At 49.2% G+C, this 57321-nt stretch carries 51 protein-coding genes and 11 pseudogenes (2 of these 62 running past the window's edge); 36 read left to right on the top strand and 26 right to left on the bottom strand.

All coding sequences use genetic code 11. The features are described from left to right. Together glpK and glpX are read left to right on the top strand one after the other, a co-directional pair. A pseudogene (gene glpK, locus KQP84_RS22385) lies at nucleotides 1-1178 on the top strand (glycerol kinase GlpK) (it extends 336 nt beyond the left edge of the window). 92 nt (nucleotides 1179-1270) lie between these two features. Next, nucleotides 1271-2281, top strand: a complete 1011-nt coding sequence (gene glpX, locus KQP84_RS22380) for a class II fructose-bisphosphatase (protein WP_215848178.1) — start codon at nucleotides 1271-1273, stop codon at nucleotides 2279-2281. Here glpX and emrD read toward each other — a convergent pair. Continuing rightward, nucleotides 2271-3464, bottom strand: coding sequence for a multidrug efflux MFS transporter EmrD (gene emrD / locus KQP84_RS22375; RefSeq protein ID WP_279234075.1), 1194 nt, complete (start codon nucleotides 3462-3464; stop codon nucleotides 2271-2273). The genes glpX and emrD overlap by 11 nt on opposite strands. A 269-nt stretch (nucleotides 3465-3733) precedes the next feature. Between emrD and fpr the strand changes: the two are divergent. Then, nucleotides 3734-4479 (top strand): annotated as a pseudogene (fpr, locus tag KQP84_RS22370) (ferredoxin--NADP(+) reductase). On the opposite strand, the gene KQP84_RS22365 reads toward fpr, so the two are convergent. Continuing rightward, complete coding sequence (locus tag KQP84_RS22365; protein WP_215848177.1) at nucleotides 4470-4904, bottom strand: DUF805 domain-containing protein; 435 nt, start codon at nucleotides 4902-4904, stop codon at nucleotides 4470-4472. The pseudogene fpr and the gene KQP84_RS22365 overlap by 10 nt on opposite strands. Before the next feature lie 101 nt (nucleotides 4905-5005). Between KQP84_RS22365 and KQP84_RS22360 the strand changes: the two genes are divergently transcribed. Both KQP84_RS22360 and tpiA read left to right on the top strand, forming a co-directional pair. After that, entirely contained in the window at nucleotides 5006-5596 is a 591-nt protein-coding gene (locus KQP84_RS22360) for a YiiQ family protein (protein WP_215848176.1), read from the top strand. A 119-nt stretch (nucleotides 5597-5715) separates the two neighbouring features. Further along, a complete protein-coding gene (gene tpiA / locus KQP84_RS22355) occupies nucleotides 5716-6483 on the top strand; it encodes a triose-phosphate isomerase (RefSeq protein ID WP_215848175.1) in 768 nt (255 codons plus the stop codon). Between the two features lie 20 nt (nucleotides 6484-6503). On the opposite strand, the gene KQP84_RS22350 is transcribed toward tpiA, so the two are convergent. The 6 genes and pseudogenes from KQP84_RS22350 to cpxP form a co-directional block, all read right to left on the bottom strand. Further along, nucleotides 6504-7277 carry a CDP-diacylglycerol diphosphatase gene (locus KQP84_RS22350; protein WP_215848174.1) on the bottom strand — a complete coding sequence of 258 codons (774 nt, stop codon included), beginning with the start codon at nucleotides 7275-7277 and terminating at the stop codon, nucleotides 6504-6506. Between the two features lie 126 nt (nucleotides 7278-7403). Then, nucleotides 7404-8396: a sulfate ABC transporter substrate-binding protein gene (locus KQP84_RS22345; RefSeq protein ID WP_215848173.1), complete on the bottom strand. Its 993-nt coding sequence runs from the start codon at nucleotides 8394-8396 to the stop codon at nucleotides 7404-7406. 142 nt (nucleotides 8397-8538) lie between these two features. Further along, nucleotides 8539-9500: pseudogene (pfkA, locus tag KQP84_RS22340) on the bottom strand (6-phosphofructokinase). Nucleotides 9501-9707: 207 nt separating this feature from the next. Further along, nucleotides 9708-10609, bottom strand: a pseudogene (gene fieF / locus KQP84_RS22335) (CDF family cation-efflux transporter FieF). 259 nt (nucleotides 10610-10868) lie between these two features. Beyond that, nucleotides 10869-11030 (bottom strand): con-10 family general stress protein, encoded by a 162-nt coding sequence (locus tag KQP84_RS22330; protein ID WP_215848172.1) that lies wholly within the window; start codon nucleotides 11028-11030, stop codon nucleotides 10869-10871. A gap of 449 nt (nucleotides 11031-11479) precedes the next feature. Continuing rightward, nucleotides 11480-11989, bottom strand: coding sequence for a cell-envelope stress modulator CpxP (gene cpxP / locus KQP84_RS22325; RefSeq protein ID WP_215848171.1), 510 nt, complete (start codon nucleotides 11987-11989; stop codon nucleotides 11480-11482). 148 nt (nucleotides 11990-12137) lie between these two features. Here cpxP and cpxR point away from each other — a divergent pair, with 148 nt between their 5' ends. Genes cpxR through trmL form a run of 3 tightly spaced genes read left to right on the top strand, consistent with a single transcriptional unit; the run spans nucleotide 12138 to nucleotide 14721 of the window. Further along, nucleotides 12138-12836, top strand: coding sequence for an envelope stress response regulator transcription factor CpxR (cpxR, locus tag KQP84_RS22320; protein WP_215848170.1), 699 nt, complete (start codon nucleotides 12138-12140; stop codon nucleotides 12834-12836). Continuing rightward, complete coding sequence (gene cpxA / locus KQP84_RS22315) at nucleotides 12833-14212, top strand: envelope stress sensor histidine kinase CpxA (protein WP_215848169.1); 1380 nt, start codon at nucleotides 12833-12835, stop codon at nucleotides 14210-14212. Before cpxR ends, cpxA begins: the two co-directional genes overlap by 4 nt. Before the next feature lie 35 nt (nucleotides 14213-14247). Continuing rightward, entirely contained in the window at nucleotides 14248-14721 is a 474-nt protein-coding gene (gene trmL, locus KQP84_RS22310; RefSeq protein WP_215848168.1) for a tRNA (uridine(34)/cytosine(34)/5-carboxymethylaminomethyluridine(34)-2'-O)-methyltransferase TrmL, read from the top strand. Here the strand turns inward: trmL and cysE are convergent. From cysE to KQP84_RS22285, 5 genes are all read right to left on the bottom strand, one after another. Beyond that, nucleotides 14718-15539, bottom strand: coding sequence for a serine O-acetyltransferase (cysE, locus tag KQP84_RS22305; RefSeq protein WP_215848167.1), 822 nt, complete (start codon nucleotides 15537-15539; stop codon nucleotides 14718-14720). The genes trmL and cysE overlap by 4 nt on opposite strands. A gap of 67 nt (nucleotides 15540-15606) precedes the next feature. Continuing rightward, nucleotides 15607-16623: an NAD(P)H-dependent glycerol-3-phosphate dehydrogenase gene (gene gpsA, locus KQP84_RS22300; RefSeq protein ID WP_215848166.1), complete on the bottom strand. Its 1017-nt coding sequence runs from the start codon at nucleotides 16621-16623 to the stop codon at nucleotides 15607-15609. Continuing rightward, on the bottom strand, nucleotides 16623-17093 hold the full coding sequence (gene secB, locus KQP84_RS22295) for a protein-export chaperone SecB (RefSeq protein WP_215848165.1): 471 nt from the start codon (nucleotides 17091-17093) through the stop codon (nucleotides 16623-16625). The genes gpsA and secB overlap by 1 nt, the downstream gene beginning before the upstream one ends. Before the next feature lie 37 nt (nucleotides 17094-17130). Then, a complete protein-coding gene (gene grxC, locus KQP84_RS22290; RefSeq protein ID WP_215848164.1) occupies nucleotides 17131-17385 on the bottom strand; it encodes a glutaredoxin 3 in 255 nt (84 codons plus the stop codon). Nucleotides 17386-17404: 19 nt separating this feature from the next. Further along, entirely contained in the window at nucleotides 17405-17836 is a 432-nt protein-coding gene (locus KQP84_RS22285) for a rhodanese-like domain-containing protein (RefSeq protein WP_215848163.1), read from the bottom strand. A 251-nt stretch (nucleotides 17837-18087) separates the two neighbouring features. Here KQP84_RS22285 and envC point away from each other — a divergent pair, with 251 nt between their 5' ends. The 5 genes and pseudogenes from envC (at nucleotide 18088) to KQP84_RS22260 (ending at nucleotide 23913) form a co-directional block, all read left to right on the top strand. Further along, nucleotides 18088-19389, top strand: a complete 1302-nt coding sequence (gene envC / locus KQP84_RS22280; protein ID WP_215848162.1) for a murein hydrolase activator EnvC — start codon at nucleotides 18088-18090, stop codon at nucleotides 19387-19389. 3 nt (nucleotides 19390-19392) lie between these two features. Further along, nucleotides 19393-20303, top strand: a pseudogene (locus KQP84_RS22275) (divergent polysaccharide deacetylase family protein). Between the two features lie 213 nt (nucleotides 20304-20516). Next, nucleotides 20517-21638: a glycosyltransferase family 9 protein gene (locus KQP84_RS22270; protein WP_215848161.1), complete on the top strand. Its 1122-nt coding sequence runs from the start codon at nucleotides 20517-20519 to the stop codon at nucleotides 21636-21638. Nucleotides 21639-21640: 2 nt separating this feature from the next. Beyond that, entirely contained in the window at nucleotides 21641-22882 is a 1242-nt protein-coding gene (locus tag KQP84_RS22265; RefSeq protein ID WP_215848160.1) for an O-antigen ligase family protein, read from the top strand. Nucleotides 22883-22986: 104 nt separating this feature from the next. Beyond that, nucleotides 22987-23913, top strand: coding sequence for a glycosyltransferase family 2 protein (locus KQP84_RS22260; RefSeq protein ID WP_215848159.1), 927 nt, complete (start codon nucleotides 22987-22989; stop codon nucleotides 23911-23913). 37 nt (nucleotides 23914-23950) lie between these two features. Here the strand turns inward: KQP84_RS22260 and rfaC are convergent, their stop codons facing one another. From rfaC to rfaD, 3 genes and pseudogenes are all read right to left on the bottom strand, one after another. Beyond that, nucleotides 23951-24925: a lipopolysaccharide heptosyltransferase RfaC gene (gene rfaC, locus KQP84_RS22255; protein ID WP_215848158.1), complete on the bottom strand. Its 975-nt coding sequence runs from the start codon at nucleotides 24923-24925 to the stop codon at nucleotides 23951-23953. After that, nucleotides 24913-25970 (bottom strand): annotated as a pseudogene (gene rfaF, locus KQP84_RS22250) (ADP-heptose--LPS heptosyltransferase RfaF). The gene rfaC and the pseudogene rfaF overlap by 13 nt, the downstream one beginning before the upstream one ends. Nucleotides 25971-25987: 17 nt before the next feature. Continuing rightward, on the bottom strand, nucleotides 25988-26920 hold the full coding sequence (rfaD, locus tag KQP84_RS22245; RefSeq protein ID WP_215848157.1) for an ADP-glyceromanno-heptose 6-epimerase: 933 nt from the start codon (nucleotides 26918-26920) through the stop codon (nucleotides 25988-25990). Nucleotides 26921-27150: 230 nt separating this feature from the next. On the opposite strand from rfaD, the pseudogene KQP84_RS22240 reads away from it, so the two are divergent. From KQP84_RS22240 to KQP84_RS22230, 3 genes and pseudogenes are all read left to right on the top strand, one after another. Continuing rightward, nucleotides 27151-28373, top strand: a pseudogene (locus KQP84_RS22240) (glycine C-acetyltransferase). Continuing rightward, entirely contained in the window at nucleotides 28357-29385 is a 1029-nt protein-coding gene (gene tdh / locus KQP84_RS22235; RefSeq protein WP_215848156.1) for an L-threonine 3-dehydrogenase, read from the top strand. The pseudogene KQP84_RS22240 and the gene tdh overlap by 17 nt, the downstream one beginning before the upstream one ends. Nucleotides 29386-29473: 88 nt before the next feature. Then, nucleotides 29474-30568, top strand: coding sequence for a glycosyltransferase (locus KQP84_RS22230; RefSeq protein ID WP_215848155.1), 1095 nt, complete (start codon nucleotides 29474-29476; stop codon nucleotides 30566-30568). Nucleotides 30569-30570: 2 nt separating this feature from the next. On the opposite strand, the pseudogene KQP84_RS22225 reads toward KQP84_RS22230, so the two are convergent. Next, nucleotides 30571-31591: pseudogene (locus tag KQP84_RS22225) on the bottom strand (glycosyltransferase family 9 protein). A gap of 285 nt (nucleotides 31592-31876) precedes the next feature. Between KQP84_RS22225 and KQP84_RS26475 the strand changes: the two are divergent. The 6 genes and pseudogenes from KQP84_RS26475 to coaD all read left to right on the top strand — a co-directional run bounded on the left by KQP84_RS26475 (nucleotide 31877) and on the right by coaD (nucleotide 37013). Then, nucleotides 31877-32089, top strand: coding sequence for a hypothetical protein (locus tag KQP84_RS26475; RefSeq protein ID WP_505543754.1), 213 nt, complete (start codon nucleotides 31877-31879; stop codon nucleotides 32087-32089). Nucleotides 32090-32192: 103 nt separating this feature from the next. Further along, nucleotides 32193-33268 (top strand): annotated as a pseudogene (gene rfaQ / locus KQP84_RS22220) (putative lipopolysaccharide heptosyltransferase III). Continuing rightward, nucleotides 33261-34394 (top strand): glycosyltransferase family 4 protein, encoded by a 1134-nt coding sequence (locus tag KQP84_RS22215; protein ID WP_215848154.1) that lies wholly within the window; start codon nucleotides 33261-33263, stop codon nucleotides 34392-34394. Before rfaQ ends, KQP84_RS22215 begins: the two are co-directional and overlap by 8 nt. Before the next feature lie 92 nt (nucleotides 34395-34486). Continuing rightward, the gene (gene waaA, locus KQP84_RS22210; RefSeq protein ID WP_215848153.1) at nucleotides 34487-35761 is read left to right on the top strand and encodes a lipid IV(A) 3-deoxy-D-manno-octulosonic acid transferase; all 1275 of its coding nucleotides are present in this window, start codon (nucleotides 34487-34489) and stop codon (nucleotides 35759-35761) included. After that, nucleotides 35761-36537 (top strand): glycosyltransferase family 2 protein, encoded by a 777-nt coding sequence (locus KQP84_RS22205; RefSeq protein WP_215848152.1) that lies wholly within the window; start codon nucleotides 35761-35763, stop codon nucleotides 36535-36537. Before waaA ends, KQP84_RS22205 begins: the two co-directional genes overlap by 1 nt. Further along, nucleotides 36534-37013 carry a pantetheine-phosphate adenylyltransferase gene (coaD, locus tag KQP84_RS22200; protein ID WP_215848151.1) on the top strand — a complete coding sequence of 160 codons (480 nt, stop codon included), beginning with the start codon at nucleotides 36534-36536 and terminating at the stop codon, nucleotides 37011-37013. Before KQP84_RS22205 ends, coaD begins: the two co-directional genes overlap by 4 nt. A gap of 2 nt (nucleotides 37014-37015) precedes the next feature. Here the strand turns inward: coaD and mutM are convergent, their stop codons facing one another. The 4 genes from mutM to radC all read right to left on the bottom strand — a co-directional run bounded on the left by mutM (nucleotide 37016) and on the right by radC (nucleotide 39217). After that, the gene (gene mutM / locus KQP84_RS22195) at nucleotides 37016-37825 is read right to left on the bottom strand and encodes a bifunctional DNA-formamidopyrimidine glycosylase/DNA-(apurinic or apyrimidinic site) lyase (protein WP_215848150.1); all 810 of its coding nucleotides are present in this window, start codon (nucleotides 37823-37825) and stop codon (nucleotides 37016-37018) included. A gap of 69 nt (nucleotides 37826-37894) precedes the next feature. Next, nucleotides 37895-38062, bottom strand: a complete 168-nt coding sequence (gene rpmG / locus KQP84_RS22190; protein WP_003024094.1) for a 50S ribosomal protein L33 — start codon at nucleotides 38060-38062, stop codon at nucleotides 37895-37897. Between the two features lie 20 nt (nucleotides 38063-38082). Further along, nucleotides 38083-38319, bottom strand: coding sequence for a 50S ribosomal protein L28 (gene rpmB, locus KQP84_RS22185; protein WP_215848149.1), 237 nt, complete (start codon nucleotides 38317-38319; stop codon nucleotides 38083-38085). 241 nt (nucleotides 38320-38560) lie between these two features. Continuing rightward, nucleotides 38561-39217, bottom strand: a complete 657-nt coding sequence (gene radC, locus KQP84_RS22180; protein WP_215848148.1) for a RadC family protein — start codon at nucleotides 39215-39217, stop codon at nucleotides 38561-38563. Nucleotides 39218-39401: 184 nt separating this feature from the next. Between radC and coaBC the strand changes: the two genes are divergently transcribed. The 3 genes from coaBC (at nucleotide 39402) to slmA (ending at nucleotide 41773) form a co-directional block, all read left to right on the top strand. After that, nucleotides 39402-40622 (top strand): bifunctional phosphopantothenoylcysteine decarboxylase/phosphopantothenate--cysteine ligase CoaBC, encoded by a 1221-nt coding sequence (gene coaBC / locus KQP84_RS22175; RefSeq protein ID WP_215848147.1) that lies wholly within the window; start codon nucleotides 39402-39404, stop codon nucleotides 40620-40622. After that, nucleotides 40600-41058 carry a dUTP diphosphatase gene (gene dut / locus KQP84_RS22170; protein ID WP_215848146.1) on the top strand — a complete coding sequence of 153 codons (459 nt, stop codon included), beginning with the start codon at nucleotides 40600-40602 and terminating at the stop codon, nucleotides 41056-41058. The genes coaBC and dut overlap by 23 nt, the downstream gene beginning before the upstream one ends. Before the next feature lie 88 nt (nucleotides 41059-41146). Then, nucleotides 41147-41773: a nucleoid occlusion factor SlmA gene (slmA, locus tag KQP84_RS22165; protein WP_215848145.1), complete on the top strand. Its 627-nt coding sequence runs from the start codon at nucleotides 41147-41149 to the stop codon at nucleotides 41771-41773. A 32-nt stretch (nucleotides 41774-41805) separates the two neighbouring features. On the opposite strand, the gene pyrE is transcribed toward slmA, so the two are convergent. After that, nucleotides 41806-42447 carry an orotate phosphoribosyltransferase gene (gene pyrE / locus KQP84_RS22160; protein ID WP_215848144.1) on the bottom strand — a complete coding sequence of 214 codons (642 nt, stop codon included), beginning with the start codon at nucleotides 42445-42447 and terminating at the stop codon, nucleotides 41806-41808. Nucleotides 42448-42496: 49 nt separating this feature from the next. Beyond that, nucleotides 42497-43213: a ribonuclease PH gene (gene rph / locus KQP84_RS22155; RefSeq protein ID WP_215848143.1), complete on the bottom strand. Its 717-nt coding sequence runs from the start codon at nucleotides 43211-43213 to the stop codon at nucleotides 42497-42499. Between the two features lie 148 nt (nucleotides 43214-43361). On the opposite strand from rph, the gene KQP84_RS22150 reads away from it, so the two are divergent. Then, nucleotides 43362-44546 carry a NupC/NupG family nucleoside CNT transporter gene (locus KQP84_RS22150; RefSeq protein ID WP_215848142.1) on the top strand — a complete coding sequence of 395 codons (1185 nt, stop codon included), beginning with the start codon at nucleotides 43362-43364 and terminating at the stop codon, nucleotides 44544-44546. A gap of 35 nt (nucleotides 44547-44581) precedes the next feature. Here KQP84_RS22150 and KQP84_RS22145 read toward each other — a convergent pair whose 3' ends face one another. Further along, complete coding sequence (locus KQP84_RS22145) at nucleotides 44582-45007, bottom strand: DUF3574 domain-containing protein (protein WP_215848141.1); 426 nt, start codon at nucleotides 45005-45007, stop codon at nucleotides 44582-44584. 156 nt (nucleotides 45008-45163) lie between these two features. Between KQP84_RS22145 and KQP84_RS22140 the strand changes: the two genes are divergently transcribed. From KQP84_RS22140 to KQP84_RS22115, 6 genes and pseudogenes are all read left to right on the top strand, one after another. Beyond that, the gene (locus tag KQP84_RS22140; RefSeq protein ID WP_215848140.1) at nucleotides 45164-46027 is read left to right on the top strand and encodes a YicC/YloC family endoribonuclease; all 864 of its coding nucleotides are present in this window, start codon (nucleotides 45164-45166) and stop codon (nucleotides 46025-46027) included. Between the two features lie 820 nt (nucleotides 46028-46847). Continuing rightward, complete coding sequence (lpxP, locus tag KQP84_RS22135) at nucleotides 46848-47771, top strand: kdo(2)-lipid IV(A) palmitoleoyltransferase (protein ID WP_215848139.1); 924 nt, start codon at nucleotides 46848-46850, stop codon at nucleotides 47769-47771. A 292-nt stretch (nucleotides 47772-48063) separates the two neighbouring features. After that, a complete protein-coding gene (locus tag KQP84_RS22130) occupies nucleotides 48064-49206 on the top strand; it encodes an alanine racemase (protein WP_215848138.1) in 1143 nt (380 codons plus the stop codon). 136 nt (nucleotides 49207-49342) lie between these two features. After that, nucleotides 49343-49737, top strand: a pseudogene (locus tag KQP84_RS22125) (polyketide cyclase). Between the two features lie 436 nt (nucleotides 49738-50173). Further along, nucleotides 50174-50440, top strand: coding sequence for a hypothetical protein (locus KQP84_RS22120; protein WP_215848137.1), 267 nt, complete (start codon nucleotides 50174-50176; stop codon nucleotides 50438-50440). Between the two features lie 93 nt (nucleotides 50441-50533). Beyond that, nucleotides 50534-51178 carry an oligosaccharide flippase family protein gene (locus tag KQP84_RS22115; protein WP_215848136.1) on the top strand — a complete coding sequence of 215 codons (645 nt, stop codon included), beginning with the start codon at nucleotides 50534-50536 and terminating at the stop codon, nucleotides 51176-51178. 55 nt (nucleotides 51179-51233) lie between these two features. Here the strand turns inward: KQP84_RS22115 and KQP84_RS22110 are convergent, their stop codons facing one another. Then, on the bottom strand, nucleotides 51234-51923 hold the full coding sequence (locus KQP84_RS22110; RefSeq protein WP_215848135.1) for a helix-turn-helix transcriptional regulator: 690 nt from the start codon (nucleotides 51921-51923) through the stop codon (nucleotides 51234-51236). A gap of 300 nt (nucleotides 51924-52223) precedes the next feature. Between KQP84_RS22110 and KQP84_RS22105 the strand changes: the two are divergent. Further along, a pseudogene (locus KQP84_RS22105) lies at nucleotides 52224-52840 on the top strand (trimeric intracellular cation channel family protein). On the opposite strand, the gene ligB reads toward KQP84_RS22105, so the two are convergent. Further along, nucleotides 52778-54520 carry an NAD-dependent DNA ligase LigB gene (gene ligB / locus KQP84_RS22100; RefSeq protein ID WP_252515504.1) on the bottom strand — a complete coding sequence of 581 codons (1743 nt, stop codon included), beginning with the start codon at nucleotides 54518-54520 and terminating at the stop codon, nucleotides 52778-52780. The pseudogene KQP84_RS22105 and the gene ligB sit on opposite strands and share 63 nt — an antisense overlap. A 267-nt stretch (nucleotides 54521-54787) precedes the next feature. Between ligB and gmk the strand changes: the two genes are divergently transcribed. The 3 genes in view from gmk to spoT are tightly spaced (at most 54 nt apart) and all read left to right on the top strand, a layout consistent with a single transcriptional unit that may run on beyond the window. Beyond that, a complete protein-coding gene (gene gmk, locus KQP84_RS22095; RefSeq protein WP_215848369.1) occupies nucleotides 54788-55411 on the top strand; it encodes a guanylate kinase in 624 nt (207 codons plus the stop codon). Between the two features lie 54 nt (nucleotides 55412-55465). Further along, nucleotides 55466-55741: a DNA-directed RNA polymerase subunit omega gene (rpoZ, locus tag KQP84_RS22090; RefSeq protein WP_003851346.1), complete on the top strand. Its 276-nt coding sequence runs from the start codon at nucleotides 55466-55468 to the stop codon at nucleotides 55739-55741. 20 nt (nucleotides 55742-55761) lie between these two features. Beyond that, nucleotides 55762-57321, top strand: partial view of a bifunctional GTP diphosphokinase/guanosine-3',5'-bis pyrophosphate 3'-pyrophosphohydrolase gene (gene spoT, locus KQP84_RS22085; protein WP_215848133.1) — the 5' portion only. The gene runs 546 nt beyond the window's last position; the window shows 1560 of its 2106 coding nt (coding positions 1-1560); the start codon lies at nucleotides 55762-55764; the stop codon falls past the right edge of the window.

Raw genomic sequence — 57321 nt, 5'->3', positions numbered from 1 at the left:
GCGGATTATTGTCACAAGCTAAAGAAAGAGGGACTGGAAGAGTATATCCAGCACACCACCGGTTTGGTGATTAACCCTTACTTCTCCGGCACTAAAGTGAAGTGGATTCTGGATCATGTAGAAGGCTCACGTGAACGTGCGAAACGCGGTGAACTGCTGTTTGGTACGGTTGATACCTGGCTGGTATGGAAAATGACGCAAGGACGGGTGCATATCACTGATTACACCAACGCCTCACGTACGATGATGTTCAACATCCATAAGCTGGAGTGGGATCAGCGCATGCTGGATATTCTCGATATTCCGCGTGAGATGCTGCCAGAGGTTAAATCCTCTTCTGAAGTTTACGGCCAGACCAACATCGGTGGTAAAGGCGGTACACGTATTCCAATCGCCGGTATTGCAGGTGACCAGCAAGCAGCGCTTTACGGCCAGCTGTGCGTGCAACCTGGCATGGCAAAAAATACTTACGGCACCGGCTGCTTCATGCTGATGAACACCGGCACCGAAGCAGTGACCTCAACGCATGGTTTGTTGACGACCATCGCTTGCGGTCCACGTGGCGAAGTTAACTATGCGCTGGAAGGTGCAGTATTCATTGGTGGTGCGGCGATTCAGTGGCTGCGTGACGAGATGAAGCTGATCAGCGATGCCGCTGACTCTGAATACTTTGCAATGAAAGTCAAAGACAGTAATGGCGTTTATATGGTGCCAGCCTTCACCGGTTTGGGTGCACCGTATTGGGACCCGTATGCACGCGGCGCATTGTTTGGCCTGACGCGTGGTGCTAATGCCAACCACATCATTCGCGCGACGCTGGAATCGATCGCTTACCAAACGCGTGATGTGCTGGAAGCGATGCAGAACGATGCCAACACCCGCCTGCAGGCGCTGCGTGTCGATGGTGGCGCTGTTTCAAATAACTTCCTGATGCAGTTCCAGTCCGACATTCTCGGCACGCGTGTTGAGCGTCCAGAAGTGCGTGAAGTGACTGCGCTGGGTTCTGCTTATCTGGCAGGTCTGGCCGTCGGCTTCTGGAAAGACCTGGAGGAAGTGCGCGCCAAATCAGTGATTGAGCGTGAATTCCGTCCAAGCCTTGAAACCACCGAGCGTAACTTCCGTTATGCCGGTTGGAAAAAGCCGTTGCTCGCGCGCAAGCGTGGGAAGAACAAGAGTAATGCTGTCAGCCCGCGACGCGTGTCGCGGGCCTTTTTCCCGCCCTCTCCCCGCTGTGCTACACTGCTCGCCTGTTTTTTGTCAGGTGCATGCCATGAAACGAGAACTTGCCATTGAATTTTCCCGCGTAACCGAAGCTGCCGCCTTAGCGGGATACAGCTGGTTAGGCCGCGGCGATAAAAATGCTGCCGACGGCGCAGCTGTCCACGCAATGCGTCACGTGTTAAACACCATCAATATCGACGGCCAGATTGTGATCGGCGAAGGTGAAATCGACGAAGCACCGATGCTCTATATCGGAGAAAAAGTGGGAACCGGCAGCGGCGACGCGGTGGATATTGCCGTCGATCCGATTGAAGGCACCCGCATGACCGCAATGGGCCAAGCCAATGCGCTCGCCGTGCTGGCCGTGGGCGACAAGGGCAGCTTTTTGCATGCGCCAGACATGTACATGGAGAAGTTGATTGTCGGCCCAGCGGCGCGAGGTCATATCAATCTCGACCTGCCTTTGGAAACCAATTTACGCAACATCGCCGCCGCGATGAACAAACCACTCGAACAATTAACCGTGTCAATTTTGGCCAAGCCGCGCCACGATGACGTGATTAAGCAGCTACAACAACTTGGTGTGCGGGTGTTTACTTTCCCGGATGGCGATGTTGCCGCGTCAATTTTAACCTGCATGCCAGACAGCGAAGTGGACGTGATGTACGGCATCGGCGGCGCGCCTGAAGGTGTGGTGTCGGCAGCGGTGATTCGTGCCTTGGATGGTGATATGCAAGGACGGCTGTTAGCCCGTCATCAGGTCAAAGGTGATAACGAACAAAACCGTTTGATTGGCGAGCAAGAGTTAAAACGCTGCGCTGAAATGAAGATTGAAGCGGGCAAGCTGCTAACGCTGGATGCGATGGCGCGTAATGACAACGTCATTTTTGCCGCCACCGGCATCACCAGCGGCGATTTGCTCAAGGGCATTACGCGCCAGGGCAATATCGCCACCAGTGAAACCTTATTGATTCGCGGTAAATCGCGCACCATTCGCCGCATCCAGTCTATTCACTATCTCGATCGCAAAGATCCGGCGCTGCATCAATTTATCCTGTAACCGGCTGGTTGCTGCTCTCCGGCTGACGCGAGAGTGGCAACCAACACAGCAGCATCACCAGCGCAGTGAAAAACATCAACATGCCAATGCTGAACTGATCGCGCTGCGGCATCAACGCTGACAGCCACGCCACCAGCCCAGCCCCTAAATTCTGTAAACCGCCAATCAATGCGCCTGCGCTGCCCGCCAGCCATGCATAAGGTTCCATTGCGCCTGATGTCGCCAACGGGAACAGCATACCCGCGCCGAAGAAGAATAGCGCCGCAGGCACCAGCAGCGTCCAGATGTTCATCACGCCAAACCAAGCAGGAATCCACATCAGAATGCCCGCCAGTAAACAGCTATTCACACCACACCACATCAGGCTGTGCCATGAACGCTGTTCACGCCCGGCAAACCACGCACCAAAGAAAGCCGCAGGAATAGGCAGAATAAATAGGATGCTGACGGTTAAGCTGCTCAGCCCCAACACACCGCCAAGCAATACGCCGCAGCTGGCTTCAAACACGGCAATGCCTGCCAGCGCGCCAATCAACAGAATGATGTAGCGCACGAAGTGGGTGTCGCTCAGCAAGCGGCTATAGCGCTTTAGAAAGGGTGTCACTTCGGCGCTGTAGGGCCGGGTTTCTGGCAACCAACGCGCCATCGCGCTGGTGACTGCCAGGCACAGTAACAGTAAAAAGGCGAAACAGGCATGCCAGCCAAACAGCTGCGTTAACATGGCGCCGATCACGGGTGCCAACAGCGGGCTGACCAAAATGCCCATATTCAGCAGGCTATTTGCCTGGCGCAGCGCCTGACCTGAATAGAGATCGCGCGGCATGGTACGCGCCATCACGCCCGCCACGCCGGTTCCCATGCCCTGAATCGCGCTGCCCAGCACCAGAACGCTGAGCGAAGGGGCAAACATGGCGGTTAATGCGCCGATCATAAAGATCATCATACCGACAAGGATCACCGGGCGGCGACCAACACTGTCAGACAGCGGGCCGTAGATCAGCTGCGATCCGCCGTAGGTAATTAAATAAGCTGCCATGACGCGTTGCATCGTGCCATCGCGCACGTTTAACGCTTCCGCCATGCTGGCCATCGCCGGAACATAAATGGTTTGTGCCATCTGCCCTACCGCGACCAATACAATCAACATCACCAGTAATCGGCGATTTTCTAATTTATTCATCATTATTGTGTGAAAGGTTTATCTAGAGATTAAGGATAAAGCAGCCGTAAAAAAGGCTGATACAGGTTAATGCCGGGCAAAATATCAGGATTGTGTGACAAAGCGAGAGGCGAGGCAAAAGCGTTAAACTTGCGTGCGTCAAGTTTATGCACCAGCTTGTAAAGGTGGCGCAACAGTTTGTCGATTAGAGCCTTTGACCGGGAACAGGGTAGAAATATCAGCGTCAGGTAGCGAAGATATTCGTCAGCCTGAAAAACAACCAAGGAGTGAATATGGCCGAGTGGGTCAATGCGCAAGTAAAAGAAGTAAAAAACTGGACCGATGCGCTGTTCAGCCTTCGAGTACAGGCACCGATTGATCGATTTACCGCAGGTCAGTTTGCCAAGCTGGCGCTGGAAATTGATGGAGAACGCGTGCAGCGCGCTTATTCCTATGTCAATGCGCCAAGCGATCCTTTGCTGGAGTTCTATCTGGTTACAGTGCCGGAAGGTAAGTTGAGTCCGCACCTGTTCGCACTGCGTCCCGGCGATCAGCTTATGATCACAAAAGAAGCCGCTGGCTTCTTTGTGTTGGATGAAGTGCCGGAATGTAAAACGTTATGGATGCTGGCGACGGGCACCGCGATTGGACCTTATCTGTCGATTTTGCAGGAGGGCGAAGGGCTCGATCGCTTTGATAATATTGTGCTGGTGCATGCGGCCCGCTATGCCGCCGACCTGAGTTTTCTCCCCTGATGCAGCAATTGCAGCAAACCTACAACGGCAAACTGCATATCCAAACCGTGGTAAGCCGCGAAGAGATTGCCGGCTCACTCAACGGCCGCGTACCCGCGCTTATCGAAAGCGGCGAGCTGGAACGCGCGGTAGGATTAACGCTGGATGCCGAAACCAGCCACGTTATGCTGTGCGGCAATCCACAAATGGTACGTGATACGCAGCAACTGCTGAAAGATACGCGCGGCATGCGTAAGCATCTCAAGCGCAAGCCGGGGCATATGACCAGCGAACATTACTGGTAAGTGGCAGGCTTATAACGTACCGGCAGCGCAGCGGCACCGAAGCGATTTTTACCGGCGGTGCCGCGAAACAGGCCCAGATCGAGCAACAGCCCAACAAAAATGATGAAAGGAATGGCGCGCCCCACCAGCCACGGCAGTACGCCATCAAGCATGCTCCAGTTCCCCGCCACCAGCATCCACGCGACGATCACCAGAAATGCCCAATAGCCAGGACGATTGCGATCGTGAAGGCGTTTTACCAGCACCGCACTGGCGGGCCAAAGCAGACAAACCACGCCAAACGCGGCCATCTGCGTATCAAGTAAATCATTCCCGGCGAGAACAAATAACAATGTGGTGGTTAACAGCCAAACAGCCTGCCAGATCCAAAAGTCACGCCGTCCTAATCGTCCACGATACGAGAAACACCATTGTTGTAATGTCATGCTTTATCACCCAGAAATAAATTTAATCTGCCGTGCTTTTTGACCTTGCGGATAAAAACCGGTCTAATTTGGGGCTGAGTTTACTGGTTAGGGTCGACAAAATGAAGAATTTGCCTGGCGCACTGTTGTTGAGTCTTGCGCTGACGGTTCCGGCATTTGCCGCCGATCCACAACCGTTGGATCGGGCTGAACATATGCCCGCCGCGCCTTATCTTTTATCTGGCGCGCCTACCTTTGATATGACTATCGGCCAGTTTCGCGAAAAATATAACACTACTAATCCTGAACTCCCGCTGCTGGAGTATCGTGCCATTGATAACCGGGACGATAAAAGCAATCTGACGCGTGCCGCCAGTAAGATCAGCGAAACACTGTACGCTTCTACTGCGCTGGAACCGGGAACCGGGAAGATCAAAACCCTGCAAATTACCTGGTTGCCGCTGCCCGGACCGGATCAGAACGCATCACAAACCAAAGCCATGGATTATATGACGGCGATGTTGCGCTTTTTTGTTCCAGGTTTAACGCCTGAAGAAGGACGTAAAAAACTGACAGAATTATTGAGCGACGGCAAAGGTTCACACTACTTTGCCCACAACGAAGGCGCGCTGCGCTTTGTCGTCTCTGACAGCGGCGATAAAGGGCTCACCTTCGCCATCGAACCGGTGAAACTAACGCTCGCCAACCCTTGATCGGGCAGGCAAAAATGACGAAAAGCAAAGCTATCAACACATTTGATCTCTATACTGTCTGGCAGACAACGCTGCCTGCTGGCAGTGCTATTTCATGAACGCGTTATGCGGAGGATAGAATGCGACATCCACTGGTTATGGGTAACTGGAAGTTGAATGGTAGCAAGCAGATGACCGCCGAATTGATCGAAGGTCTGCGCAAAGAACTGTCTGGCGTTGAAGGTTGTGGTGTAGCCATTGCGCCACCGACGATTTACCTCGATCAGGCAAAACATGCCATCTCCGGTAGCCACATTGCTCTGGGTGCTCAGAACGTGGACGTAAATCTGTCTGGCGCATTCACCGGTGAAGTTTCAGCGGACATGCTGAAAGACATCGGCGCGAAATACATCATCATCGGTCACTCTGAGCGTCGTACGTACCACAAAGAGAGCGACGAGTTCATCGCGAAGAAATATGCAGTGCTAAAAGCCGCGGGCTTGATCCCTGTTCTGTGCATTGGCGAAACCGAAGCAGAAAACGAAGCCGGTAAAACCGAAGAAGTTTGCGCACGTCAGATCGACGCCGTGCTGGAAACTCAGGGCGCCGAAGCCTTTAAAGATGCCGTTATCGCTTATGAACCTGTTTGGGCTATCGGTACTGGCAAATCTGCTACACCAGCACAGGCACAGGCCGTTCATAAATTCATTCGCGACCATATCGCGAAGAAAGATGCCGCGATTGCTGAACAAGTGATCATTCAGTACGGCGGTTCTGTTAACGACAAAAATGCGGCAGAACTCTTTACTCAGCCAGACATCGATGGTGCGCTGGTTGGCGGCGCTTCACTGAAAGCCGATGCTTTCACCGTGATCGTCAAAGCCGCTGCAGCAGCGAAAAACGCGTAATACCCGATGAGAGGCGGCGGCTACGTCGCCTTTTTTATTGGCCGCAATAATTTACAACTGTGATCCTGCAACTCTTCCGCCGAACCACTGTTCAATAATAGCCAGTTGCGCTCAAGCGCCATCAGCACCAATCGTCCATCTGCTAAGCTCGCCAGCGCCAGACCATATTTCCCCATTTCATGCCGAGCATTCGGAACCTCCGCTGCCAACTGCATAAAAGCGCTCTGCTGCGCCAGTTCTGCGGTTGTCAGCGTACGCAGTAAATAGCGATGGCTATGTAGCGTCTCTGTTTGCCATTCGCTGTTTAACCTGGGAGCCAGCGCGTTGAGACGCTGTCGCACATCTGGCCGTAAACAGGAGATATGAATATGCAGCTGGTTTTGCGTGCGTCCATATTCAGCGTTAATTGCCAACGATAAGGTGTTGTCAGTAATCGGTGCGGCATAACGTTGTGCTAATAAATGGCGTTGAGCCCAGGCAAAAGAAAAATAGTTTGGCGTGGTGGGATTAAGCAGTTGTGGACTTTCAATACCGGTGATTTTCGCTAAAGGGATAAGCAAGTATTGCAGCGGGCCATTGCGATCTTTCAGCATTGCATAGCCTTGAGCGAGTTCAACGCGTTCACAAGGTTTGGGCTGCCCTGTTTGCTGCAATTGTGGTACACACTTTTCGCTGACGATTTGCCACAAGGCATCGGAATTTTTCTTGAAGTGAAAAGCCGCAATGAGTATTGCCGTAATCACTAGCGCGAGCAAACATGTAATCAGACTAAAGGCATGACGGCTTCCCTGCATAGCAAGGTTTCCTCTTTTCTCCACCAGTCCGCATCCTCGCCTGCTGGCGTGTTAATGTCACGCTTAAAACAAAAAACCCCTACTCGCAGAACTTCCGCTTTCGGGGTTTAACTGAACTAACAGACGTTATTCAGGCTTCATCACCTGATCGTAAGTACCGCCGTCAGTGAAATGCGTTTTCTGTGCTTTTGTCCAGCCACCAAACTTGTCGTCGATAGTGAAAAGTTTCACTGGAGCAAAGCTGCTGGCAAATTTCTTCGCAACTTCAGCATCGCGTGGGCGGTAATAATTCTGCGCCGCGATGGTCTGGCCTTCTGGGGAATAGAGATACTTCAAATATTCATCAGCGACTTTGCGCGTATCTTTCTCATCAACCACTTTGTCGACGACCGATACAGTAGGTTCTGCCAGAATTGACTCGCTTGGCGTGACGATCTCAAACTTATCTTTGCCCAGTTTGTTTACCGCCAGATAAGCTTCGTTTTCCCAGGCAATCAGAACATCGCCAATGCCACGTTCTACGAAGGTGTTAGTGGCGCCACGCGCACCTGAATCCTGCACTTCAACGTTCTTAAACAAGGCTCTTACGTACGCTAACGCTTTAGCCTGATCGCCATTATTGTGATCTAATGCCCAACCCCATGCAGCCAGATAGTTCCAGCGTGCACCGCCTGATGTTTTCGGGTTTGGCGTGATAACAGAAACGCCCGGTTTGATCAGGTCGTTCCAGTCATGAATACCTTTTGGATTGTCTTTACGCACCAAAAATACAATGGTGGACGTGTAAGGCGCAGAATTATCGGGTAGACGCTTGATCCAGTTTTTATCGATGCGGCCACGCTCAGCAATTGCATCCACATCAGATTGCAGCGCCAGCGTGACGACATCAGCACGAATACCATTGATCACTGACGTGGCTTGCTTGCCTGAACCGCCATGCGATTGACGGACAACCACGTTGTCACCCGTTTCCTGTTTGTAGTGCGCACTGAATGCTTTGTTGTACTGTTCGTACAATTCACGCGTTGGATCGTAGGAAACGTTTAATAACTGAATATCCTTCGCCAATACGCTGGTAGAAGCCAGCAAAAGGGTAAAACCAATACTCCACTTGTTCATTGCGCACTCTCCCAATATCGTTATGAGATAAGCGTGACATAAACCATTCCAGAGCTAAAAGAATTAAAAACCAGCTGATATAACTTAGGGGAATATAAGGCGAGGATGACAGGGCGCACTCTAACAGCGCGCCCTGAAAAAGTTAGTAAAGCTGTTTAGCGGTATCTAACCAGTCACGTTTGAAGGGACGCTTCATATTTTCAATGGCATCGATAATGTCATGATGCACCATTTTTCATTCTGAATGCCCACGCAACGGCCACCATATCCCTGCATCAGCAGTTCAATGGAAAAAGCGCCCATACGTGACGCCAGAATGCGGTCATAAGCACAAGGTGCGCCGCCACGCTGAATATGGCCAAGCACAGTGGAGCGCGTTTCACGCTTGGTTTCCGTTTCAATGAAGCGCGCCAGATCGTCGATATCACAGATGTGCTCGGTGATCGCAACAATGGCATGTTTCTTACCTTTCGCGATGCCCGCTTTAATTTCCGCTACCAACTCTTCACGCGTGTACGGAATTTCAGGCAATACGATGAATTCACAACCGCCAGCAATAGAAGCCGCAAGTGTCAGATCGCCGCAATGGCGTCCCATGACTTCTACAATCGAAATGCGCTGGTGCGACGAAGAGGTATCACGTAAGCGGTCAATTGCTTCTACAACAGTTTCCAACGCGGTGAAATAACCGATCGTGTAATCGGTACCGGCAACATCGTTATCGATAGTGCCTGGCAAACCGATGCAGGGAAAACCCATTTCAGTCAGGCGTTTTGCGCCCATATAAGAACCGTCACCGCCGATCACCACTAACGCATCAATGCCGCGCTTTTTCATGTTTTCGATGGCAATTTGGCGAACTTCGTCGTTACGGAATTCCGGGAAACGCGCCGACCCCAAGAAGGTGCCGCCACGGTTGATCATGTCAGAGACGCTGTAGCGGTCAAGATTGATCATCCGATCTTCATACAAACCCAAATAGCCGTCATAGATACCAAAAACTTCCAGTCCTTCACTCAGCGCGGAGCGAACAACGCCGCGAATGGCTGCGTTCATGCCTGGAGCGTCGCCGCCGCTGGTTAATACACCAATTTTTTTGATCATGACAACCTCTGGATTGTTCAAAACTAAGGGTTAATCCTGCCTGTCGAGCGCCGGTAAGCTAAATTTTTCGATAAGCGCGACACGTGATGGCAGATAGTATATCAAAGGCTTGCTGCTGAATTGATTCAGGTCAGACAAGTTTTCACTAATTTTTGCAGCATTGTTAGCGTCACGTCATTTTCTTTCGTACTAAGTTGATTATTTTAGTTAAAACCCGAAAGAATCCTGGCGCTCGAACGGTACCACAGAACAAGGATCCTGATGGATTATTACGTCAGAACCGGGAAATTCCTTCAGTAAGGCTTTTTCAACTTGATCAGCAACGCGGTGCGCCTGCACTAACGGCAGCTGATCTTCCAACTCCAGATGCAGTTGAATAAATTTAGTCGGCCCGGATTGGCGCGTGCGTAAATCGTGTACACCCTGAACGCCAGGCCAATGTGTGGCGATGGCCAGAATCTGCTGTCTTTCTTCCTCCGGTAAAGCACGATCAAGCAGTGCCTGAACGGCATCATTCGCCATACGCAAGGCGCTATAAAGGATGAAAACACCAATCCCCAAGGCAAAGAGTGCATCGGCCCGAACAAAACCGTAGCTGCTCAACACCAAGGCCACCAGAATTGCGCCATTCATAATCACATCAGATTGATAATGAAGCATATCGGCGCGAATTGCCTGGCTACGTGTTTTACGTACTACCCAACGCTGGAAAGCGACCAACGTTAAGGTTGAGAACAGTGCAACAACCGTGACAACAATACCGACGATAGGCGCGCGCATGACATTGGGTGAGGCAAGATGTTGCAGGCCAGTAAGGAACAAAAAAGTGCGGAGCCGGAGATAAACATGCTTTGTGCCAGCGCTGCTAGCGATTCCGCTTTGCCGTGACCAAAGGTGTGATTGGCATCTGCAGGTTGTAACGCATAACGCACCACCAGCAAATTAGTCAGTGATGCAGCAATATCCACCAGCGAATCGACTAAGGCAGCCAACAGGCTTACAGAACCGGTGTACCACCATGCAAATATCTTCACAATCAATAAGATGGTCGCAAGAATAGTAGCTGACAATGCTGCGCGTTTAACTAATCGAGCATAGGTGGGTTGCATATCAGGCTCCATGTGCGCGCCAATGAAGGCGTGTACCCAAACTGGGACAATCGCTCAAGTTTAACACTCGTGCTGCCGCTACGCATGAAACCGGCTTAAGCAGATGAAAATGGCTGAGATAAAGAAGAGGAAGTGGTTCTTTGAAAAACGTGGATAAAACATGCCCCGGCCAGGGAAGAGGTCGGGGCTGATTGCTTACTTTCATAAGCGCCAAATTAAAGTGCAGATTTGGCAAGGTCAGGTCTAACGACGAGCGTGACTATTTGCTTTTGCCGCCTTTTTTCCCTGCCTCGGAGGCTTTTTCGCGATCGTTTTTAAAGTTACCGCCGCCACCGCTGCTCTGACCGCCTTTTTTGCCAGCTTCAGATGCTTTCTGTGGATTCTCTGCGAAATTACCTGAACCACCACGATGCTCTGCCATAATTTACTCCGTTAATAGATTCATTTTGGAATACATGATGTGGTTGATGCTCTCCGTTATCCCGGGGTATATCGCCTTCCTTGCTGCAACGGAATTAAGTATAGAAGATGAGCACTGCGCCGCAAGCGCAGCGAGGGAATGTTAAATCACTGTATTTATTACATAAAAAAGTTAGCGATAGCAACTAACTCATTACTTATTAACGGCTTAAAATTTCAGAGAATAGTTGGTATTAATTTTTACGCTTTATTGAAATATAAAAAGACAGCAAAAAAGCGAACCGCCAAAGCAATGTTAATAAGGTGAATTTGCGCACGGCTTATCAGGAGCGTTAAGTAAGTTATTTCGCCAGGTAAGAGAGTTATGGCAAAAATTAAGCAAAAAAACCCCGCCATCATGGCGGGGAAGACAGGGATGGTGTCTATGGCAAGGAAAACAGGGATACTATGTTACTGGTTACTGCCGGTACTACTCACTGCTTGCAGCGATGACGCTGACTGCAAATTCGATAACTCGCGCATTTCGCTAAGCCGACGTTGATAATTCTTCTGTAACGTCGCTTGCTGAGCAGGTGTGAGCAAGTGATACATTTGGTTGCGTACTCGTGCCATTTCGACCTGCTGTTCAATCTGAACTTGGGCGATTTTTTCCGCTTTTTCACGGATGGCCGCTTCGTTAAACTTATCTGCAGTCACCAAGTCATGCATGGCTGCAACATCATCAATACTTATCGCCGGACGTTCATGTCGAGCCTGTTGCATCAGGTCACGCATCTGTTGCCGTTGTTGTTCAGTCAACTCGATGCCATCGAACATGTGGCTTTGCGGATTTTGCGTCATACTGCCTGTCGTCAATCCGCTGTGATGCATCTCGTCAATCGTCGTGGTGTCTGCTGCTCCTGCGCTGGCGTGATAAATAACCAACGCTGAGGCAAGGACAACGACGGTTACTTTGCGCATCGTTTACTCCAGTTCGTTCCGTTTTGCGATTCAACGAGAGCCAGTGTACGGCGAAAGCTGCAAACATCCGTCAGGGGGTGTAAAACTACGTAAAGCGATGGATTGGTGCTGTAGGAACACGGTATTTTGCCTGCGGAGGGCTACAAAAATGAATAAAATCCTGTTGGTAGATGATGACCGCGAATTAACTTCGCTTTTAAAAGAACTGTTGGAAATGGAAGGGTTTGAAGTGGTCGTGGCCAGCGATGGTGAACAAGCGCTGAACGTGCTCGATAACTCAATTGATTTACTTTTGCTCGATGTCATGATGCCGAAGAAGAACGGCATCGACACCTTAAAAGAACTGCGTCAGCAATATCAAACACCCGTGATCATGTTGACCGCACGCGGCAGCGAGTTAGATCGGGTGCTGGGCCTGGAATTAGGTGCGGACGATTACTTACCGAAGCCGTTTAACGATCGTGAGCTGGTTGCGCGTATTCGTGCCATCCTGCGCCGTTCCAACTGGAGCGAACAGCAGCAACAGCATGACAACAGTTCACCGACGTTAGAGGTAGATTGCCTGCGTTTGAATCCGGGTCGTCAGGAGGCCAGCTTCGATGATGAGACGCTGGATCTCACCGGCACAGAGTTCACCCTGCTCTATCTTTTGGCACAACATCTTGGTCAAGTTGTTTCACGTGAGCATCTGAGCCAGGAAGTGCTGGGTAAGCGCTTAACGCCGTTTGACCGTGCCATTGATATGCATATCTCTAACTTACGTCGCAAACTGCCTGAGCGCCGCGATGGGCATCCTTGGTTTAAAACTTTACGGGGACGCGGCTATCTGATGGTTTCGGCATCATGATTGGAAGTTTGACCACCCGCATCTTCGCCATTTTCTGGTTAACGCTGGCATTGGTGTTGATGCTGGTGTTAATGGTGCCCAAGCTGGATTCGCGTCAGATGACCTCGCTAATGGAAAGTGAACAGCGGCAAGGCTTGATGATAGAACAGCATGTGGAAGTCGAATTATCACAAGATCCCCCTAATGATCTGATGTGGTGGCGTCGACTCTTCCGCGCGATAGAGAAATGGGCACCACCGGGTCAACGCCTGGTGCTGGTTACCAGCGAAGGCCGGGTGATTGGTGCGCAACACAACGAAATGCAGGTGATTCGTAATTTTATCGGGCAATCCGATAATGCCGATCATCCGCAGAAGAAGAAGTATGGTCGTGTAGAGCTTGTGGGACCCTTCGCCGTGCATGATGGTGAAGATAACTACCAGCTCTATATGATTCGTCCTGCTACCAGTTCCCAGCTCGACTTTGTGAACCTGCTCTTTGACCGCCCGCTCTTGTTATTGATTGTCACTATGCTGATCAGCTCGCCGCTGTTGCTGTGGCTGGCGTGGAGCCTGGCGCGTCCGGCGCGTAAATTAAAATACGCAGCAGATGAGGTAGCAAGTGGCAATTTGCGTCAGCATCCGGAACTGGAATCTGGTCCGCAAGAATTTCTGGCAGCGGGCTCCAGCTTCAACCAAATGATCAGCGCGCTTGAGCGCATGATGAACGGTCAGCAACGCTTACTCTCAGATATTAGCCATGAGTTACGTACACCGCTTACCCGTCTACAACTGGCGACAGCGTTATTGCGCCGCCGTCATGGCGAAGGTAAAGAGTTGCAACGTATAGAAACGGAAGCTCAGCGTCTGGACGGCATGATTAACGACTTACTGGTGCTGTCGCGTACTCAGCACAAAAATGCATTAATCAGTGAAGCGATGAAAGCCAATCATCTGTGGAATGGCGTGTTGGAAGATGCCAAATTTGAAGCAGAACAAATGGGCAAAAAATTAGATATTCCTTATCCACCTGGCCCATGGCCGCTTTATGGCAATCCACATGCGTTGGAAAGCGCGCTTGAGAACATCGTACGTAACGCATTGCGTTACTCTAATTCTCAGATCAGCGTGAGCTTCTCGGTGGATATATCAGGGATTACTGTTCACGTTGATGATGATGGCCCTGGCGTGAGCGCAGAAGATCGCGAACAGATTTTCCGTCCGTTCTATCGCACTGATGAAGCACGCGACCGTGAATCGGGTGGAACCGGTTTAGGCTTAGCCATCGTTGATACCGCTATCCAGCAACATCACGGTTGGGTAAAAGCTGATGACAGCCCGCTGGGCGGCTTACGACTGACAATGTGGTTACCGCTCTACTCCTCTGCTCGTCAATAATTTGCTATGCTTCGGCCCTCGTTATCGGGGGCCTTATGCTAAACATTGTTTTATTTGAACCAGAAATCCCACCTAATACCGGCAATATCATCCGCCTTTGTGCAAACACAGGCTTCCAGTTGCATTTGATTGAACCCTTGGGTTTTACCTGGGATGACAAACGACTGCGCCGTGCCGGACTCGACTATCACGAATTTACCGCTATCAAGAAGCACGCCGATTATCAGGCGTTTTTAGCCAGTGAAAGTCCTGAGCGACTGTTTGCCTTAACGACCAAAGGAACGCCTGCACACAGCGCTGTGGCGTATCAGAAGGGAGATTACTTGCTCTTCGGCCCTGAAAGCCGTGGCTTGCCCGCTGGAATTTTGGATGCCCTGCCCGCACAGCATAAAATCCGCATTCCTATGATGGCAGAAAGCCGCAGCATGAATTTGTCGAACGCAGTGTCGGTGGTGGTATACGAAGCGTGGCGCCAACTCGATTATGCTGGCGCGCTGATTAAAGGCTAAATGCCGTCGCCAAACTGGAAGCCCGCCAGACTGCCATTGAAGTGCTGATCCATATCCATTGATGGTTTTTCACTGCCGGGCTTACCAACGATGCGTGCAGGCACGCCTGCTGCGGTGGTATGTGGCGGAACGGGCTGCAACACCACAGAACCGGCACCAATTTTTGCGCCACGTCCGATTTCGATATTGCCAAGGATTTTCGCGCCAGCACCAATCATCACCCCTTCACGAATTTTGGGATGGCGATCGCCGCTGGTTTTACCGGTTCCCCCAAGCGTGACTGATTGCAGAATCGACACATCGTTCTCAATCACTGCCGTTTCACCAATCACAATACCGGTCGCATGATCGAGCATGATGCCGTGGCCAATATTTGCTGCTGGATGGATATCTACCGCGAATGAGACTGAAACTTCATTCTGCAAATAAACCGCTAGCGCACGTCGTCCCTCTTTCCACAGCCAATGACCGATGCGATAAGCCTGCAAAGCGTGGAAGCCTTTGAGATAGAGCAGCGGCGTGGAGTATTTGTCTACGGCTGGATCGCGCTGACGCACCGCCTGAATATCGTAAGCCGCAGAAGTAATCATTGAAGGATCTTCGCGATAAGCTTCTTCAACGATTTCACGGATAGCGATTGCTGGCATGATGGGGTTAGACAATTTATTTGCCAGCATGTAGCTCAGCGCGCTGCCGAGATTCTCATGCTTAAGCAATGTCGCATGGTAAAAGCTGGCCAGCATGGGCTCACAATCAGCCAATGCACGCGCTTCTGCTTTGATATTATTCCAGACCAGTTCTAACTCATCAGACGACATTGCTGTTTTCTCCCGATAAAAAAAGCGCCTGAATTGGCGCTACAGGTGATTACGCTTCGCTCCCTGCTTAGCTGCTGCTGTTTTCGTCCTTCCTTGTACGCCCCAGCAGACTCAATGCTGCATCCCGCGCCGGTTTTTCGCAATATAGCACCTGATAAATCTGCTCAGTTATCGGCATTTCTACACCAACACGAGCTGCTAACGCTTTGACTTCCTTAGTGTTTCTGTATCCTTCTACAACTTGTCCGATAATGCGTTGCGCACTGTCAACATCCTCGCCTTGCCCCAGCATCATGCCAAAACGACGGTTACGTGACTGATTATCGGTACAGGTCAGCACAAGATCGCCTAATCCTGCCATTCCCATGAAGGTGGTAGGATCAGCGCCCAATGCCGCTCCCAGGCGGCTCATTTCTGCCAACCCGCGAGTGATTAAGGCCGTACGCGCATTGGCACCAAAGCCGATACCATCAGAAATACCTGCACCAATCGCGATAACGTTTTTCACTGCGCCGCCCAACTGGACGCCAATGAAATCAGGATTGTTATAGACGCGGAAGCTTTTGCCGCAATGCAGCTTTTGCTGCAAATCTTCAGCGAATTGCGCATCGGTAGAGGCCAACGCAATCGCCGTAGGCAATCCTGCCGCCAGTTCTTTTGCAAATGTTGGACCCGAAATCACCGCCAGCGGAATCGCATCGCCCAATATCTCGCGTGCTACATCTTGCAGTAAACGCCCGGTTTCCTTTTCCAAACCTTTGGTCGCCCAGACGATTCGAGAATCATCACGCAAATGCGGTTTGATTTGCGTGAGCACGTCGCCAAAAACATGGCTCGGCACCACGACTAATAGATCGCGACTGGCAGCAATGGTTTTTACCAGATCGGGTTCAAGCGCAAGAAAGTCAGGAAAAGGCACATCGGGCAGGAAAGCGGTGTTACAGCGGTCAGATTGGAGTTGCGCCAGATGCGCAGGGTTGTGTCCCCACAACAATACCGGATGGCCGTTGCGGGCCAGGGTAATCGCCAAAGCGGTGCCGTACGAGCCGGCACCGATGACGCTAATCGAAGCGTTATTTGTCATCAGGCATCCTGATGTGGTTCAGCGCCTTCTTCACCTTGTTGCTGCTGCAGATAGTTCATGAACAGCGCATCAAAGTTAACCGGCGCCAGGTTAAGCTGCGGGAAAGTACCACGTGAAACCAGGCTGGTGATGCATTCACGGGCATATGGGAACAGGATGTTCGGGCAGTATGCGCCCAGACAATGTGCCATCTGTGACCCATCAATGCCGCTGATAGTGAAAATACCGGCCTGCTGAACTTCGCACAGGAAAGCCGTTTCTTCACCTACGGTTGCGGTCACGGTCACACGCAGCACCACTTCATAAACTTCGTCAGCCAGTTGTGAAGATGCAGTGTCCAGATCCAATTTTACGTCCGGTTCCCACTCTTTCTGGAAAACCTGCGGCGCATTTGGCGCTTCAAAAGAGATATCTTTGGTGTAAACGCGTTGAATCTGGAATTGCATTTCGTTGGTGTTGTGTTCTGACATGTAACTAAGTCCTGTGAGTTAGAATGTTCAGCGTAAACTACGCCTGCAGTAACGGATCTAAACCTTCGCGGAAATCGAGCGCGATAAGGTCGTCGCAGCCGCCAATGTGCTGCGCATCAATAAAAATCTGAGGAACGGTGGTGCGGCCGCTGCGTTTGATCATCTCTTCACGTTTCGCCATGTCCCCATCAATGGGAATCTCCTGGTACGTTACGCCTTTTTGACTTAACAGCGCCTTTGCCCGGTGGCAATAAGGACAGGTTGTTTTGGTGTAAATCTCGATGTTCGCCATGGTGTGCACCTCAGTAAGTTTATTTACCGCGTACTAACGGCAGATTTTCGCCGCTCCAGCCGCTTACGCCATCTTTCAATACAGTAACCTGCGTAAAACCCGCAGCACTCAGGTGTGCAGCAGAATCAGCAGCACTTTGTCCTGTCGCACACACCACAATTATGGGTTGCGCTTTATGCTTTTCTAGTTCACCTAAATTGCCTTTTTTGAGCTCAGCCGCTGCCACGTTCACTGCGCCTGAAATGTGTCCCCTGCGATAATCATCGCGCGAACGCACGTCTACAACTACCGCGTCCTCTTTGTTAATCAGGCGGGTTGCTTCACCGCGGCTGATAGTTTTTACCTTAGAGAACATTCCTTTAACGGTAGTCACAATCACCAGAACGAGTAAAACGACCCATGCCAGACTCAGGATGGGGTGATTGCTTGCAAACTGCATAATTTCTTGCATGAGGGGTAACGACTCCAGACCGGGCTAATAAGCTAAAACAAGGGTTCTGAGTATACCTGCGCCACTTCGCATGTACAGACGCTAAGCGGTCAGAGTTAATATTTGTGCATCATTTTCCAAAAAAATCGCCGAATGGCAAAAATGACGTAACGCTTATGCCGGGTTTGGTCTAAAACAGACATGTTTGGAAAAGCAAATGCTGGTCCGGCGCACTGGTAAGCGGCTGTTCATCGTGGAATAATCATTGGCCTATGAAGGGAAAAACAACCGTTTTACACACAAGGACCCGTCACAACGGAGATAACCTGCCGTTGTTAACACACTTGTCCACCCTCTCCTTCAGCCTGCTTTGCGCGGGCGCGCTGTTGTTGCCCGTTACCGCACAAAGTGCTGACGATAATAAATCGCAACTGCAATCTATTCAGCAAAATATTGCTGAAAAAGAAAAAATCGTCAAAGCGCAAAAAGTGCAGCGCAGTAAGTTGCTCGATCAGTTACAAAGCCAGGAAAAGGTGATTGCTCAGGCCAGTCGTCAACTGCGTGAAACACGCAATAGCCTCTCTGCTTTGAATAACGAAATCACTCAACTCGCCGCCTCAATTACGCGTCTGGAAAAGCAACAACAGCAGCAAGAAACGCTGTTATCTCAACAGCTGGATGCCGCCTTTCGACAAGGCCAGCACAATGGCGTGCAACTCCTGCTAAGTGGAGAAGAGAGCCAACGCAACGAGCGCATTTTGGCTTATTTTGGCTATCTCAACGATGCCCGCCAACAGAGCATTGAGGAGCTGCAAAAGACCCGTCAGGATCTGGATCAGCAACGCAACGCGCTACAGCAAAAGCAGCAACAGCAAAAGTCACTGCTCGCACAGCAGCAGAGTCAACAAGATAAACTTCAACAAGCGAGTACTGCGCGTAAGAAAACCTTGAGCGCGCTGGAAAATTCGCTGGAGAAAGATCAAGCTGACCTGGTTGAAATGCGCCAGAACGAAAGCCGTCTGCAAGACAAAATCGCCAAAGCTGAACGTGAAGCTCGTGAACGAGCGGCACGAGAAGCGCGTGAGGCAGAGAAAGTGCGCCAGCGTCAGGCGCAGGCTAAATCGAAAGGTTCCAACTACCAACCCACACAGAGCGAACGCGAGCTGATGGCGCGCACCGGCGGTTTAGGGCGTGCCGGTGGACAAGCATTGTGGCCTGTTCGTGGCCGCGTAGAACACCGCTTCGGTGAGCAACTGCAAGGTGAACTGCGCTGGAAAGGGCTGGTTATCGACGCACCGGAAGGAACGGAAGTCAAAGCCATCGCTGATGGCCGTGTTTTGATGGCTGACTGGCTGCAAGGTTATGGGCTTGTGGTGGTCATTGAGCATGGTAAAGGCGATATGAGTCTTTATGGCTACAACCAGAGTGCGCTTGTGAGTGTGGGTGCTCAAGTGAAGGCAGGACAGCCTGTCGCTTTAGTGGGCACCAGCGGCGGCCGCGGCACGCCATCGCTCTATTTTGAAATCCGACGTCAAGGAAAGGCCGTCAACCCACTCCCGTGGTTAGGAAAATAAGTTTTGCTTCAACTCCGAAAACTCCCCGCTATTGTGAGCGGTTTATTGCTTAGCTGCGTCGCACACGCAGGCAAACTTGCCATTGTCATTGATGACTTTGGCTATCGTCCTGCCGAAGAGAAAAAGTGTTGCAGATGCCGCCCGAGATTTCAGTAGCGGTGCTGCCTAACGCGCCGCATGCGCGCGACATGGCAACGAAAGCGCACCAAAGTGGTCATGAAGTTTTGATTCACCTGCCGATGGCACCGCTGAGTAAGCAGCCACTGGAAAAAGATACGTTAACACCAGAGATGAGCAGCACCGAAATTGAGCGAATCATTCGCAACGCGGTGAATAACGTGCCTTATGCGGTGGGGCTGAATAACCATATGGGCAGCAAAATGACCTCCAGCCTGTTTGGTATGCAGAAAGTGATGCAGACGCTTAACCACTACAATTTTTACTTTCTCGACAGCATGACGATTGCTAACAGCCAATCCATACCGGCCGCGCAAGGCACCAAGGTTCGCGTGCTGAAGCGCCGTGTTTTCCTGGATGACAGCCAGGATATTACTGCCATACGGCAGCAATTTAGTCGCGCAGTAAAGCTGGCGCAGCGCGATGGCTACGCCATTGCGATAGGCCATCCACATCCCAATACGGTGCGGGTTTTACAGCAGATGCTACCCACCTTACCTGCAGATATCACGCTTGTTCGCCCAAGCCAGTTATTGAATGAACCACTGCACAGTGGCACGCCTTCACAAGGTAACAAGCCGCCGATCACCAAGCCCGTGCAACCTCATTTCCAACCGCCAGGCTTGTGCAAAATTAAGCAGCCGCTAGCGCCTGTTCCGGCCACACGTGCATTAAGCGTGGTGGGAGAAAGCATCAATCAAAGTGAATTTACCAAAATCGTAAAAGCACTTTTTTAGTCTTGAGATCGCTTATCTAGAGGCAGGATGAAAAGGGATTTTCATCATCGGCCTTGTCAAACGCCGATGCATTAGGCATTTTTAGTCGTCTCAACGCCTCATTTTTAGCGACATCAGGCGCCCGCTTGTAAAAATCACTTCATGCGGAAACAAATAACCGACATGACAGTCCAATAAGTTTTGGAATTATTAAGTTAAAAATGAGTCATTTTTATGCGTAAAATCTGGAAAGCGAAGTTGCTGGATAAGGTCATCAAAAGTTACCTTTTTCTGTCACGCAAGCGCGTTGAAACTTCGCTTAACGCTGAAGCGTTAAGCCCCAAGCATATCTTGATCTTTTCGACGACCGCTTTGGGCGATTTTCTCTTTAATACACCTGCGATCAGAGCCGTAAGAAAACGTTTTCCTGATGCTCAAATCACGCTGGTTGTGCATGAAAAATATGCAGACTTTCTTAAAGAAGGCAACGATTGGAATAAGTTAGTATTCTGGAATAACAAAGCTATTACTATTTCTCGCGTGCTTCGTTCACTGAAAGGTGAACCTCCCATTGATATAGCCTTGCTGCTGCATTCACATGAACCCTATGATTATTTATGCGCCATTCTTGCCGGTTCGCGTTTAATTCTAAAGGATAATTATCGGGATGATATAGCGTTGCGTGATAAATGGTTGGCAGATTATACCATTGCTTTCAAAGGTCATGTGATTGAGAGAAAACTCAAGCTTGTTGAAGGTTTGGGCTGTGATGTTTCTGATATAACAATGAAACTGCCTTTTTCTGTAGAGAATAAAACAGCAAATATCCATCCTGTTATTGGCTTTCAACTTGGCGCATCAACACCAGAGAGGTGTTGGGCGCCAGAAAATTTTTCTCAATTGGCCGTTTTATTGCTCAAACAATTTCAATATTTGACGCTGGTACTGATTGGCGGTCCAGGCGATAAAGGCCGGGCTGAGACCTTTTTACGGTTATTACCCGCTAATCTACATGCGCGTATCGTTAATGAAGTTGGAGACACCAGCTTACCTCAATTATGTCGGATAATTAATAACATGGATTTACTCGTAACGGGAGATACTGGCCCATTACATATTGCTGTTACGCTTAATACTCCGACGCTGGGTTTATTTGTCACGGCTAATCCCTATGCAACCGGAGCATTTCAAAATCCTGATCTGCATCATTTAATCTATATTAGTCGCAAAAAATCTCATGCTGATCTGGCACATGTAATGGATGTCATTAAACCAGAGCGCGTAGCAGAAACGGCAGAATTTATACTTAATAAGATTAGAGCAGAAACTTTACCAGAGGCAAAAGTACACGAATGATCTTGAATTCGACAACTGAAGATAAATTAAGATGGATTTTTAATTCATCACTTATTATTGTTTGTTTTTCTATATTATTTACATTTTATGATTTAAAATTTGCTCGCATTGCGTTCTTTATCACATCTTATTTGACGATTATTGGGCTTTGTTTCAGAAAGTTCACATTAACCAAGTCTGAGAAATTATTTATTTCAGCGCTTTTCCTATTGGGATTGAGCAAAGTTTTATGGTTTGCCATCGAATACATCGGTCAAGACGACTTCGATATCTACAATTCTTATCTGGCAAGCGGGAAAAGACTAATGATTGCTGCGGTAATCGCACTTTTCTTCCTTGGACATAAAAGGTTTTTAACGCCAAAAAATATTAAAAGCATAAAATATGGATTGCTCATTTCCTTTATAACTGCTTCGGTCGTTGGGATTTGGCAGGTCATGCACAATATCCCCCGCGTTGATTTCTTCCAAAGCAGGGCAACAGGTGCTGCTTATATGTATAGTGCGCTGGCTTCTGCTGTTATTTTCATTTTCTTGCAAGATGCTCAACGTCGCTTTCACTATTTTTCAATATTCGTGATTTTTATTGTTGCGTACTTAGTTTTGTTCGCAACCGGCACTCGAAATACGATGGTGAGTTTTCCCGTCACTTTATTGCTCATTGGTTTACTTAAATTCCGTCATTTAGGTTGGAAAAGCTTCGTACTGACATTATGCACCATCACGCTATTGATTGGCGCAAGTTATACTAAAGTTATTAAGCCTCGTATTGATGCAACCTATCAGGAATATCAAATTTTTGAGCAATCTCAGGGCAATGATATGGGTTCACTGACAACACGTCTCGCCATGTGGAAAGTGGGTATTCAGTGTTTTTCTTCCAATTTTTTTGGTATGAGCCAGCAGGAACGCAAACAATGGTTTCAAAATTACGTCGATAATACCCAACGTGATAAATCTTCTCTCGCTTATGTAGATGTGCACCTTCATAACGAAGTGATTGAAACGGCAAGTCTACAAGGCATATTAGGCGTAATCGTTTTATTATTTTATTATTTTATTAACATCATGGTGAGTTGGCGCTACCACAATCCGGCGCTTTTATCTGTAATGATACTTATTCTTATTACTGGATTGACTGATGTGATCTTTATAAGTCGCGATCAAACGATATTTTTCCCAGTTATCATGCTTCTGACTATACTTTGGCAGGGTGAAAGGAAGCGATTGAATAAATCGCTTTAAGGCATAGACCTTACATCTTAATGATAAATAAGAAGATGTAAGGTAAACCTACATATCGTAAAGAAGATACTGCTTTCTTAAAGAGTGTTCAATTTGGTGTAATAATGAAGAAAAAGATTTTGTCTGTTGTGGTAACAGCTCATAATTTGCAAAATTATATCATGCAAAATATGGAGAGTGTTTTCCATTCATTAGCCGATAAAATTTCACATTGTGAAATTATCATGATCGATGATGCTTCAACCGATCAGACAAGCGTGCTTTTGCAAGATGTCGCCAGTAAAAATAACCATTGCTTTTATTACAGGACAGAATTTAAAAACATCGGTAAAGTGAGAAACTTTGCTGTCAGTCTCTGTAATGGTAAATATATTACCATGGTTGATGGTGATGACCTTTTATACAGCAACGCTCTCGCCCAATTAGTTTCTTTTATTGAGCAGAATGAATTTGATATATTGGTAACTCCATTGCAAGAAGTCCGAGGAATGCCCCCTGCGCTTTCTGGTTGGAAATGGCAGTCGCCCAAAAAACTTGAATCCGATGTCGCTATTCGCGAATTTTTGGTGCACAAGAAATTCCAAGGTCATTTTATTGGAAAAATAATAAAGAAAACGCTGCTAGAGGCTTATCCTTTCCCCGAATTCACTTGTTATGAAGATATTGCTCTTCTTCCGACTTTGCTCAGTAAATCAGAAAAAACTCTCTATAATGAAGCACCTTTTTATCTCTATATTAAATATGCGCATAGCCTATCTAATAAATTAACCTGTGCGAAGGTGAATTTAAGGGCGCAAGCATTGACCATAATGGATGCTGAGCTTGGGGATAAGTGGCGTTATTTAACCGCCTCTCACATTATACAATTACTGTATAAGCACAATGATCAATTGTCTGATGCAAACAGAAATAGAATGAATGATATATTATGCAAGACGCCATTATTTAAGTTTTTTATCAGCCCGTTAATTAAATTGAGTATCAAAAAAATATATTATTTTGAAGTGCAAATAATTATCCCCAGCTCATAATTAATACATGGGCTGGGGATGTTTTTCTAAAAATATTTTATCTTATCTTGTTAAGAATTGACGTTAGTTTGGCAAAAACGTCACGGCTAATAATTGAGTTAAGATTATTATCCTCAGCCTTCATGCTGTATTGATTCTTGCCATAACCACCAATTAACCCCGGATCGGTTGGGCCATATAAAGTGATATTAGGGCGATCAAGCGCAGCGGTAAGATGACTTAAACCGGTATCTACGGATACCACTGCACACGCGCCAGCCAGCTGTTGCGCTACGGCTTCCAGCGATAGCTTCGGTAAGACTTCAACATACTCGAATCCTTCCGCCAAACGCTGTGCCCGCTGATGTTCATGCTCGGCGCCCCAAGGCAATTTCACGCGTAAACCCATTGGCTGAACCAGCTCAATCAATCCACGCCAGTGATCTTCCGGCCAGTGTTTATTATCACGTGTGGTGGCATGCAGAAAGATTAAATAAGGAGCGGCATCTTCTGTCGCGATCGTCGAGAAATGACCGGCAATAGCATAATCGCCCTGCGTCTGTGGCTTTTCGTAACCAAGACTTTTAGCAAAAAGTTCTCGCGTACGCTCAACAGCGTGCTGCTTCTTACTCACTTCATGGCGTATGTCGTACCACCAGCTGGCGAAAGGTTCACGCGCGCTGCGACTATCCTGACCATGTTTTACACCTTTTGACAGGCGTGTAACCAGCGCAGCACTTTTAATCAGCCCTTGTGCATCAATCACAATATCGTACTGACGTGACTGCAATTCTCGCTTGAACAACACGCGCTCTTCACGCTGTTGACTCCCAAACCAGTGTTTACGCCAGCGGCGAATTGCCACCGGCAGCACTTTATCTACCGCTGGATGCCAGCCTGGAATCTGAGCAAAGTTCTCTTCCACCGCCCAATCGAAACGAATGCCAGGAATGGCGTGCATCGCATCCGTTAGCGCGGGCAATGTGTGCAACACATCGCCCATTGAAGAGGTTTTAACAATCAGGACGTGCATGACATCTCCTGCTCGCTATTCAATAACGCATTTAATTCCTGATGAACGCGAACTGGTTGAATGTCGATCATGCTTTGATGATAACCCTGCTCTGCGTCGCCTTTACGTACTTTGTGATAGCCCGTAATCAGGCGAATCACCCGCGCTTGCCTGGCGAGCGGTGGTGTGAAGTCTGGGCTGCTCGGTCCATACAACGCCACTAACGGCCGGTTTAGTGCAGCGGCGATGTGCATCAAACCAGAGTCATTACTGACTACTGCACGGCAATGCGCCAGCAGAATCACTGCTTGTTCCAGCGACGTATCGCCGGACAAATTACGGCAATGGGAACGAGCTTCGTCAGGTAATGCCGCAATGATCTCTTCACCGGTAGGACGATCTTTTGCCGAGCCGAACAGCACCACTTGATAGCCTTCAGCGATGAGTTGCTGCGCCAACGCGGCATAATGGTAGTGCGGCCAACGTTTAGCTGGACCAAACTCAGCGCCAGGGCAGAAGCCCACAATAGGACGATCGGCAGAAAGCTGAAACTGCGCTGCCGTTTCAATTTTTCCTGATCTTCAACCTGCAACTGCGGCCACAACAAAGGCTGCGGCAGCTGTTTTGCTGAACTGACTGGCGTGTCATAGCCCAGCGCAACATAGCGTTCGACCATCAACGGAAAAGCCGCTTTGTCCAGCTTACGCAGATCATTTAGCAGGCCGTAACGCATTTCCCCACGCCAACCAACGCGACGTTTAATTCCTGCAAAGAACGGCACCAACGCAGATTTAAAGGAGTTAGGCAGCACATAGGCGCGATCATAATGGCTACCGCGCAGCGACTTGCCCAATCGACGTCGCTCGCCGATTTCCAGCGCGCCATGTCCAAGCGGCATCGCCAGCGCCTGATTCACTTCCGGCATGCGTGACAACAGCGGACGGCACCATGCGGGTGCCATCACGTCAATCACGGCATCAGGATGCTCGGCCTTGAGCGTACGATAGAGACTTTGCGACATCATCATATCGCCGACCCAAGATGGGCCGATAACCAGAATTTTCATTGCCGGTGCAGGTTCCTTTACGCGTTACGGTTCAGCCAAACCATGTATTCAGCCACACCTTGCGCCACGGTTTTAAACGGTTTGTCATAGCCTGTCGCGCGCAGATTAGTGAGATCGGCTTGTGTGTAGGCCTGATAACGTCCTTTGAGTTTTTCCGGGAACGGAATGTACTCAATCTGACCTTTTTCATGGAATTTCAGCACAGCATCAGCCACTTCCTGGAAAGATTCAGCACGACCAGTACCACAGTTATAGATTCCCGAAACGCCATTCTCCCAACACCACAGGTTCACAGCGGCAACATCATCAACGTGAATGAAATCGCGTTTGAAGCCATCGCTGCCTTCAAACAGTTTTGGATTTTCATCGTTGCTGATCTGCGTATTAAGATGGAAAGCTACGCTGGCCATGCTGCCTTTGTGCCCTTCACGCGGGCCATACACGTTGAAATAACGGAATCCACAAACAGGCGAATTAGCTTCTGGCAGAATCTGACGCACGTAGTGATCGAACAACATTTTTGAGTAGCCATAAACGTTCAGTGGCTGCTCATATTGACGCTCTTCAATAAAGTTTTCGTTGCGTCCGCCGTAAGTCGCAGCAGATGAGGCATAAAGAAACGGGATTTCACGCTCAAGGCAGAAGTGCAGCAGCTCTTTCGAATACTGATAGTTATTATCCATCATGTATTTGCCATCCCATTCGGTGGTGGCAGAGCAGGCACCTTCATGGAATATCGCTTCGATTGGACCGAGATCATCACCAGCCATCAGGCTAATCAGAAACTCTTCTTTGTCCATGTAATCGCTGATATCCAAATCGACCAGATTCGCAAATTTGGTGCCGTCTTTCAGATTATCCACCACCAAAATGTCGGTGTGACCGCGATCGTTCAGCGCCTTGACGATGTTGCTGCCAATCATTCCTGCGCCGCCAGTTACGATAATCATGTTAATACCTTCGAAGTTATGGGGTGAAACAGGAGGTTCCACACGCTAATGACTATTATCATAACATTTCATCAAGGTGCAGACAGCCAGATGACTCTGTAACCATTTGTACTTCACGCGCCGAGGCGTGAACTATGCTGCAAAATTGACATTCTGTTGGGCGATTTATCGCGATTGGACTCTCTGCTCAGTAAGATGTGCCAAATTTCCGCCATCTGAGGAGAGCAATGATGCCAGCGCAATTTTATCAACAATTACGTCAGCAACTGGATACGGCGCGTCAGGAAGGGTTGTTTAAACAAGAACGCATTATTACGTCTGCCCAACAAGCCGATATTGAAGTTGGGGACGGCAATCACGTCATAAATTTCTGTGCCAATAATTATTTAGGCTTAGCCAATCATCCCGCCCTGATTCAGGCCGCCAAAGACGGCATGGATTCTCACGGCTTCGGCATGGCTTCGGTGCGCTTCATCTGCGGTACGCAAGATGCCCACAAGCAGCTGGAAAAAGTCTGGCTGAATTTCTCGGCATGGAAGATGCCATTCTCTATTCATCTTGTTTTGATGCTAACGGCGGCCTGTTCGAAACCTTACTGGATGCAGACGATGCCATTATTTCTGATGCGCTAAACCATGCCTCGATTATTGATGGCGTGCGGCTGTGTAAAGCACAACGTTATCGCTACGCTAACAATGACATGCAAGAACTGCGCGCCTGTTTACAGCAAGCACGCGATAAAGGTGCGCGTCATATTCTGATTGCCACCGATGGCGTGTTCTCGATGGATGGCGTCATCGCTAATTTAAAGGCCATTTGCGATCTGGCTGACGAATTTTCTGCGCTGGTGATGGTTGATGATTCTCATGCAGTGGGATTTGTTGGCAACGCCGGGCGCGGCACGCACGAATATTGCGATGTCATGGGCCGCGTCGACATTATTACTGGCACCTTAGGCAAAGCGCTGGGTGGCGCATCGGGCGGTTATACCGCTGCTAAAGCGGAAGTGATTGAATGGTTGCGCCAGCGCTCACGTCCTTATCTCTTTTCTAATTCCCTGGCACCCGCCATTGTCGCTGCCTCGCTTCGCGTGCTGGAGTTACTCAGCGAAGGTGATGGCCTGCGTCAGCGCTTATGGGATAATGCCCGCTATTTCCGTCAACAGATGACAGCCGCCGGATTTACTCTGGCTGGCGCCGATCATGCCATCATTCCAGTCATGCTGGGTGATGCGAATGTGGCGCAGGAATTTGCCCGTTTGCTCCAGCTGGAAGGTATTTACGTTACCGGCTTCTTTTATCCGGTGGTGCCAAAAGGTCAGGCGCGCATTCGCACCCAGATCTCTGCGGCGCATACGCAAGAGCAACTCGAACGCGCGGTGGCCGCTTTTACCCGCATCGGTCAACAACTTGGCGTCATTGCCAGAGGAACCGCCGATGAAAGCACTCGCTAAACTGAAAAAAGAGCCCGGTATTTGGATGGTGACGGATGCGCCGATTCCTGAGCCAGGTCATAACGATCTGCTGATCAAAATTCGTAAAACGGCTATTTGCGGCACCGATGTACACATCTACAACTGGGACGACTGGTCACAGAAAACCATTCCGGTCCCGATGATTACCGGCCACGAATATGTGGGTGAAGTCGTTGCTATTGGTCAGGAAGTGAAAGGCTTCACTATTGGCGATCGTGTTTCAGGCGAAGGGCATATTACCTGCGGCCATTGCCGCAATTGTCGCGCCGGACGTACGCATTTATGCCGCAATACCGTCGGTGTTGGCGTAAACCGCCAGGGCTGTTTTGCCGAGTATTTGGTGATTCCTGCGTATAACGCCTTCAAAATTCCTGAAAACATCTCTGACGAATTAGCAGCGATATTTGATCCTTTTGGTAACGCAGTGCATACCGCGCTCTCCTTTGATCTGGTTGGTGAAGATGTTTTGATCAGTGGTGCCGGGCCAATTGGTATTATGGCCGCAGCCGTTTGCCGCCATGTGGGTGCGCGCAATGTGGTGATCACCGATATTAATGATTATCGGCTTGAGCTGGCCCGCAACATGGGCGTAACGCGAGCAGTTAACGTGGCACAGGAAGATCTCCATGATGTGATGCACTCGCTGGGCATGACGGAAGGTTTCGACGTCGGATTAGAGATGTCAGGTGCGCCGCCCGCTTTCCGCAGTTTGCTAGAAGTGATGAACCACGGCGGACGCATTGCGCTGTTAGGCATTCCGCCCGGTGAAATGGCTATCGACTGGAATCAGGTGATTTTCAAAGGATTATTCATCAAGGGTATTTATGGCCGCGAGATGTTTGAAACCTGGTACAAAATGGCCGCGCTGATTCAGTCAGGACTCGATCTCACCCCGATCATTACGCATCGCTATCACATTGATGATTTCCAACAGGGCTTTGATGAAATGCGCTCAGGACGCTCAGGAAAAGTCATCCTGAACTGGGATTAACGCGAGGCTAAAGGTCGTTTCGGGATAGCGCCAGCGCCAGCGAAAAGGTATAACTGGCGCTTAATTTTACCGAAGTTTTGGACGTGATATGCGCATTTTGATGATCATTGATGGCTTGCCTGGCGGCGGCGCTGAAAAAGTCGTACTGACCCTAAGCGAGTGTATGCAGCAGATGGGCCATGACGTCAGCCTCTATTCTTTAGCCGAGGTTTGCGCATATAAACTCCCCGAAGGCGTAGCCTATAAAGTGGTGACGCAACACAGCAAGGCGCCATGGCGTAAGCTCACTGAGCTGTCTCGTCGAGCCAAAAAGCTGGACCAGGTGCTAAGCAAGGACGAAGCCGCCAACGGTAAGTTTGACCTGATTATCTCCAATCTACATAAAACCGATCGCATCGTTGCGCGCTGTAAAGCTATCGATCCCGCTCGACTGTGGTATTGCATTCATGGCGTTCTCTCATCAACTTATCTTGGGCACCGCAAGGGCCTGAATTACACGTTGAAAAGAAACAAGATGGCGAAAATTTATCAGGGCAAAAATATCACTGCTGTTTCCCAGGCGGTACTTGATGATCTGATTGACGTGATGGGCGTAACACCCGCCAAAACAGCGGTCATTAACAATCCTTTTGACAGCGCTACGCTTCGCCAGCGGGCCAGTGAACCGTGTGATTTGGCCGGTACCGATTACATCATCAACGTGGCACGCATCCACCCGCAAAAACGACAAGATCGCCTTCTCCACGCATTTGCTAAGTCAGGCCTGCCATGCAAACTGGTTTTACTGGGAACCGGCACCGAAGAGCGTATTCAGGCAGCCAAAAGCTTGGCTGAAGCGTTAAACATTGCCGATCGCGTGTTGTTCTTAGGCTTCAAGGAAAACCCTTTTCCTTATATTAAACATGCCCGCATGATGGTTCTGAGCTCGGACAGTGAAGGATTTGGCAATGTGATTGTGGAATCACTGATGTGCGGAACGCCAGTGATCAGTACTCGCTGTCCCGGTGGTCCCGAAGAGATTTTGGTTAAAGCGGGCATGGCTGATTTATTGACGCCAATTGATGCGCAGGCTTTGGCGGACAAGATGGTGGAGATTTACCACCATTTGCCGCATATCAATGAATCTTCTTTGGAACATTACGACGTCAAAAAAATCACTCAGCAGTATACCGAGTTGGCCTGATCTTATGAGGCTGCCTGCAATTTCTGCCAGGCAGCCCAGGCTTCATCAACGCTGATATCGGCACAATCGCCAGACGCTGACTGCAAAATAGCATACTGACCAGACCATGGATGCCAGGCTGCCGCGTTGGTGTCACCAAAAAAGACTACCTGTCTTTTATGTAACGCGGCGGTGATATGCATTTGACCGCCATCACTACACAGCACCTGTTCACAGCGATCAAGACCGGCAATCAATTCACGAATAGATGAGGTTGGATAGGCAATTGCGCGCGGTGAATTAACCTGTTGCAACAAAGATTGCATACGAGCCGAATCACCGACATCGTTGGGATCTAATGCACCCTGCGGCGACCAAAACAGCAGCACATGGGCTTTAGGATCTTGCAAAATTTTCTCAATGATCTGCGCATAAGATTCCACCGGCCAGCGGCGTTTAACGCTACGACTACTGATGTGAATGCCATACACGCGCGCATCTTGAGGAATTTTATCCGCCAGCCGTTTCTCCGCCTCACCCTTTTCCTGCGGGCTCAGATAAACATTCACTTCCGGGATGGCAACAGCCGATGGCGCTAATTTGGTGAGATAGGTAAAGGTATGTTCTACCTGATGTGCACCATTGAAATCCTCCTTAGCCAGCGGGATAGTTAACTCGGCGGGATTGGTACCGGCACCGATTATTTTTTAGCTCCCGCCATCGTAGCCAGGCGCAAACTGTATTTACAGGGCACCGGATTGGCTAAAATCGTCATATCAAATGTTGTTTTACGCAGCGCAAAAAGATTTTTAGCCTCTGTAGATACACCTTCAGTGCACTTTCGCCTTTTTCACGGTGTTTTGATTTTTTATAGACATATAACTCATCAATGTACGGATTATTCAGCGCCACATCCTGAGCCACTTTGTTGACTAAAACAGTTAACTTTACATCGGGCCAGGTACGTTTTATTCCCTCAATTAGCGGTGTCGTACATACCATATCACCGATATTGTCACGTCTGATTAGCAATATATTCTTCATAAAAGTGGGCCCAATTGGCAATGAATGGCTTTCTAAAAAGGTCAGGAGGTATGCAACATAAATGCAAAAAATCTCTACGTTTGACCCTTATTTTAAATAAAGTTCTGATGGATGAAAGGACTGAGTATCAGAGACTAAAATAATGCGCCACAGTAGTCGAATCGAGAAAGGGCTAATACCTTATGTGTATTGGCTCATTCATTAAGTTCCTTTTCCCTGACATTACGGAAAAAGTTGAGGGTAAGTCTGGCTTGTCACCCCCGCCTGGACGCACGCGGCCAGTGAATTCTTTGCCATTATCGCGACACAAAGGGAATTTATTCGGTTTCTCACTATCAAATCATCCGTAAAGCGTTCAGCACTTGCCACAACGTAAGTCGAAAACCCGATACCCAAGCCCGAAGAGCAATCATTGTAGATATCTTTTCAACCGAAACACATTTTTGTATGTTGATAAATGTATATGGCCTGGCGCAGGCGTTTCAGTTGCTGCTTTAGTTTGCCGCTTCTGTTTGGCGTAACAAATAACCCGAATGGCTGGCTTTAACCCCTAAAGGCTTTGCCATACAATCGGTTCATTCCAATTTGAGAACACTGGTTTATGGCAAGCCCGATTTTGGCAAACATTTCTCCGCAAAATATTTTGCTTATCAAGTTACGCCATCATGGCGATATGCTGCTGACGACGCCTGTTATCAATGCGCTTCATCAACGCTATCCGCAGGCGAATATTGATGTATTGCTGTATCAAGAAACGCGTCCGATGCTGGAAGCGCACCCGGCAATTCGTCGCCTGCACATCATTGACCGCAAATGGAAGAATGAAGGTGCCTGGCGTAAGTTAGCGCATGAACGTGCGCTGATCGCTGATGTTCGCGCCTGCCATTATGATTTAGTGATCAACCTGGCCGATCAGTGGCGTGCAGGAATCATTACGCGTTTATCGCGAGCACCGCTGCGTATCGGTTTCGCATTTAAGAAGCGCGACAATGCTCTTTGGCGATTTTGCCATAATCAGTTGGTTTCTACCGCCGATCACAGCACGCTGCATACCGTTGAACAAAACATGAGCGCGCTTGCGCCGCTCGGCATTAGCCGTGAAGGTGCACGCGTCTCAATGCATTACAGCGAAAACGACAAACAATACGTCCTATCAACGCTGCTCGAAAACGGTATCAATTCGCCCTTCATTGTGGTGCAGCCCACTTCCCGTTGGGGTTTTAAATGCTGGGAAGATGAGAAAGTCGCAGCCACCATCGATCAGCTGGCAAAACAGAATCGAAAAGTGATATTGACTGCCGCGCCAGATCAAAAAGAACGAGTAATGATTGAACACATTCAATCTTTATGTCGTTCGCCAGATGTGGTTTCGCTCGCAGGAAAATTCTCATTGCCGCAGCTAGCCGCGCTGATCGATCACGCGCAGCTGTTTATTGGCGTTGATTCCGCGCCAATGCACATGGCGGCTGCACTTGATACACCCTGTATTGCGCTTTTTGGCCCAACCAAGCTGCAGCACTGGCGGCCTTGGGGGAACATAATCGCGTCATTTGGGCGGGTGATTATGGCCCATTACCTTCGCCAGACTCGATTGATACCAACACGCAACAGCGCTTTCTTTCCATCATTCCAGTAGAGGATGTGGTTGCCGCAGCAAGGAGCTACCTTAATGAGTAAGTTACGTCTGGCCATTGTGCGCCAGAAATACCGTCCCGATGGCGGTGCCGAACGCTTTATATCGCGCGCGTTGGAAGCGTTGGGCAGCGAGCAGCTGGACCTGAACATTATTACGCGTAGCTGGCAAGGTACGCCTAATCCTGACTGGCATTTGCACATCTGCAACCCGGCCAAACTGGGTCGAGTTTCACGTGAACGTGGTTTTGCTCAAGCAGCTCGAGCCTGCTGGGAACGAGAGAAGTTTGATATCGTACAGAGCCACGAGCGCATTGCTGGCTGTGATATTTTTCGTGCCGGTGACGGCGTGCATCGCGTCTGGCTTGAGCAACGCGCGCGCATCGTGTCGCCCATGCAGCGCTTGAGCGCCAAACTGAGCCCTTACCACCGCTACGCATTGCAGGCAGAAGCGGAGATGTTTAATTCTCCAACGCTCAAAGCCGTTATCTGCAATTCAGACATGGTAAAGCGCGATATCTTGCGCTGCTTCTCACTGAATGCCGATAAAATTCACGTTATTCATAACGCGATTGATGCTGAGCGCTTTCAGCCTGCCACCGAAGCGACTCGACACGCTACACGTCAGCATCTCAAGCTGCCGGACAGCGCTACAGTCCTGATTTATGTCGGTTCCGGTTTTGAGCGTAAAGGCTTAAAAGCCGCTATAGAGGCGTTGGCAAAGAGCGATCGCTATCTGATTGTGGTAGGACAAGACAAGCAATTGCAGCGTTATCAACAACTGGCGAATCGCTTTAACTGCCTGGACCGCCTGCGCTTTGTCGGCGTACAACAGGATGTGCAACCCTTCTATCACGCTGCCGATGGCCTGCTACTGCCAACACTCTACGATCCTTTCCCAAATGTTGTGCTGGAAGCAATGGCTTGCGGCTTACCGGTGATCACCAGCACCGGCTGCGGTGGAGCAGAATTTATCACGGCTGGTCAAGAAGGCTTCGTCTGTGATGCTTTGGATATCAACGCATTAAGTGAAGCCATTCAGACTATTCCTGCACTTTCAGTGGATTCAAGCATGGGTGAAGCTGCACGCCGCAGAATTGAACCTTATGGGCCACAAAGGCTGGCTCGCTCCTTAACATCACTCTATCAGCAGGTGTTAAAGACCAACTGACAAAGTCAGATGAGTGCGCGAGTGGTTTCTGATAACATGCCGCAATCTGACTTTATTGTATTTTTTGACGCCAACGTGTCGTAACGGTAACTATGACGACCATTTACACCGCATTGCTCTATCTTATTCAGCCACTGATTTGGCTGCGCCTGTGGCTGCGCGGTCGTAAAGCTCCGGCATACCGTAAACGCTGGGCCGAGCGTTACGGCTATTGTGTAGGCAAAGTTCAACCACATGGCATTGTGCTGCATTCGGTTTCCGTTGGAGAAACGTTAGCGGCCGTTCCGCTGGTGCGTGCTTTGCGCCATCGTTATCCGACGTTGCCCATTACTGTCACCACAATGACGCCAACCGGCTCCGAGCGCGCTCAGTCTGCGTTTGGTAAAGATGTGCATCACGTCTATCTCCCTTACGATCTGCCCGGCTCCATCAATCGTTTCCTTGATACGGTAAATCCAAGATTGGTTATCATCATGGAAACTGAGCTATGGCCGAATATCATTCGTATTCTGCATAAGCGACAAATTCCTTTGGTGATTGCTAACGCGCGTTTATCAGCGCGTTCGGCTAAAGGTTATCGCAAACTGGGCAATTTCATGCGTCAGTTACTGCAAAGCATTACGCTGATTGCGGCCCAGACCAGTGAAGATGGCGACCGTTTCGTTGAGCTAGGTTTGAAACGCGCCCAGCTAACGATTACCGGCAGCCTAAAATTTGATATCTCAGTAACGCCAGAACTGGCTGCTCGGGCAGTCACGCTGCGTCGGCAATGGGCGCCGCGTCGTCCAGTGTGGATCGCCACCAGCACCCATGAAGGTGAAGAAGCTATCGTGTTAGATGCTCATCGCCGATTGCTGCAAACTTTCCCCGACCTGTTATTGATTCTGGTGCCACGTCACCCTGAGCGTTTCAACGATGCACGTGAGCTGACGCAAAAGCGTGGTTTCAGCTTTATTTTACGCAGCAGCGGTGAAATCCCTTCCGGTTCGACTCAAGTGGTCATCGGCGATTCAATGGGTGAATTAATGCTGCTTTATGGCATTGCTGATCTGGCATTTGTGGGCGGCAGCTTGGTAGAACGTGGCGGCCATAACCCGCTAGAACCCGCAGCACATGCTCTTCCTGTGCTGATGGGCCCGCATATCTGGAACTTCAAAGATATCTGCAGTAAATTGCAGGAAGCACAAGGTTTAATCACCGTCACTGATGTGATCTCTCTGGAAAAAGAGGTCGCTAATTTACTGAAGGATGATGATTATCGCCGCTATTACGGCCGCCATGCCGTAGAGGTGCTGCATCAAAATCAAGGTGCTTTGCAGCGTCTGCTACAGTTACTCGAACCTCATTTACCGCCACGGGCCCATTAATGCCAACACGCCAACGTCTTTCGGTGGTGATGATCGCCAAGAACGAAGCGGAGCTGTTGCCGGCTTGCCTTGCCTCCGTTGACTGGGCCGATGAGATTATCGTGCTAGATTCTGGCAGTGCCGATAATAGCGTTGAAATTGCGCGCGAAGCGGGCGCTGAAGTGTTTCACGCTGACAGCTGGCCAGGCTACGGCAAACAGCGTCAACGTGCGCAAAGTTACGCCAGCCACGAAATGATTTTGATGATCGATGCTGATGAGCGCGTGACGCCTGAATTACGCAACGCCATTGAGCAAGTATTAATGACGCCGCCCAGCAACACTGTTTACAGCCTGTGCCGTAGTAACCTGTTTCTGGGCCGTTTTATGCGTCACAGCGGCTGGTATCCCGATCGCGTAATGCGCCTTTATCCCCGCACGCTCACTTATAACGATAATCTGGTGCATGAATCACTCAATACCCAAGGCGCGCCAGTTCAGGTATTGAAAGGCGATCTACAGCACCTAACCTGCCGTGACTTAATCGCTTTCCAGCGCAAACAGCTTGCCTATGCTGAAGCCTGGGCAAAAGAACGCTTTCAGCGCGGCAAGCGTTGCGGGCTGTTCTCCATTTTTAGCCATACGCTGGGCGCATTTATTAAAACGCTGCTGCTACGCGCCGGTTTTCTCGATGGCAAACAAGGCTGGATACTCGCGATGGTCAACGCGCAGTATACATTCAACAAATACGCAGCGCTTTGGGCGCTCGGTCATGCCAAGGCAAAAGGGCGCATATGAGTACTAAAGCCATTTATCCCGGAACCTTTGATCCCATTACATTGGGGCATCTTGACATTGTGACGCGCGCAGCCCAGATGTTTGATCATCTTGTGGTGGCGATAGCGGCCAGCCCGAGTAAAAAGCCGATGTTTGACCTGGATGAGCGTGTAGAACTTGCTCAGCAAGTGATTGCGCACCTGCCTAACGTTGAAGTGGTTGGCTTCAGTGATTTAATGGCGAACTTTGCCCGCGCGCAGCAGGCTAATGTCCTGGTGCGTGGATTACGTGCAGTATCGGATTTTGAATATGAAATGCAGCTGGCGCATATGAATCGTCATTTGCTGCCTACGCTGGAAAGCGTGTTCCTGATGCCCTCTGAAGGCTTCTCCTTTGTCTCCTCTTCGCTAGTGAAAGAGGTGGCGCGCCACGGCGGCGATGTCACCGCCTTCCTTCCAGCGCCAGTACATCAGGCATTACAAGCTAAGCTAGCGTAGCGTTAATGTTGGCAGTTCGGGCACCAGTAAGTACTGCGCTGCCCGTGCTTGCCGCTAATAATCGGCATTCCACACGCACGACACGGCTCACCGGCTCGGCCATAAACCTGCAATTGCTGTGCAAAATAGCCTGGTTTGCCGTCGCTCTGTAAGAAATCACGTAAAGTGGTACCGCCCTGCTCAATCGATCGCAGCAGCACCGCTTTGATCGTGTTAGCCAGTAATTCGGCTTCCTTTTTGCTCAGGCTCATTGCGGGTCGCTCGGGTAAGATCCCAGCAGTAAACAAGGACTCACTGGCGTATATGTTGCCAACGCCAACCACCACTTTGTTATCCATCAACCACTGTTTAATCACTGTGCGCTTACCACGCGACTTCTCAAAAAGATAATCACCATCAAAAATATCACTGAGCGGCTCTGGGCCAAGGTGTGACAGCACACTGCTGCCCGCTAAATCGCTGCTCCACAACCAGGCACCAAAACGCCGTGGATCGGTGTAACGCAGCACTTTGCCGTTACTCATAACCAAGTCAACATGATCATGTTTAGCTGCAGGCAACTCTTCGGGTAACACCCGCAAACTGCCAGACATGCCGAGATGGATAATGATCCAGCCGTGCGGCAACTCTAACAGTAAATATTTAGCACGACGCTGAACGCTGAGAACCGGCTGATCGCTGAGCGCGAGAATTTCTTGAGAAACAGGCCAGCGCAAACGTGTGTTACGCACAATGGCGTGCAGGATAGTTTCTCCTACCAGATGCGGTTCGATACCGCGACGGCTGGTTTCAACCTCAGGTAATTCTGGCATAGCTTCTCCTCAGCGTTTTTCACAAACAAAAAACCCGGCCGGAGCCGGGTTTTTAGCAGAACACTAAAATTACTTAATTTTAGCTTCTTTGTAGAGCACATGCTGACGTACAACCGGATCGAACTTTTTCAGTTCCAACTTCTCTGGTTTAGTACGTTTGTTCTTCGTGGTGGTATAGAAGTGACCTGTACCAGCAGAGGAAACCAGCTTGATCTTCTCACGAATACCTTTAGCCATGATTCAGTTCCTTAGTACTCTTAGTACTTCTCACCACGGGCACGCAGATCGGCCAAAACCGTATCAATGCCCTTTTTATCAATAGTACGCATACCTTTTACAGATACACGCAGAGTAACGAAGCGCTTCTCGCTCTCAACCCAAAAACGGTGTGAGTGCAGGTTCGGAAGGAAACGGCGTTTCGTCGCGTTCATTGCGTGGGAACGGTTGTTACCGCTCACCGGGCGCTTTCCAGTTACCTGGCAGACTCGTGACATGTCAATATCTCCAAAAATCAAATCAGCTCGAGCTTTAAAAATTAGGTTTTGGCCGCCTCGTCAGGCTCATAGCCCGCCAGGCGAGTTCCATGGAACCCGCTAAGCTGGCCTAACCGCCAAACCCGAGATTCTCAAAGGTGGCGTAGTATACGCCGCTCGGCGCAAGTGCTCAAGTCCCGAACAGATAAAGATCCCGAATGATCGTGTAAAAAGCCACCATCTGGACCCTATTTTCTTATACTTAAAGCCATCCACGCTCGGCAAATGAGACATATTCACCATGGCCAATCACTAAGTGATCGAGCAAACGAATGTTCAGTAAACCACAGGCTTCGCTCACTTTATGTGTAATTTCACGGTCGGCCTTGCTCGGCTCAGACATGCCAGAAGGGTGATTATGCGCCAGTATCAATGCCGCTGCATTGACCTTTAACGCTTCCCGCACAATCTCGCGTGGATGTACCTCGACGCTATTTATTGAACCAGAAAACATCTTTTGCGCCAGTAACACACGGTGTTGATTATCCAAAAACAGCGCCATAAAGATCTCACGTTCCTGATGCGCTAACAGGCTTTGCAAGTAATGCCGTGTTACCTGTGGATTTTCCATCGCATTTTCGCGCGCAAGTTGGCTGGCAAAGAAACGTTTTGCCAGCTCGGCAATCGCGTGCAGTTGCGCGAGCTTCGCATCACCCACCCCTTTAATGCCACTGAAAGCCGCTTTGCTTGCTGTCATGATGTGATAAAGCGAGCCGAACTCTTGCAACATCTGCTGCGCCAACACCATGACGTTGACGCCTGCTGAGCCGGTGCGCAAAAAAATGGCCAGCAGCTCCACATCGCTCAGTGTTTCCGCACCCAAAAGCTGTAATTTTTCTCGCGGTGTCATACTTTCCATGGTGGTTCTCCCTGATGTCTTTACTATCCTGACGAATCACACCGTCTGCTGCCATCAGCACTGCGTCGTTTTACGAGGCGTCTCGCAAACGGCAGGGAGTGAAAAAGCGATTTAGGGGTTTTATGGTAAAGTTCGTGCATTAAGTCGCGCCAGACGCGGCAAACCGTTTAGTGAGGCCAACAGCATGATGGGATTAGCCGGTAAAAAAATTCTTTTGGGCGTCAGCGGCGGAATCGCCGCGTATAAAGCACCTGAATTGGTTCGTCGCCTACGCGATCGCGGTGCCGAAGTCCGCGTAATGATGACGGAAGGCGCTAAAGCCTTTATTACTCCACTCAGCTTGCAAGCTGTTTCCGGCTATCCGGTATTTGATGACTTGCTTGATCCGGCAGCCGAAGCCGCAATGGGTCACATTGAGTTGGCCAAATGGGCCGATCTGATTATCCTCGCCCCGGCGACAGCGGATTTGATTGCTCGCGTAACAGCAGGCATGGCGAACGATCTGGTGACCACGTCGTGTCTTGCTACCGCCGCACCGATTGCTGTAGTGCCGGCAATGAATCAACAAATGTATCGTGCCGCTGTAACGCAACAAAATCTGCAAACATTGCATGCCCGTGGTCTGTTGATTTGGGGCCCGGACAGCGGCAGTCAGGCCTGTGGTGATGTGGGGCCCGGTCGCATGCTGGATCCCCTTCAGATTGTTGACCATGCCGTGCAGTGGGCGTCACCCGTCAACGATCTGCAACATATCAACATTATGATTACGGCCGGCCCAACCCGTGAGGCGCTCGATCCGGTGCGTTACCTGACAAATAAAAGCTCGGGGAAAATGGGTTTTTCCATTGCAACCGCAGCGGCCAAACGCGGCGCAAACGTCACGCTGGTCGCTGGCCCAGTCAATCTGACCACGCCAACTGGGGTAAAGCGTATTGATGTCACCACCGCTTTAGAGATGCAATCAGCAGTGATGGGCAAGATAGACCAACAACATATTTTCATTGCAAGCGCAGCCGTGGCAGACTACCGGGCCGCTGAAATTGCGGCTGAGAAAATCAAAAAACAGGGTGGCGATGATAACGTTACGCTACAGCTCATAAAGAATCCCGACATTGTCGCGGGTGTCGCTGCATTACAGAAAGGTCGGCCTTTTGTCGTTGGATTTGCCGCTGAAACCCAGAATGTGGAAGAATACGCCCGGCAAAAACGGGTGCGCAAGAATCTGGACCTAATTTGCGCGAATGACGTTGCGAAAGCCGGACAAGGATTTGATAGCGACACCAATGCGCTTCACCTTTTTTGGCAGGAAGGAGGAAAACACTTACCGCTCAGCGATAAGTCGCTCCTTGGCCAACAATTATTAGACGAGATTGTCAGCCGTTATGATGAAAAAAATAGACGTTAAGATTCTTGATGCGCGTGTCGGCAAAGATTTCCCACTGCCAACTTACGCGACCTCGGGTTCCGCTGGGTTAGATTTACGCGCCTGCCTGGATGGTGCACTGGAAATTACGCCAGGCACGACCACGCTGGTACCTACTGGTTTGGCAATTCATATTGCCGATCCAAGCCTGGCTGCAGTGATTCTACCGCGCTCGGGTTTGGGCCATAAGCACGGTATCGTTCTGGGTAATCTGGTGGGCCTGATCGATTCCGATTATCAGGGCCAGTTAATGGTTTCTGTATGGAACCGCGGTCAGGAAAGCTTTACGCTGCAGCCCGGCGATCGCATGGCACAGCTGGTTTTTGTGCCAGTGGTGCAAGCCGAATTCAATCTGGTTGAAGACTTTGACGCCAGCTTGCGCGGTGAAGGTGGCTTCGGTCATTCAGGCCGCCAGTAACCCGCACTACCCACTTTCACTTACGCCAATCATTTTAGTTCTCATCGCCATGAGACGCTCTCTTGTGGCAGATGCGTAGGTGTTGCCTGTGTATGGTGAATTTCAGGGGTCTTTAAGATCATGGCAGAAAAAAGTCGCGAAAAGGAACCGTCGCGAAGAGATATTGCAGGCGCTGGCGCAAATGCTGGAATCCGGCGATGGCAGTCAGCGAATTACTACCGCTAAACTGGCGGCGAATGTAGGCGTTTCTGAAGCGGCTTTATATCGTCACTTTCCCAGCAAGACACGCATGTTCGATAGCCTGATCGAATTTATCGAAGACAGTCTGATTACCCGCATCAATCTTATCCTCAAGGATGAGAAAGAGACGATGACGCGTCTGCGTCTTATCGTGCAACTGATTCTGGGGTTTGGTGAGCGTAATCCAGGGCTGACGCGTATTTTGACCGGCCATGCGCTGATGTTTGAGCAGGATCGCTTACAAGGGCGTATTAATCAGCTGTTTGAGCGTATAGAAGTGCAGTTGCGTCAGGTGATGCGTGAGCGAAAAATGCGTGAAGGTGAAGGTTTTCAAACAGATGACACGCTTTTAGCCAGTCAGCTTCTGGCATTTTGTGAAGGATTACTTTCACGTTATGTTCGTTCTGAGTTTCGCTTCCGGCCAACAGCAGACTTTGACACACGCTGGCCGCTGATCGCCTCACAGTTAATCTAATAAAAAAGGCGGGCATCACACCCGCCTTTCGATTAAATTCCGTAAGATTTTTGGTAAGCACGTACCTGCGCTAAATGATCGGCCATTTCTGGCTTCTCTTCCAAATAAGCAATCAAATCTTTCAGCGTAATAATCGCGGTGACTTTGCATTTATAGTCACGTTCCACTTCCTGAATCGCTGAAATATCGCCACGCCCACGTTCTTGGCGATCCAGTGAAATCAGTACGCCTGCCAGCGTCGCATTGTGCGCGCTGATAATATCCATTGATTCGCGAATTGCCGTACCCGCGGTGATAACGTCGTCCACCAGCATGATGCGTCCTTCAAGCGGACTGCCTACCAGCAAACCGCCTTCGCCATGATCTTTCGCTTCTTTGCGGTTAAAGCAGTAAGGAACGTCACGGTCGTGATGATCGGCTAACGCAACTGCGGTGGTGGTGGCGATTGGGATGCCTTTATAAGCGGGACCAAACAGCAGATCAAAATCCACACCGCCATCGACCAACGCTTGCGCGTAAAAGCGTCCTAACAGCGCTAAATCCCGTCCGCTGTTAAACAGACCGGCGTTAAAGAAATAGGGGCTTTTGCGCCCAGACTTTAAAGTGAACTCACCGAACTTGAGCACCTGCTTGTTCAAGGCGAATTCAATAAACTGACGCTGCCAGGATTTCATCTCTTACTCCTCAAATAAAGAAAAGGCGACTCTATGGTCGCCTGTTACATCAATTTTCCAGTGCGGCCTTCTGCGCCTGAATTAGCTCTTCAATCCCGCCTCGCGCCAGCGCCAGCAGCGCCAGCAACTCTTCGTGACTGAACGGTTCGCCTTCAGCGGTGCCCTGCACCTCGATCATGCGACCGTCTTCCATCATCACGACGTTCATGTCGGTTTCAGCAGCGGAATCTTCAACATATTCCAGGTCGCACAGTGCTTCGCCGTTAACGATGCCGACAGAAATTGCAGCAACCATGCCTTTCATCGGATTAGCTTTCAGCTTGCCCGCTGCTACCAACTTGTTCAATGCATCGGCTAGCGCGACGCAAGCACCTGTAATAGAGGCAGTACGCGTACCGCCATCAGCTTGAATGACATCGCAATCGAGGGTGATAGTGAATTCACCCAAGGCTTTGAGATCAACAGCAGCGCGCAGTGAACGAGCAATCAGGCGCTGAATTTCTAGCGTACGACCACCTTGTTTGCCTTTCGCGGCTTCACGCGCCATACGGCTGTGCGTTGAACGCGGCAGCATGCCATATTCGGCGGTGACCCAGCCCTGACCTTGGCCTTTGAGGAAACGCGGAACGCCTTCGTCCACCGTGGCAGTGCAAAGCACTTTGGTTTCACCGAATTCCACCAAAACGGAACCTTCAGCGTGTTTGGTGTAATTGCGGGTCAATGTGACAGGACGCACCTGTTGTGCGCTACGGCCTGCTGGACGCATGGTAATCTCCGGCTTGCTAATGATTGGCTGCGCATTATACGGACTTCCGTGCCTGCTGTCTCTTGCTGCGGCCTCTCGCTTTGCGAGATGAAATTATGCGTCGACTGTGGCTAAATGCCCCTCTCTTTCTCTTTCAAATATAAAAAACATGGCCGCTATTCTTCATTTCCTGCTCGCGCTGGTGGTGATTTTCGCCCTTGCGCTATTGGTCAGTCATGACCGCAAACAGATTCGCCCACGCTTTATCATTCAACTGATTGTTATAGAAGCCGCTTTGGGTTGGTTCTTTCTGCATTCTGCCAGCGGACTGGCGCTGGTCTGCTCGGTTGGCGGATTTTTTGAAACGCTGCTGGGCTTTGCCGCACAAGGTACTGAGTTCGTGTTTGGCGGCATGAGTAAACAAGGTTTAGCGTTTATCTTCCTGGGCGTGCTTTGTCCGATTGTCTTTATCTCCGCGCTCATTGGTATTTTGCAGCATTGGCGAATTCTGCCGCTGCTGATTCGCCTGGTAGGAACGCTGCTGTCAAAGATCAACGGCATGGGCAAGCTTGAGTCGTTTAACGCCGTAAGCACCCTGATTCTGGGCCAATCGGAAAACTTTATCGCCTATAAAGGTATCCTTGGCGATATTCCACCTAAGCGCCTTTACACCATGGCCGCCACGGCAATGTCCACGGTTTCGCTCTCCATTGTCGGTGCATATATGACAATGATTGATGCCAAGTATGTGGTCGCAGCTCTGCTGCTTAATATGTTTAGCACCTTCATTATTCTGTCCATCATTAATCCGGGTAATAACCAAGACCAGCAGGAAATTGCACTGGATAAACTGCATGAAGATCAGAGCTTTTTTGAAATGCTGGGTGAATACATCCTGGCGGGTTTCAAAGTGGCGATGATTATTCTGGCCATGCTGATTGGATTTATTGCGTTGATTGCGGCTGTGAATGCGCTGTTTGCGGCGGTGTTTGGCTATAGCTTCCAGCAGTTACTGGGTTATGTGTTTTATCCATTTGCCTGGCTGGTTGGCATTCCCTCGGCAGATGCATTGCAGGCGGGTAGCATCATGGCAACGAAGCTGGTCGCCAATGAATTTGTCGCCATGATTGAACTGCAAAAAGTGGCTGCAGGTATGAGTCCACGTGGATTAGGCATTCTGTCAGTGTTCCTGGTGTCGTTTGCCAACTTTGCTTCCATCGGCATCGTTGCCGGGGCAATCAAAGGCCTGAACGAACAACAGGGCAACGTAGTTTCACGTTTTGGCTGGAAACTGGTTTATGGCTCGACGCTGGTAAGCCTGTTGTCAGCTGCCTTTGCGGGACTGTTTATTTAAGACGAAGCGGCGGCCTGCGAGCCGCCTATTCTCGCTTAAAAGCTGACGCAAACCGGCGCATCCACGCGCATCACCGATTCCTGACCAAAACGTTTTTTATAAACGCTGCGCAACGCTTCTATCGGTGCATTACTTTCAGCATTGATACCGTGAATCAACATCAACGCTTTGCTGTTCTCACGTGCCAGTTGACCATTCTCACCCAGCCATTGACCTTTCGCCTCATAAACGGACAAGCCCTGCTTGAAACGTGGCGTGACCTCTTTATCGACAAAATTCATCCAATCGAGCGAACTCACCGTGCCGCCTTGCGGCTTACTCAGACCGAACCACAGCGTGGTCTGTATCATCACGTCGCCACCAGCACAAATCGGTTGCGGCTTCGTGGGTGGTTCGGGCGGTGTCTTGCAGCCTGCCAGTAACAAAGCCAGCGCAAGAGGAAGGGCAATAACGCGAGCCATGCGTGTTCCTCAATAAATAAGTCAGACTTAATCATAAGTGCCTGTGGTTTAAAGAGGAAATCTTTCCTATTCCTGATTCTGCTGCGCTTATGCCTGTTATGCGCTGCGCTGCCTCGCTATACTTCACCCAATCTTTCTGAAAAATGAGTAACGCTTATGATCCGCAGTATGACCGCTTATGCCCGCCGCGATGCAAAAGGCGAATGGGGCAGCGCCGCCTGGGAGCTGCGTTCCGTAAACCAACGCTATCTTGAAACGTATATCCGCTTGCCGGAACAATTTCGTGGTCTGGAGCCAGTGATCCGCGAACGCATTCGCCAACGCCTGACGCGAGGTAAAATTGAGTGCAACCTACGTTTTGATGCGAATCCGAGCGCACAAGGTGAACTGATGCTCAATGAAGCGCTGGCAAAACAGCTGGTGCAAGCGGGCAATTGGGTCAAAATGCAGAGCGATGAAGGCGCGATTAATCCCATGGATATTTTGCGTTGGCCTGGCGTGATGTCGGCGAAAGAGCAGGATCTCGATGCGATTAACACTCAGCTGCTGCAAGCGCTGGATGGCGCGCTGGATGATTTCATTGCCGCGCGTGAAAGCGAAGGTACTGCACTGAAAGCGATGATCGAACAACGTCTGGAAGGTGTATCGCAGGAAGTGATCAAGGTCCGCGCACAAATGCCTGAAGTCATTAAATGGCAGCGTGAGCGTTTGGTGGCGAAGCTGGAAGATGCTGAAGTGCAGCTGGAAAACAATCGCCTTGAGCAAGAGCTGGTAATGATGGCGCAGCGTGTTGATGTGTCAGAAGAGCTGGATCGCCTCGAAGCGCATGTTAAAGAAACCTATAACATCCTGAAAAAGAAAGAAGCCGTTGGCCGTCGCCTCGACTTTATGATGCAGGAGTTTAATCGCGAATCGAATACGCTGGCATCAAAGTCGATCAATGCTGAGATCACCACCTCCGCGATTGAGCTGAAGGTGCTGATTGAACAGATGCGCGAGCAGATTCAGAACATCGAGTAACAGTATTCAGAAGCGACGCAGAATGTTGCCAAGCCCGTCCGTGCGGGCTTTTTTGTTAACACGGATGAAATGGCCTTGTGACTAAGGTGCATTCACTTTTCTGTCTGCCTTGGGTTTAGAACAATCATCAGCTTGGTATAAAGCGTATTCAGTTTGTTTTCCACGATGGCATTTTTAGCAGATAAATAATCTCATGTGATCAAGAGATTAAACTCCCACTTATGTGTACTCCTGTTAATCATCGCGCTTGTCGACCCGCGTTGTCTTAAATGCCTCGAAACGGTCAAATTTCAAACGCCTCATGCGATATAATGAATAAATGAGGCGAGATAAACAGGTACTTGACCATTAAATGCGCTTTCTTATCCGCTAAATGTTTTATGAAAATTTATGCGCTGTTTGTTTTTTACGGCATTTCAATGGCGGTTTAGATTTGGTTGGCAAACCTCTTTATGCTCAACGTTTTTGTTTGTTAGTAACGTGAATAAATTGCTGTAAACTGCCGTGTAAGTAATGCGTAATGATTAATAAGAAATAATTTCCAGACAGGTCTCATTAGCGCATCAGCCCAAGATTCCTTTATAATTAACGAACTTACTAAACCACTGTTAAATATCGCTTTTATCTCATGCCATCCACTTTATTTGTTAAGCTATGTGCCCTCCATGAATCCAATCAATCCTGTAGATTCTGGAGTTTACCTTTCTTTGAAGGCACTATTTGATAAAGTGCTGGTCGAAATCAGTACAGCTGTACCGCCTGGGGAACTCATGGAAATGCTCTTTGTGCGATACATCCATTTATTCCATAAAGGTTAGCAATGAAAATCACCGGACAATTTAGCGCCTCGCTGCTGCATCCGCGCTACTGGGTCACCTGGTTTGGCTTGGGCGTGCTCTGGCTGTTGGTCCAACTTCCCTATCCCATTCTTATCCGCCTCGGTGCGGGCGCGGGTAAAATCTCACGTCATTTTTTACAACGCCGTGAACGCATTACACGTCGCAATATCGAACTTTGTTTCCCTAACATCAGTGATGAAGAAGCTGAGCGTATGATTGCAGGTAACTTTGCTTCGCTGGGCATGGCATTGGCAGAAACCGGTATTGCCTGGTTTTGGTCCGACCGCGCGGTTAAGCGCCTGTTTAAGGTATCCGGTTTAGCTAATTTGCATTCCGCGCAAAACGAAAAACGCGGAGTCATGCTGATTGGTGTGCATTTTATGTCTCTGGAACTGGGCGGCCGAATCAGCGGCTTATGCCAGCCGATGATGGCAATGTATCGTCCACACAACAATCTAGCGATGGAGTATGTGCAGACCAAAGGTCGCATGCGCTCCAACAAAGCGATGATTGACCGTCGCGATCTACGCGGCATGGTGCATGCATTAAAACAGGGAGAATCGGTGTGGTTCGCCCTCGATCAGGATTACGGCCCGAAAGGCAGCACCTTTGCGCCCTTGTTCGCCGTGGAAAAAGCAGCAACCACCAACGGCACATTTGTTTTATCGCGTTTAGCGAAACCGGCTATGGTGCCTATCATGCTGATTCGTAACCCGAATAATGATGGTTATCATTTGATCATCGAACCTGCGTTAGAAAATTACCCGCATAATGATGAAGCGGCGGCGGCGGCCTATATGAATAAGGTCATCGAAAACCAGATCCTGCGTGCACCAGAGCAATACCTTTGGCTGCATCGCCGTTTTAAAACGCGTCCACCAGGCGAAGCGTCACTTTACGTCTAACCTTTACGTTCGATAGAAAAAGCAGGCTTTGAGCCTGCTTTTTTGCGTGATTGTTTGTCCAGCAGCCGATTCAAACCAGGTATTCCCGACGCATCCAGTTGATCTTATCTTGGCAACCTCAGCAATTTCCCCCGCTCACATACTCCACGTAGCTCAGCCAGGTTCCATGAGGAGAGTATTAAGAAAGAATTCAGGTAAGGACTTTCAGAAAGCACTATCAAAAGCTGTCTGGCATTCGTACAAAAATTGATGAATGATGTCTGTTTTAAGCAAGCCAATGCAGGAATTTCGTATGGATATGAACAGCGCCGACAACTGGCAACGCCCTCTTTTTGACGATCGCCTTACGCCTTTCATCGAAGTCGATGCACAACGACTTGAACAGAATCTTCAGCGCATGCAGGCAAAAGCAGATAACGCTGGCGTGGCGCTACGCCCTCACATCAAGACCCATAAAAGTGTGTTTATTGCGCGCCGCCAGCAAGAGTTAGGCGCACAAGGTATTACGGTATCGAAGCCGAGTGAAGGTGTGAGTTTTTTACGTGGTGGAGCGCGTGACTTGCTGCTGGCTTATCCTGTAGTCCGTGCTGAAAGCATCGCGGAGTTATTACAACAGGCAGCACAGCATCAAGCGAAAATCACTTTAATTGTTGATGCGCTACACGGCGTCGCGGCGATAGCTGAAGCACAGCGTAAACAGCCTGATTGTGAACTTGCCGTGGCAATCAAAGTGGATGTGGGTTTGCATCGCATCGGGGTTAATCCCCATAACGATGAGGCGATAAAACTGGCGCAAGCACTCAGACAAAACGGGCTACGCTTTGCTGGATTGGTTTCACACGCAGGTCATGCTTATGGTGCCGGAAATCCAGCGGCTATTAGCAAGATCGCAATACAAGAAGCGCAACTGATGTTTGCGCTGCAAGCCCAACTGCACCAGGCAGGCTTCAACATTTGTCCCGTGTCCGTGGGATCGACGCCGACTGCATTGGCCGCCAATGTTGTGCCTGGCACACACGAAATCCGCCCTGGAAATTATGCACTACTCGATCTCACTGCCTGTCGCCTTGGATTAAGTAGCGTGGATGAGTTAGCCCTTAGCGTTATCACGCGTGTGGTAGCCGTGAATGAGCACTTTGCTATTGTAGATGCAGGCTCAAAAATGTTGAGCTCTGATAAAGGGCCGCACGGTACTAACGCCAGCGGCTTCGGCATAGCGGTAGACGAGAGGGGTAATACTTACGAGGTCAGCAAGTTATCTGAGGAACATGGTTTTATCGTTTATCAGGATATTCGCCCTGTGGTTGGCAGCTTGCTTCGTATCTTTCCCAATCACAGTTGCGCAGTGATGGCGCAATCTGACAGCTTTGTCTTACGCCATGCAGATGGTCGCGGCCAAGTTGAACCTGTGTCAGCACGCGGCAACTTTATCTGATCGATCACTAACGGGCAGCACGCAAGGCTGTCCTTTGTACGAACTTAACCTCATCGACCCCACACTTCTGCCTGTGTAACGTTTTCCCGGTTTCACCCTCATGCTTTAATGAATTTTTGATCCTTCAGGAGGTAACATGCTGTCCTCACAAACCCTTAGCATGACTATTGCGCGTAACTGGCTAGATCTTTATGAAACGATTTGGAAACCGGAGTTTTTCCCAAGTGGGCATCGGGATTAAGCGGCAATACGCTTGAGCCAGAAGGAACGCATTGGCGAGCACAAGGTCCAGAAGGAAAAATCAAGATTCGCTTCACTTCTCATAATCCATTTGGCGTGATGGATCACTGGATAAATAACGGCGTAGGCAAAGAAATTTATATGCCAATGCGAGTAATTGCTAATGAGCAAGGCGCAGAAGTCTTGATCACCGTTTATCGTCAACCATTGATGTCAGAAGAGAAGTTTTCTAAAGATATTGAATGGGTTAGGAAAGATCTTGCTCAACTTAACAAATTACTTACTGAATAAAATCAACGGATTATGTTTTTTCTGAAACTCGAGTTATCTCTGGCTTTTTATAAAAATATTTTGAAATTTTTCTTAGAAAAAGCATAAACACATCATCAGCCTCTTACTCCCGCATTTGCACTTATAACCAGTTTTGCTTAACCATTATTGCCAGGGAAAATCCTGGTAGTAATGGTCTCATAAGCTGCTATCCCCTTTGATTTCATGCATTTTTATCTCTCCATAAAAATGGAACCGCTTCCATAGAAGCTTTCAATCTATACAACGTTCAATAATGAATGTTTTACAGCAATTAAAATCTATCATGAATGGCATGAAACCATTATTTCCTGAGTGGCTTTAATCAGAGTTTTCTTATGGTGTTAATTTAAATAAAACACGGTATAAATCTCCTTACACACAGCAACACCTATAAAAATAACACCAGGAAAAAATAATGGAACGCTCAACCTATCCTTTGTTATCAGAAAAAGAGTTTGTTGAGATAGCTGGAAGGATTCTGGCTGGAGAATATACAACTACAACAGGATTCATTCGTGATCTGGCGGATTTTTTGCTAACAGCAGGAGATTCTGCCATTACACGGAATCGTGAATACTCCAGGGACATTTATTTTTTATCTGAACATCATTTAATTGAATCAATAATAACATGGCAAGCCTGGCAAGGTATTTCAGGACTTAGACCAGAAAAATTGCATTGATCTCTTGTACTACCTACTGTGTTACAGCAATCACAGCTTGCCGTTACACGAAGAATAACTTCGAACTGGTACATGTACCATAACGAGCATATTATGGCTATACATGAAAGAAGTCTCACAAGCGCAAAATGGTCTCTTCTCTCTTCAATTAAAATCATTGGCATTGGTGTATTACAGCTTTCTTTATTAGCACAGATTCTGCAGGCGAATGAACTAAATCTGCTTGCCATTGCCGTAGTTGGATTATTAGCTGTAGATGCTTTAGCAGACCGCGGATTTTCTAATTCACTTATTCGCTATCGCATGCTTTCAATAAACGATCTATCGACACTTTATTGGGGCAATGTTCTAACTGGCGTGTTGATTTGTGCCTTCTTATTCCTCGGCAGCGACGTACTTAGCCGCATTTTTAACCAGCCGGAACTGGCGGTTATGCTTGAGATGGTATCGGTTGTCTTTATCATTATCCCGCAAGGCCAGCAATATCGCGCTATATTACAGCGTGAAAAGCAATATAGCTGCATTGCTTTCACTGAAATGTCCTCAGTAATAGCGGGTCTGGCTGTCACACTCTTTACGGTATTATTAACACCTTCAGTATTATGCGCAATTTGGGGTTATCTGGCGATGGCATCTATACGTATGTTGATGTATTGCTATTACGGCCGCTCATGGTTTCAGCCCGAATATCGCTTTAACTTTAAATCATTTTCTCAAATTCGCGCAAGAAACGTATAATAAAAGCAAGTCTGTATGGTGGGCTCTGGGCATCTAACGATGCATTCGCGTGCTGTTAATCAGCACGCTTTTTCTTTTGAAAATTCACTTCCTGCCATTTATCTGCATCGCTTATTTTGATTGCATTGACTATCATCCTCAATTCATCAATGACCATGAACAAGTCTGCCAAATCATTTTTGGTATTAATTTTCAGTTTTTTTAATGCATTTAGTTTGTAGGCACTCACGGTTTTATAATTAAGACTGAGTTCTTTGCCGATGTGCTCGATACTGCAATTCCATGCCATCATCAGCAGAATACGCAACTGCCGGTCTGGCAAAATAATTTCCGCGCGATCCCTCATCCCTTTGCGTTCTTCTCCGCCATTTATTCTATATGTCAGCTGCTGGCGTAATACAGAATGAGAAACTTTCAGATCCATAATTTCCAGGGTAGGTAAAAAGCAGCTCATTGACCGTAATACGGGTATGAGGCGGCGCGTCATTACCAATACAGGTAAAGCGGGAAAAGCATGCTGTAATTGAAAGAGAACATTAAAGGTACCTGCCAACGGCATATTTTCATGAAATATGCAGACGATCATCCGAGGTTGGCGCAGTTCGCACTGCGTTAAAATGTCGCTAAAAGACCAGACTTCGTGCGCTTGCCACTGCGGAAAAAGTGCCGCTAGCGTATGATGAATACCTACAGCTGCCAGCCGATCAGAAGAGTAAAAGAGAATCTTGGATGCGCGGTTTTTCATTCCCGTCCTGAAGGTCATTATGCTGTGAGCCAAAAGTTAAGCGTTATACAAACGTTCTCTTCATAAGCGACGCCTAAAAAGCCGAGCTTAATTTGTCAGCAATAAATAACTTTCTTTGTTAAAGCGCATATAATTTACCTAAAGTGAAGCTTAAAGATTTTAATCCATTCCATTGATTTTTATATCATTATTCACCATTAACACTTAAACCTTTCATTCACTTTTTTGGATAAGCGAAAAACTCAGTAGCCGTTACGCGCTTAACACCGTAGCCTTGCTGCCGACTTTCTGGAGCCTGCTATGTTACTTACTGTTCTCTATATTATTGGTATTACTGCAGAAGCGATGACCGGCGCGCTTGCTGCAGGACGGCGTAAAATGGATCTGTTTGGCGTAATAATCATTGCTTCTGTCACTGCGATTGGCGGAGGTTCGGTACGCGATATCCTGCTGGGTCATTACCCCTCGGATGGGTTAAAAACCCCGAATATATTATGATTGTTGCCGCTGCTGCCGTCGTCACCACCGTGGTTGCTCCGTTGATGACCCACTTGCGAAAAGTGTTCCTGGTGTTGGACGCCTTGGGTTTAGTGGTGTTTTCAATCATCGGTGCTCAGGTAGCATTAGATACCGGCCATGCAATGATTATCGCCGCGATTAGTGCAGTGATTACCGGCGTATTTGGTGGCGTGCTACGCGATATGTTTTGTAATCGTATTCCTTTGGTATTCCAGAAAGAGCTCTATGCCGGTATCGCGTTCGCGTCTGGCTGGATGTACATACTGCTGTTAAAAACACCGTTGGCACACGAAGCCGTGGTGATCATTACGCTGCTGTTCGGTTTCTTTGCCCGTTTACTGGCGCTGCGCTTCCGTCTCGGCCTGCCGATTTTCAACTACCCTCACCCGGAACATTGATGTCGTTGCAGGAATGCCTTGATGCTGTAAAAAAGTGATAAGCGATCGCAGCTCGGTATCCTGCAACATCATAACAATCCGTTGTGCTAATACATTGCCAACGCCTGGCAACGCCTGCCATGTTTGTACATTGCGCTGCAATATTGAGTCCCAGCCGCTATCCGTTAATGCATTCAAGGCTTTGCGCGGCAAAGGTATGCCTAAAGCGTGAATCCAGCGCCGCAATGGTTGCTGTCGTGTCAGATTAAAGCGGTGCCAAATCTGCTCTGCTCGCTCAGGTGAAATGCTTGCCGCAGCGGTGATCTGTTCGGGTGTTAATGTCAGCCATGAAAAAAGATGCGTGATGCCGGGTTTTTCCAGTAAGCGCAACCAGGTGCTGCGTTGTACGCCTGCAATATCAAGCACAGATTTTTGGCTAAGCCAATTCAGTCTTGCCACTAGCTGTTTCTGACAGTCAGGTGTGAAGTGATAACAACTCAGCGGTGTGAAATTTGCGGCATCTGGCTGTTGAGGATAATCACGTTCTGTCACACGCCAGATTACCCTTTCTAACCTTGGGATCCCTTGACCCGCCAGGCTGATGATGACCTGGTCACCAGCGATCACATCGTATCCTCGCCAACGGGTTAATGAGCCGACATTCACACGTCTGACGGTTTTATCATCCAGCTGAACCGGCTGTAGATTAAGTACCACAGCAATCTTTCCGGTACGCCCTATTGAGAAATCGACCGAAAGCACTTCACTGCTCACCTCTGGCGGCTGATATTTCCAGGCCACGGCCCAATCGCCTTGACCGGGCAACCAGCTTTTCCCTTTAGGCCGAGAAGCCTGATGTATAACCACGCCATCGGTGACAAAAGGCAGTTGCGCGTGAAACCATCGGTCACGCCAGCCAGCGACATCGTCTTCATCCTTAACGCTTTTGCTCCATTGTCCTGCAAGATCAAACCCCCATTGCGTAAGCTGTTGCAAACGATCGGCCATATCTGAAGGTCCATCTGGCCACCCCCAAATGAAAATGGCTATCTCGGTCAGTAAGGGGCTCGCTTTTTTACTCATCATGGCACCGGCAACCTGCGCCCGAGCATTTTTACCTCCCGCAATAGCCTGGTGATGATCGGACATCTTCAGAAAGAGCTCGCCCTGTAAAATTACATCTTCGAGCTCACTTTCAATAGACAGCGGAATGGCAGGAATCATCGCCGCTTTAGCCAACCACTCTTCACCGCGTAATCCATCTCCACGACTGATAAGCGAAACCAATTTGCCATGCCGATAGACTAAAGATACCGCTACACCATCGACTTTAGGCTGGACCCAAAGATCGTCGCGGTTTTGCATCCAGTATCCGACTGCCAGCTTGTCACGTAGTTTTTTGAGGCCAGTATGGGCGATAGGATGAAAGGTTGAACCACCAGAAGGTAATTGCGACTGATAGTCAGCCGCAGAAGATTCAAAACAGTGCTGCCATTGCGATAAGCGCTGTAGCAAACTGTCGTAATCATTATCAGTCACTGGACTCACACCTTCTCGGTAATAGGCATCATCCCACTTCTGTAATTGCTGTTGAAGTTGACTCATTTCATTGTGAGCGCGAGCAGGCGTCCAGGCTGGACATTGTGCGGATTGCTTATCAAATTGGGCAGCAGAGAGTGAAAATGCTGTAATGATGAGCATCAAAGCCAATATGAAAATCCGTTTCATCTTTTGTCTCCTGACGTTTTTTGTCATTCAACACTTTTACATTCACTTCAACCAGTTGGACGCTTATTCCTTGGGAGAGATTACGCAGAATTTAACTTTGCGTTACATATAGAACGCAGTGTTATGCGCGACGATACGCAAAAGTTTACCCGTCACCGCTGCGCAAACGCTGCGTGTCGACGGCAAGCTGTGTATACTCTGCAGAAAATCGACTCCGCTATTATTCAATTCAAGAAAATCATGGCTCAAGGCACGCTCTATATAGTTTCCGCCCCAAGCGGCGCAGGTAAATCCAGCCTGATTCAGGCACTTTTAAAGACACAGCCGCTGTACGATACGCAGGTGTCTGTTTCGCATACCACCCGCGGCGTACGCCCGGGCGAAACGCATGGCGAACATTATTTTTTCGTTCAAAAAGAAGAATTTGAAAAAATGATCGCCGAAGACGCTTTCCTTGAGCATGCAAAGGTTTTTGACAACTATTATGGCACTTCGCGTAAAGCGATTGAGCAAGTTCTCGCTACCGGCGTTGACGTATTTCTTGATATTGACTGGCAAGGCGCGCAGCAAATTCGTGCCAAAATGCCCAGCGCACGCAGCATCTTCGTTTTACCGCCGTCGAAAGACGAACTGGATCGCCGCTTGCGGGGCCGTGGCCAAGACAGCGAAGAGGTGATTACACGTCGCATGGCGCAGGCAGTGGCCGAAATGAGCCATTACGCCGAGTACGATTATTTAATTGTGAATGATGATTTTGATCTGGCGCTTTCCGATCTTAAAACCATTATTCGCGCAGAGCGTTTACGTATGGCACGCCAGAAGGCGCGTCATGATGCTTTAATCAGCAAATTATTGGCAGTCTGAATACAGTTTCAGTATGATGCCCAGTCATTTCTTCATCTGTGGAGTAGCACACCTATGGCACGCGTAACCGTTCAGGACGCAGTAGAAAAAGTTGGTAATCGTTTTGACCTGGTGTTGGTCGCTGCACGTCGTGCACGTCAGATGCAGGTAGGCGGCAAAGATCCGCTGGTTCCAGAAGAGAACGATAAGCCTACCGTTATCGCATTGCGCGAAATCGAAGAAGGTTTGGTCACCAATCAGATTTTAGATGTGCGTGATCGTCAGGAGCAGCAAGAGCAGGAAGCCGCTGAATTACAAGCTGTTACCGCTATCGCTGAAGGTCGTCGTTAACAGCAACCTGCAGGTCAACCTTGTATCTGTTTGAAAGCCTCAATCAACTGATTGAAAAATACTTGCCAGAGGAGCATATCAAGCGCCTCCAGCAAGCTTACCTTGTTGCACGTGATGCTCACGAGGGACAGACTCGCTCCAGCGGCGAGCCTTACATCACCCATCCTGTCGCCGTAGCCTGTATTCTGGCAGAAATGAAGCTCGACCATGAAACACTCATGGCCGCGCTACTGCATGATGTCATTGAAGACACGCCTGCGACTTATCAGGATATGGAACAGCTGTTCGGCAAAAGTGTTGCTGAGCTGGTGGAAGGCGTTTCAAAGCTGGATAAGCTGAAGTTCCGCGACAAAAAAGAGGCGCAGGCAGAGAACTTCCGCAAGATGATAATGGCGATGGTGCAAGACATCCGCGTCATTCTCATCAAGCTGGCTGACCGCACCCACAACATGCGCACGCTAGGCGCTTTGCGTCCGGATAAACGTCGCCGCATCGCGTTGGAAACGTTAGAGATCTACAGCCCGCTGGCCCACCGCTTAGGTATTCATCACCTTAAAACTGAACTGGAAGAGCTGGGCTTTGAAGCCTTGTATCCTAATCGTTATCGGGTGATTAAAGAGGTGGTAAAAGCGGCGCGCGGTAACCGTAAAGAGATGATCCAGAAGATTCTTTCTGAGATTGATGGCCGACTGCAAGAAGCCGGTATTCCCTGCCGCGTCAGCGGTCGAGAAAAGCATCTCTACTCGATCTACCGCAAAATGACGCTGAAAGAGCAGCGTTTTCACTCGATCATGGATATCTATGCCTTTCGCGTCATCGTGAAAGATTTGGATACCTGTTATCGCGTACTCGGTCAGATGCACAGCTTATATAAGCCGCGTCCTGGTCGCGTCAAAGATTACATCGCCATCCCCAAGGCCAACGGCTATCAATCACTGCATACCTCCATGATCGGCCCGCACGGCGTTCCGGTAGAGGTTCAGATTCGTACTGAAGATATGGATCAGATGGCAGAAATGGGGGTCGCCGCGCACTGGGCTTACAAACAGGCGGGTGAAAGTGGCACCACCGCGCAAATACGCGCTCAGCGTTGGCTGCAAAGCTTGCTGGAGTTGCAACAAAGCGCGGGCAGTTCCTTTGAATTTATCGAAAGCGTGAAATCCGATCTCTTTCCAGATGAGATCTATGTGTTTACGCCTGAAGGCCGCATTGTCGAATTACCGACTGACTCGACGCCTGTGGATTTTGCCTATGCGGTGCATACCGATATCGGTCATGCCTGTGTTGGCGCACGCGTTGATCGCCAGCCTTATCCGCTGTCGCAACCGCTGACTAGCGGTCAAACCGTCGAAATTATTACCGCACCAGGCGCTCGCCCGAACGCTGCCTGGCTTAATTTTGTCGTTAGCTCGAAAGCGCGCGCCAAGATTCGCCAGTTGCTGAAGAACCTCAAACGTGAAGACTCCGTTAATCTGGGCCGTCGCTTGCTTAGTCACGCGCTAGGCGGTAGCCGCAAGCTGGCAGAAGTGCCGCCTGCGAGCATCAAGCAAGAGCTTGACCGAATGAAGCTGACGTCGCTT

This window comes from Candidatus Pantoea bituminis (assembly GCF_018842675.1).
GTDB classification, from domain to species: domain Bacteria; phylum Pseudomonadota; class Gammaproteobacteria; order Enterobacterales; family Enterobacteriaceae; genus Pantoea; species Pantoea phytostimulans.
Note: the sequence above shows the minus strand (reverse complement) of the source record. Positions and strands in the feature narration are given on the sequence as shown.

Bases quoted from the DNA above. Each gene is read 5' to 3' on its own strand.
- glpX (WP_215848178.1), top strand. From the start codon at position 1,271: ATGAAACGAGAACTTGCCATTGAATTTTCCCGCGTAACCGAAGCTGCC.
- emrD (WP_279234075.1), bottom strand. From the start codon at position 3,464: ATGATGAATAAATTAGAAAATCGCCGATTACTGGTGATGTTGATTGTA.
- KQP84_RS22365 (WP_215848177.1), bottom strand. From the start codon at position 4,904: ATGACATTACAACAATGGTGTTTCTCGTATCGTGGACGATTAGGACGG.
- KQP84_RS22360 (WP_215848176.1), top strand. From the start codon at position 5,006: ATGAAGAATTTGCCTGGCGCACTGTTGTTGAGTCTTGCGCTGACGGTT.
- tpiA (WP_215848175.1), top strand. From the start codon at position 5,716: ATGCGACATCCACTGGTTATGGGTAACTGGAAGTTGAATGGTAGCAAG.
- KQP84_RS22350 (WP_215848174.1), bottom strand. From the start codon at position 7,277: ATGCAGGGAAGCCGTCATGCCTTTAGTCTGATTACATGTTTGCTCGCG.
- KQP84_RS22345 (WP_215848173.1), bottom strand. From the start codon at position 8,396: ATGAACAAGTGGAGTATTGGTTTTACCCTTTTGCTGGCTTCTACCAGC.
- KQP84_RS22330 (WP_215848172.1), bottom strand. From the start codon at position 11,030: ATGGCAGAGCATCGTGGTGGTTCAGGTAATTTCGCAGAGAATCCACAG.
- cpxP (WP_215848171.1), bottom strand. From the start codon at position 11,989: ATGCGCAAAGTAACCGTCGTTGTCCTTGCCTCAGCGTTGGTTATTTAT.
- cpxR (WP_215848170.1), top strand. From the start codon at position 12,138: ATGAATAAAATCCTGTTGGTAGATGATGACCGCGAATTAACTTCGCTT.
- cpxA (WP_215848169.1), top strand. From the start codon at position 12,833: ATGATTGGAAGTTTGACCACCCGCATCTTCGCCATTTTCTGGTTAACG.
- trmL (WP_215848168.1), top strand. From the start codon at position 14,248: ATGCTAAACATTGTTTTATTTGAACCAGAAATCCCACCTAATACCGGC.
- cysE (WP_215848167.1), bottom strand. From the start codon at position 15,539: ATGTCGTCTGATGAGTTAGAACTGGTCTGGAATAATATCAAAGCAGAA.
- gpsA (WP_215848166.1), bottom strand. From the start codon at position 16,623: ATGACAAATAACGCTTCGATTAGCGTCATCGGTGCCGGCTCGTACGGC.
- secB (WP_215848165.1), bottom strand. From the start codon at position 17,093: ATGTCAGAACACAACACCAACGAAATGCAATTCCAGATTCAACGCGTT.
- grxC (WP_215848164.1), bottom strand. From the start codon at position 17,385: ATGGCGAACATCGAGATTTACACCAAAACAACCTGTCCTTATTGCCAC.
- KQP84_RS22285 (WP_215848163.1), bottom strand. From the start codon at position 17,836: ATGCAAGAAATTATGCAGTTTGCAAGCAATCACCCCATCCTGAGTCTG.
- envC (WP_215848162.1), top strand. From the start codon at position 18,088: ATGAAGGGAAAAACAACCGTTTTACACACAAGGACCCGTCACAACGGA.
- KQP84_RS22270 (WP_215848161.1), top strand. From the start codon at position 20,517: ATGCGTAAAATCTGGAAAGCGAAGTTGCTGGATAAGGTCATCAAAAGT.
- KQP84_RS22260 (WP_215848159.1), top strand. From the start codon at position 22,987: ATGAAGAAAAAGATTTTGTCTGTTGTGGTAACAGCTCATAATTTGCAA.
- rfaC (WP_215848158.1), bottom strand. From the start codon at position 24,925: ATGCACGTCCTGATTGTTAAAACCTCTTCAATGGGCGATGTGTTGCAC.
- rfaD (WP_215848157.1), bottom strand. From the start codon at position 26,920: ATGATTATCGTAACTGGCGGCGCAGGAATGATTGGCAGCAACATCGTC.
- tdh (WP_215848156.1), top strand. From the start codon at position 28,357: ATGAAAGCACTCGCTAAACTGAAAAAAGAGCCCGGTATTTGGATGGTG.
- KQP84_RS22230 (WP_215848155.1), top strand. From the start codon at position 29,474: ATGCGCATTTTGATGATCATTGATGGCTTGCCTGGCGGCGGCGCTGAA.
- KQP84_RS22215 (WP_215848154.1), top strand. From the start codon at position 33,261: ATGAGTAAGTTACGTCTGGCCATTGTGCGCCAGAAATACCGTCCCGAT.
- waaA (WP_215848153.1), top strand. From the start codon at position 34,487: ATGACGACCATTTACACCGCATTGCTCTATCTTATTCAGCCACTGATT.
- KQP84_RS22205 (WP_215848152.1), top strand. From the start codon at position 35,761: ATGCCAACACGCCAACGTCTTTCGGTGGTGATGATCGCCAAGAACGAA.
- coaD (WP_215848151.1), top strand. From the start codon at position 36,534: ATGAGTACTAAAGCCATTTATCCCGGAACCTTTGATCCCATTACATTG.
- mutM (WP_215848150.1), bottom strand. From the start codon at position 37,825: ATGCCAGAATTACCTGAGGTTGAAACCAGCCGTCGCGGTATCGAACCG.
- rpmG (WP_003024094.1), bottom strand. From the start codon at position 38,062: ATGGCTAAAGGTATTCGTGAGAAGATCAAGCTGGTTTCCTCTGCTGGT.
- rpmB (WP_215848149.1), bottom strand. From the start codon at position 38,319: ATGTCACGAGTCTGCCAGGTAACTGGAAAGCGCCCGGTGAGCGGTAAC.
- radC (WP_215848148.1), bottom strand. From the start codon at position 39,217: ATGGAAAGTATGACACCGCGAGAAAAATTACAGCTTTTGGGTGCGGAA.
- coaBC (WP_215848147.1), top strand. From the start codon at position 39,402: ATGATGGGATTAGCCGGTAAAAAAATTCTTTTGGGCGTCAGCGGCGGA.
- dut (WP_215848146.1), top strand. From the start codon at position 40,600: ATGATGAAAAAAATAGACGTTAAGATTCTTGATGCGCGTGTCGGCAAA.
- pyrE (WP_215848144.1), bottom strand. From the start codon at position 42,447: ATGAAATCCTGGCAGCGTCAGTTTATTGAATTCGCCTTGAACAAGCAG.
- rph (WP_215848143.1), bottom strand. From the start codon at position 43,213: ATGCGTCCAGCAGGCCGTAGCGCACAACAGGTGCGTCCTGTCACATTG.
- KQP84_RS22150 (WP_215848142.1), top strand. From the start codon at position 43,362: ATGGCCGCTATTCTTCATTTCCTGCTCGCGCTGGTGGTGATTTTCGCC.
- KQP84_RS22145 (WP_215848141.1), bottom strand. From the start codon at position 45,007: ATGGCTCGCGTTATTGCCCTTCCTCTTGCGCTGGCTTTGTTACTGGCA.
- KQP84_RS22140 (WP_215848140.1), top strand. From the start codon at position 45,164: ATGATCCGCAGTATGACCGCTTATGCCCGCCGCGATGCAAAAGGCGAA.
- lpxP (WP_215848139.1), top strand. From the start codon at position 46,848: ATGAAAATCACCGGACAATTTAGCGCCTCGCTGCTGCATCCGCGCTAC.
- KQP84_RS22130 (WP_215848138.1), top strand. From the start codon at position 48,064: ATGGATATGAACAGCGCCGACAACTGGCAACGCCCTCTTTTTGACGAT.
- KQP84_RS22120 (WP_215848137.1), top strand. From the start codon at position 50,174: ATGGAACGCTCAACCTATCCTTTGTTATCAGAAAAAGAGTTTGTTGAG.
- KQP84_RS22115 (WP_215848136.1), top strand. From the start codon at position 50,534: ATGGCTATACATGAAAGAAGTCTCACAAGCGCAAAATGGTCTCTTCTC.
- KQP84_RS22110 (WP_215848135.1), bottom strand. From the start codon at position 51,923: ATGAAAAACCGCGCATCCAAGATTCTCTTTTACTCTTCTGATCGGCTG.
- ligB (WP_252515504.1), bottom strand. From the start codon at position 54,520: ATGCTCATCATTACAGCATTTTCACTCTCTGCTGCCCAATTTGATAAG.
- gmk (WP_215848369.1), top strand. From the start codon at position 54,788: ATGGCTCAAGGCACGCTCTATATAGTTTCCGCCCCAAGCGGCGCAGGT.
- rpoZ (WP_003851346.1), top strand. From the start codon at position 55,466: ATGGCACGCGTAACCGTTCAGGACGCAGTAGAAAAAGTTGGTAATCGT.